The sequence below is a fragment of the Pseudomonas sp. P1_C12 genome, from assembly GCF_056406435.1.
Map to the genome: position 1 here is coordinate 228965 of NZ_JBFUAE010000007.1, position 57671 is coordinate 286635.

The following is a 57671-nucleotide window of genomic DNA, read 5'->3' on the forward strand; positions in this document are numbered from 1 at the left end:
CCTGGGCACCGACGGTTTCGGCCGTAGCGACAGCCGCAAGAAACTGCGTCATTTCTTCGAAGTCGACCGTCATTTCGTGGTGTTGGCAGCCCTGGAAGCACTGGCTGACCGTGGCGACATCGAACCTAAAGTGGTGGCCGAGGCCATCGCCAAGTTCGGTATCAACCCGGAAAAACGCAACCCACTGGACTGCTGAGGAGAGATTCTGTGAGCGAACTCATTCGCGTACCTGACATCGGCAGCGGTGAAGGTGAAGTAATTGAACTGTTTGTGAAGGTCGGCGACCGTATCGAAGCCGATCAGAGCATCCTGACACTTGAGTCGGACAAGGCGAGCATGGAAGTGCCTGCGCCGAAGGCCGGTATCATCAAGAGCCTGAAAGTGAAGCTGGGTGATCGCCTGAAAGAAGGCGACGAACTGCTGGAGCTGGAAGTCGAAGGTGCCGCTACTGCGGCTCCTGCGGCTGCCGCTGCGCCGGCGGCCAAGGCTGAAGCCAAACCGGCTGCTGCACCTGCCGCCGCCCCTGCTCCTGCTCCTGCTGCGCCGGCTGCTGCCAGCGTTCAGCAAGTGCACGTGCCGGACATCGGTTCGTCGGGCAAGGCCCAGATCATCGAGATCCAGGTCAAGGTCGGCGACACCGTCGCGGCTGATCAGTCACTGATCACCCTGGAATCCGACAAGGCAAGCATGGAAATCCCGTCGCCTGCCGCTGGCGTGGTCAAGGCCATCAGCGTCAAGCTCAACGACGAAGTCGGCACCGGCGACCTGATCCTGGATCTGGAAGTGGCGGGTGCTGCTGCACCGGCTGCTGCTCCGGCCCAGGCTGCCGCTCCGGCACCCGCCGCTGCACCTGCACCTGCGGCAGCCCCGACTGCTCCAGTGGCCGACAGCGTTCAGGACATCCACGTTCCGGACATCGGTTCGGCGGGCAAGGCCAAGATCATCGAAGTCCTGGTCAAGGCCGGCGACACCGTTGTGGCCGACCAGTCGCTGATCACTCTGGAATCCGACAAGGCGAGCATGGAAATCCCGTCGCCAGCCGCTGGCGTGGTGGAAAGCGTTTCCATCAAGCTCGATGACGAAGTCGGTACCGGCGACCTGATCCTCAAGCTGAAAGTCAAAGGCGCCGCTCCGGCACCTGCCGCTGCGGCTCCGAGCGCACCTGCTCCAGCTGCTGCACCTGCCGCCGCCGCACCTGTTGCAGCCCCGGCCGCTGCTCCAGCCAAGCCAGGCGCCAAGGTTCACGCCGGCCCTGCCGTGCGTCAACTGGCCCGAGAATTCGGCGTCGAGCTGAGCGCCGTTGGCGCCAGCGGTCCGCACGGTCGCATCCTGAAAGAAGACGTGCAGGTTTACGTCAAAGCCATGATGCAGAAGGCCAAGGAAGCACCGGCCGCTGCTGCCGGCGCAACCGGTGGCGCGGGCATCCCGCCGATTCCGGTCGTGGACTTCAGCCGCTTCGGTGAAATCGAAGAAGTGCCGATGACCCGCCTGATGCAGGTCGGAGCCGCCAACCTGCACCGCAGCTGGCTGAACGTGCCGCACGTGACGCAATTCGACTCGGCGGATATCACCGAACTCGAAGCGTTCCGTGTTGCCCAGAAAGCCGTTGCAGAGAAGGCCGGCGTCAAGCTGACCATCCTGCCGTTGCTGCTCAAGACCTGTGCGCACCTGCTCAAGGAACTGCCGGACTTCAACAGCTCGCTGGCGCCAAGCGGCAAAGCGATCATCCGCAAGAAATACGTGAACATCGGCTTCGCCGTCGACACCCCGGATGGCCTGCTGGTACCGGTCATCAAGAACGTCGACCAGAAGAGCCTGCTGCAACTGGCCGCCGAAGCTGCTTCCCTGGCTGAAAAAGCCCGGACCAAGAAGCTCTCGTCGGATGAGATGCAAGGCGCCTGCTTCACCATTTCCAGCCTCGGCCACATTGGCGGCACCGGCTTCACGCCGATCGTCAACGCGCCGGAAGTGGCGATCCTCGGTGTTTCCAAGGCAACCATCCAGCCAGTCTGGGACGGCAAAGCCTTCCAGCCGAAACTGATGCTGCCGCTGTCGCTGTCCTACGATCACCGTGTGATCAACGGCGCCGCTGCTGCACGCTTCACCAAGCGTCTGAGCGATCTGCTGGGCGACATTCGCACCATGCTCCTGTAACACCGACCGGCCCTCCCTCACCGGAGGGCCAGTGCGTTCCACGTTTCCGAGCGCCACGCTCGTACCTCAACCCCGCCAATTTGGCGGGGCTTTTTTTGCCTGAATTTTCTGCTTAAAACGTCTTCCTACATTTGTGGCTGATATCGCCCACAACTCGAATCCATTTCTGCCAGATATTTTTTCGGGCCAAATAACTAGCCTTGACTGAAAGACTACTTATTACATCCGAAACAACCATCTATCTAATTCGTTGGCAGCCGAATGGACTCAAACATGCTTAAACCAACTGTCGGCCCGATTATTGGCCACACCACCACTAATCACGCACGTATTTTTTTGCGCGGCGAATACAATAAAAACACCTTGGTATTTGCCGGCATTCGTTATAGACGACAAGGCGAAGATCACTGGTCAAAAGGCAGCTTTACAAAACTCGAACCCGAGCACGACATGTGCGAAGTCTTTGCACTAAACAACCTGTCCGCCGACTCCGACTATGAATATCAGGCCGGGTGGTTCAGCCCGACGAGCCCGGCGCACACCGTCGACACGGTGAAGGAACTGCCGCTGCAATGGCCACGACAGACTTATCAATTGCGTACCCGCTCCAGCGAAGCCAACCTGCCAAGGGCCTACATTGTCGGCTCTTGCCGATACCTGCGCATGACCGCAGGTATCGCCTTGGCCCCTCACTTGGGCGACAGAATCTTCGCTTCAATTTCACGCCTGGTGGAGCAAGCCAGCCCTCCCGTCAGCGCGCTGGTGATGACGGGAGACCAAATCTACGTCGATGATTTGAACATCATTGCTCCTGATCGGGAACTCAAGGAAATCCTGCAAAAATATCGCGTGGCGTTTTCGCAGATAAATATCGGCAGATTAATGTCCAGCCTGCCCACTTACATGATCCTTGACGACCATGAAATAGAGGACAACTGGCCCGCCAACAAGAGCAGGTCCGATGACTACTTATATGCAAACGCAATCAGGGCCTATGAGTTGTATCAGGCCAGCCATAGCCCAGCTCATGCACTAACCAGTGATGGACTGATAAATAAACGACTGGACAAATACTGGTATCAATTTACTGAAGGTGATATCGAATGGTTTGTTACCGACAGTCGAACCCGACGCAATCTGTCGACCACTGACCGACGCATTCTCGACGCAGCCCAGGAACAGGCCTTGTGCGACTGGCTGATCCACAGTCCGGCACGGGTCAAACTCGTGGTCACCAGTGTCATGTTCTACCCCGACCGCAAACGCCTGGGTGATGACGCTTGGCAGGCCTTCCCTGAACAACGACTACGGCTGCTGGAGAGCATTCGCACACACTGCATCAAGAACGTCGTGTTCATTTCCGGTGATGTTCACGGCTCACTGACCAGTCGGCTTACCCACAGCGAGGACCCGGATTTCGAAGTCCACACCATCGTCTCGTCACCGCTGTGCAACAGCAGAATGTTGCCCTATGCCACGGCCGCCACGTTCGCCCTCGATCAGCCCCTGGTCCGCACCGCTTCCGGCGACTATTTCCATGAGCTGACCAGCAACGTGATCAGCCAGGATAACTTTGCACACCTGGTCGTCGATGCCGGGCAGCTTCAAGTGAATTATCACGATCGGGAAGGCAAGTTATTGCAGTCCATTGGCATCCGGTTTCGCTGATCCGGAAACAGATCGTAGCCATTTGCAACACGTGCAAAACTGCGACTTTTCGGCGAACAGCATTACTTTTTGCCACCGACTGAAGAAATCCCGTCGCCTGCCGACATATTCTTATAGCACTTGGCCTTCATCTCTCTTGTCAGTCGGTGTCGCAATGATGCAACCTTGCCGCAGGCAACAGTCAAGAGGGCGAGAGCCCAGCGCGTTCAGCATATTCGAAGCGAGTTTCCCTCCATGAAAAGCCAACCCGATGCCGCCAGCCGTATGGTGGCCGAGGTAGTGACGCAGTTGCCTGTGCCCTCGCGGCTCGGCATGCTGCGTTTCGAACGGCTTAATGAACCCAGCTGGGCGCTGCTGTTTCTTGATCCCAATTGCGAACGCCAGTTCGGCCTGCCGGCCGTGGAGCTGTGTGCGCTGGTGGGCTCGCCCTACGCCAGCCTGATGGAGCCGCAAGCGCGCTATCAACTGCACGACGCGGTCCAGCAACAGCTGACTGAAAGCACGCATTACCTGATCCGCTACACCCTGCACACCGCCTCAGGCTCCCTGAATCTGCTGGAACTGGGCGAAGCCTACAAACAACACAACCGCCACCTGTTGCGCGGCTATCTGCTGGTCATCGACGGTCTGTTCGAGGATGACCCGCTGCAACCGGCCCTGGATCTGGAAACCCAGAACTCGCGCCTGCAAATCGCCCTGGAACTCAATCAGCGTGCCCAGCAGGAGCAACTGCTACATCTGGACCGGGTGCGTGCCCAGCAGGACCTGATCCTGCTGCTGACCCGGCAACGCTACAGCAGCAACAATTCCCTGCAAGAAGCTGCCGAACTGATCACCCGCAGCGCCTGCGACATTTACGAAATCGACTGCGCCAGCCTGTGGCACCTCGAAGGCTCGATGCTGGTGCCGATCTCGGCCTACCACCGCACGAACCAGGAATACCTGCTGCCGCAACCGATCGACGTCAGCGTATTCCCCGATTACCTCGACGCCTTGCACACCGGCCGCGCCATCGACGCCCATAACGCCATGCGCGACCCGCGTACCCGGGAGATGGCCGAGAGCCTGCGCCCGCGCGACGTTAACGCAATGCTCGACGCCAGTATCCGCGTCGATGGCCAAGTGGTCGGCGTGCTGTGCCTGGAGCAGACCGGTGCGACCCGTGCCTGGCAACAGGACGAAATCGCTTTTGCTGGCGAACTGGCGGACCAGTTTGCCCAGGTCATCAGTAACCACAATCGTCGAACCGCCACCAGCGCCCTGCACCTGTTTCAGCGTGCGGTCGAGCAAAGTGCCAACGCCTTTCTGCTGGTCAACTGCGACGGCGTGGTGGAATACGTCAACCCGAGCTTCACCGCGATCACCCAATATTCCACCGAAGAAGTGCACGGTCAGCGCCTGTCGGAACTGCCGGCCCTGGAGAACCTCAGTGAACTGCTGTTCGACGCACCTTCGGCGTTGGCCAAGAGCAACAGTTGGCAAGGCGAATTCAAGAGTCGCCGGAAAAACCTCGAACCCTACTGGGGCCAGTTGTCGATCTCCAAGGTTTACGGCGACAACCGCGAGTTGACCCACTACATCGGCATATACGAAGACATCACCCAGACCAAGCTTGCTCAGCAACGCATCGAGCGCCTGGCCTACACCGACAACCTGACAAACCTCGGCAACCGCCCGGCGTTCATCCGCAACCTCGATGAACGCTTTGCCCGGGACAGCGATGCGCCGATCAGCCTGTTGCTGGTGGACATCGACAACTTCAAGCGGATCAACGACAGCCTCGGCCACCAGACCGGCGACAAACTGCTGATCAGCCTCGCCCGGCGCCTGCGCAACAGCCTGGTTCCGAGCGGCAGCCTGGCGCGATTCGCCAGTAATGAATTCGCCGTGCTGCTGGACAACACTGACCTGTCGACGGGCCAGCAAGTGGCCAACCAATTGCTGGCGACCCTCGACAAACCGATGTTCGTCGACAACCAGTTGATCAGCGTCACCGGCTCCGTGGGCCTGGCCTGCGCGCCGCTGCACGGGCGCGACCCGCAAACCCTGATGCGCAATGCCGGGTTGGCGCTGCACAAGGCCAAGGCCAACGGCAAACACCAGGTGCAAGTGTTCACCGAAGCGCTCAACGCCGAGGCCAGCTACAAGCTGTTCGTCGAGAACAACCTGCGCCGAGCCCTGACCCAGAACGAGCTCGACGTGTTCTATCAGCCCAAGCTGTGCCTGCGCAGCGGTCGCCTGCTGGGCATGGAAGCACTGCTGCGCTGGGACCATCCGGAAAAGGGCATGATCCGCCCGGATCAGTTCATCAGCGTCGCCGAAGAAACCGGACTGATCATTCCGATCGGCAAATGGATCGCCCGCCAGGCATGCCGCATGAGCAAAGCGCTGACCGCCGCCGGCCTGGGCAACCTGCAAGTGGCGATCAACCTGTCGCCCAAGCAGTTTTCCGATCCGGACCTGGTGGCCTCCATTGCCAACATCCTCAAGGAAGAAGCCCTCCCCGCTCATTTGCTGGAGCTGGAGCTGACCGAAGGCCTGCTGCTGGAAGCCACCGAAGACACCCACTTGCAACTCGACCAACTCAAGCGCCTGGGCCTGACCCTGGCCATGGACGACTTCGGCACCGGTTACTCGTCGCTCAGTTACTTGAAAAAATTCCCCATCGACATCATCAAGATCGACCGAAGCTTCATCCACGAAATCCCGGACAACCAGGACGACATGGAAATCACCTCCGCGGTGATCGCCATGGCGCACAACCTGAAACTCAAGGTCGTGGCTGAAGGCATCGAAACCGCCGAACAGTTGTCGTTCCTGCGCCGTCACCGCTGCGACGTCGGCCAGGGCTACCTGTTCGATCGTCCGATCCCGGGCAATGAGCTGATCGAAAAGCTCAAGCGCTACCCGCGTGGTCCAATCGCCTGACAGACACAGAACCTGCTCGCGAAGGGGCCATCGAAATCGCTACAAAATCCATTCCTTACCACTTTCCTTGAGCTGCATCAAAAGACCGATTCGTTAGGCACCTTACCATTGGACATCGAACATTTTTAACGTCCTCTGGAGCCCTCATGAACAAGTCCATGCTCAGCGCTTCGCTGGTTGCCTTCGCGCTCGCAGCCCCGCTCGCCCAAGCCCACGAGGCCGGTGACATCATCCTTCGGGCGGGCGCCATCACCGTTAACCCGAAAGCCGACAGTTCCAGCGTGAAGGTCGATCAGGGTCCGTTGGCCGGTACCAATCTGGGCGGCAAGGCGACCATGGACAGCGACACGCAGCTGGGCCTGAACTTCGCCTACATGCTCACCAACAATTGGGGAATCGAACTGCTTGCCGCCACTCCGTTCGAGCATGACGTGAATCTCAAAGGTACCGCCCTGCCTGCTGCCAACGGCAAACTCGGTTCCCTGAAACACCTGCCGCCAACCCTGAGCGTGGTCTACTACCCGCTGGATTCGAAGTCGGCCTTCCAGCCCTATGTCGGCGGCGGCATCAACTACACCTGGATCTACGACGAAAGCCTCAGCAGCGAAGCCAAGTCCGCCGGTTTCAGTAACTTCAATGCGAAGAACTCCTGGGGTCTGGCCTGGCAGGTCGGTGCCGACTACATGCTGACCGACCATGTCATGCTCAACGCCCAGGTGCGCTACATCGACATCGATACCCGCGCCACAGTGGAAAACAACGCCATTGCCCCGGGCACCCGCGCCAAGGTCAACATCGACGTCGATCCGTTTGTGTACATGGTTGGCCTGGGTTACAAGTTCTAAGCGACATCGCTGGAAGAATGTTCACGTGGTGGTGAACCAGGCCGTTGTGGCGAGGGAGCTTGCTCCCTCGCCACAGGGATTGCATCCGCTTTAACGCAAATTCCGGCCGTGAAAAAGGCGCCTGTAAAAAGGCGCCTTTTTCATGTCCGCAGGGCAGCGATTTATCGCCCGAGCAACCGCGCCAGCCCCACACGCATCGGTGTCTGCTCTGTGGTAGTGAAGCGCTCCAACAGACGCTGGTTGTTCGCCCGGGAGTGACGAATGTCACCGGAGCGCGCCGGGCCGTAGCTCACCGGAGGCAACTTGCCGACCACGGCTTCCAGCGCTTCGAGCATTTGCTTGAGGGTCGTCGCCTGGTTCCAGCCGACGTTGACCGCACCGACTTCGACCTGAGGTTTCTCGATGGCCTGCACCAGCAAGTCGACCAGGTCTTCGACGTAGACAAAATCCCGGGTCTGCTCGCCATCGCCGAACACGGTGATCGGCAAGCCCTTTAGTGCGCGCTCGCTGAAAATACTGATCACCCCGGAGTACGGCGAGGACGGATCCTGACGCGGGCCGAAGATGTTGAAGAAGCGGAAAATCACCGGCTCCAGCCCATGCAGGCGGCGGTAGAAATCGAAGTAATGCTCGCTGGCCAGTTTGTCCACCGCATAAGGCGTCAACGGCGCCTTGGGCGTGTCTTCGTCGATCGACTCACCTTCGCCATTGTTGCCATACACTGCCGCGCTGGAGGCGAACAGCACGCGTTTGACCCCGGTCTGGCGCATGGCTTCGCAGACGTTCAACGTACCGATGAAGTTGCTTTGGTGCGTGCGCACCGGATCGTCCACCGAGGCCTGCACCGAAGCCACGGCGGCCAGGTGCGCCACGGCGCTGCATCCAGCCATCACCTGGGCAACCAAAGCCGCATCGGCCACGTCGCCGACGATCAGTTCGACCCTGGGATTATCCAGCGGCAGATTGCTGCGCTTGCCGGTGGACAGGTCATCGAGAATCCGCACTGCATGGCCCTTGGCAAGTAGGGCGTCAGTCAGGTGTGAACCAATGAAACCGGCACCACCGGTGATCAAAACGGGACCGTCAGCCATGGCGATAGAACCTGTCCAGTAGGCCGGGAAGCGCCGCACGCCAGGCGCGCGGCTTGATCCCGAAGGTGTGCAGAATTTTCTTGCAGGCCAATACCGCGTGTTGCGGTTCTTCGGCAGCATCCGGACGCGCGGCGTGAGCCTGAGCGGTCGGGGCCTCAATGGCCAGCGGATGCAGGCTGCGGGCTTCGGTCAGAATCGCCTGTCCCAGCGCCAGCGGCGTGGTCGCCTCATGCCCGGCGTAGTGGTAGGTGCCCCACAGCGGCGCGGCGCAATCGAGTTGCTTGAGCACAGAAATGATCACCCGGGCAGCATCGTCGACCGGCGTCGGATTGCCGCGTCGGTCGTCGGCCATCAGCAGTTCTTCGGGTTGTTCGGCACGGGCGAGGAAGCGGCCAAGGGTGCCATCCGGACTGTCGTCCAGCAGCCAGCCGAAACGCAACAGCACGTGTTGCGGGCAGGTGGCGCGAACGCTTTGTTCGATCCGCCACAACGCCTGACCGCGCAAGCCCAGTGGAACGGGTTCGTCTTTTTCGCTGTAGGCCGTGGCACGGGAGCCGTCGAACACTCGATAGCTCGAAGGTTGCAGTAGAACGATGTTGTGGTGCTGGCACAGTTCCGCCAGACGCTCGATCGCACGCTCCTGGCCGGCCAGACGCTGTTCGCTCACTGCCTCCGCCTGAAACCAGTCGAAGTAGTAGGCAAGGTTGATCAATGCATCGGGACGGGTGTCGTCGAGCAGTTGTGTCAGGCTCGCGGCATCCCAGCCGTCTTCGGGCGGGCGGGGGGCGAGGAAACCGATGTCTTCCTCCGCACCGAGGCGAATCAGCGCCTGCCCAAGGGCATTTCCGCCGCCCAGTAACATAAGGCGCATTCGCATAGAGTCAGCAGGCCCAGTCTGATTGAAACAATGGCGTTATCGACACCGCGCCCAGGCGATGTCGTTGGTAATTGCCGGAATCCTTGCATTTTGCGGGTTTAGTGCGCAACCGTCACCCGTAAAGTGTAGATGTCTGACTTTTGCGGTGCCTGGACTGGCCTCATCGCGAGCAAGCTCGCTCCCACATTGGATTTATGTGAACCGAAGATCCACTGTAGGAGCGAGCCTGCTCGCGATGAGGCCCTGGAAGGCGGTGAAGATCTTGAGTGGTACTTGCATCTTCGGCCACCCACCCGCATAACTTGCTGCATGAACCTGCCCATTCCTGCAGACAGTGCCCTGAGCGGCTTTCATCCCGCAGTCAGCGCCTGGTTCAGTCACACATTCGCAGCGGTCACCGCCGCCCAGGCCCGGGCGTGGCCGTCGATCCGCCAGCGCCGTTCGACCCTGGTCGCCGCGCCCACCGGCTCCGGCAAGACCCTCACCGCCTTTCTCGCCGTCATCGACGACCTGGTGCACCGTGGCCTGGAAAGCCCCGAAGGCTTGCCCGACGCCACCCTGGTGGTCTACGTCTCGCCGCTCAAGGCGCTGTCCAACGACATCCAGATCAACCTGCAAAACCCGCTGGCCGGCATTACCGAACAATTGCGCGTGATGGGCCTGCCCGAATTGCAGATCACCACCGCCGTGCGCACCGGCGACACACCGCAAAAAGACCGCTCGGCGATGCGCAAGACAGCGCCGCATATTCTGGTGACCACACCGGAGTCCCTGTACGTGCTGCTCGGTTCCGATTCCGGTCGGCAGATGCTTGGCACGACACAAACGGTGATCATCGACGAGATCCACGCCATGGCCGCCAGCAAACGCGGCAGTCATCTGACCCTGAGCCTCGAACGCCTGCAAGCACTCTGCGCTGAGCCGTTGCTGCGCATCGGTCTGTCAGCCACGCAAAAACCCGTCGAAGCCGTCTCGCGCTTCCTGGTGGGTCGCGACCGCCCGTGCGAGATCGTCGACATCGGCCACGCCCGCCCCCGCGATCTGGATATCGAAGTGCCGCCCGTGCCGCTATCGGCGGTGATGGCCAACGATGTCTGGGAATTGGTATACGACCGCCTCGCCGCCCTCGCCCGGGAACACCGGACGACGCTGATTTTCGTCAACACCCGGCGCCTGGCCGAACGCCTCAGCCGGCACCTGAGCGAGCGCCTGGGCAAGGATGCCGTGGCGGCCCACCACGGCAGCCTGGCCAAGGAATTTCGCCTGGACGCCGAACAGCGTCTCAAGCGCGGCGACCTGCAAGTGCTGATCGCCACGGCATCGCTGGAACTGGGGATCGACATCGGCGACGTCGACCTGGTGTGCCAGATCGCCTCGCCGCGTTCGATTGCCGGGTTTCTGCAGCGGGTCGGCCGTTCAGGGCACCAGGTCGGCGGCACGCCCAAGGGCCGTTTGTTTGCCACCACCCGCGACGACCTGATCGAATGCGCCGCGCTGCTCGACTGCGTGCGCCGGGGAGAACTGGATACCTTGCTGATCCCGCAAGCGCCGCTGGACGTGCTGGCGCAGCAGATCATCGCCGAGGTCAGTTGCCAGGAGTGGCCGGAGCAGGCGTTGCTGGAGATGCTGCGTCGCGCCTCGCCCTACGCCGCACTCGACGACAAACACTACCAGGCGCTGCTGCACATGCTCGCCGAGGGCTACAACAGGCGTCAGAGCGTCCGCAGTGCCTACCTGCACCGCGACGCCGTGAGCCGCACCCTGCGCGGTCGCCGTGGCGCAAAACTGACAGCGGTGACCAGTGGCGGGACCATTCCGGACAACGCCGACTACAGCGTGCTGCTGGAGCCTCAAGGGCTGAACATCGGCAGCGTCAACGAAGACTTCGCGGTGGAAAGCATCGCCGGGGATGTCTTCCAGTTGGGCAATACGTCCTATCGGATCCTGCGCGTGGAAACCGGCAAGGTGCGGGTCGAGGATGCCCAAGGCCAGCCGCCGACCATTCCGTTCTGGCTCGGTGAAGCACCGGGGCGCAGCGCCGAACTGTCCGCGGCGGTGGCGCGCTTGCAGGCACAACTCGACGACCTGCTGGGGGCTGCGCCAGGCAACTTGCAGCCAGCGCTCGACTGGCTGACCGAGACCTTGGGCTTGAACCTCGCCAGCGCTGATCAACTGGTGGACTACCTGGCCCGTGCGCGACAGGCGTTGGGGGCCCTGCCATCCCAAGACACGCTACTGATGGAACGTTTTTTCGACGAGTCCGGCGGCACGCAACTGGTCATTCACACGCCGTTCGGCAGCCGCATCAACCGCGCCTGGGGCCTGGCCCTGCGCAAGCGTTTCTGTCGCACCTTCAACTTCGAATTGCAGGCCGCCGCCAGCGAAGACGCCATCGTGCTGTCGCTGTCCACCAGCCACAGTTTTGAACTGGACGACGTCTGGCGTTACATGCACAGCAACAGTGCCGAACACATCCTGATCCAGGCCGTGCTCGACGCGCCGCTGTTCGGTGTGCGCTGGCGCTGGAACGCCGGGGTGGCCCTGGCGCTGCCGCGCTACAGCGGCGGGCGCAAAGTCCCGCCGCAGATCCAGCGAATGAAAAGCGAAGACCTGATCGCCAGCGTGTTTCCCGACCAGATCGCCTGCGTGGAAAACCTCGCCGGCGAACGGGAGATTCCCGACCATCCGCTGGTGGAGCAAACCCTCGACGATTGCCTGCACGAAGCCATGGACACTGAAGGTTGGCTGGCACTTTTGCGGCGCATGGAACGCGGCGACATTCGCCTGATCAGCCGCGATTTGCCGGCACCTTCGCCACTGGCGGCGGAGATTCTCAGCGCCCGGCCCTATACCTTTCTCGACGATGCGCCACTGGAAGAACGCCGCACCCAAGCCGTACTCAACCGCCGCTGGAGCGACCCACAATCCACCGACGATCTCGGCGCGCTGGACGCCGAAGCGATTGCCGCCGTGCGCGACGAAGCCTGGCCGACGCCCTCCGGTATCGATGAAATGCACGAGGCCTTGATGAGCCTGGCGTGCATCACCGATACCGAAGCCGACGCCAATCCACAGTGGCTCGATTGGCTCACGACCCTGGCCGACAGCGGACGCGCGAGCCGTTTGCAGATCAACGCCGGGCAATCGTTGTGGCTGGCACTGGAGCGCCTGACCTGCCTGCGGGCGATTTATCCACAGGCCGATTTGACGCCATCGCTGCAAGCGCTGCCGGACTTCGACGAGGTCTGGGAACCCGACGACGCCATCCTCGAACTGATCCGCGTGCGGCTCAGTGCCTTCGGACCTCTTGCGCTCGATCGCATTGCCGAACCGCTCGGCTTGCCCGCTACGCAAGTGAATCAAGCCCTGGCGCAACTGGAGCGCGAAGGCTACGTGCTGCGCGGTCGCTTCACCCCGGGCACCGCTGAGGAAGAATGGTGCGAGCGGCATTTGCTGGCGCGGATTCATCGCTACACGGTCAAGCGCCTGCGCCGGGAAATCGAACCAGTGGCGTTGCAGGATTTCATGCGATTCCTGTTCGACTGGCAGCATGTGTCGGCCGCGAGCCAGGGCCGGGGCGCGGCGGTTTTGCCAGCCGTCGTTGCGCAGTTCGAAGGCTACCCCGCCGCCGCTTCAGCCTGGGACAGCGACATCCTGCCGGCGCGGATCAAGGACTACTCGGCGACTTGGCTCGATGATCTGTGCCGCAGCGGCAGACTGGTGTGGACGCGCCTGACTGCGCACAACAAAAGCGCCAGCACCGCCCTGCGCAGCACGCCGATCGTGTTGCTGCCGCGCAACCGGGTCGGACTCTGGAGCGGCTTGACCGAACAGACGCCGGTCAGCGAACTGTCGCCGAAAACGCAAAAGGTCCACGCCGCCCTCAGCCAGCATGGCGCGCTGTTTTTCGATGAGCTGATCCATGAGGCCCACCTGCTGCGTTCGGAGCTGGAGATCGCCCTGCAGGAACTGGTGGGCGCGGGGTTGGTGAATGCCGACAGCTTCGCCGGATTGCGCGCACTGATCACCCCGGTCAGCAAGCGCCAGCCGCGCAACAGTCGGCGTGGGCGCGGGGCATTTATCGGTGGCATGGACGACGCCGGGCGCTGGGCCCTGTTGCGACGCGAACCTGCCGCGCCGGTGGTGGAAAACCAGCGGACGCCTGCCGAAACCCTTGAACACATCGCCATGACCTTGCTGCGCCGCTACGGTGTGGTGTTCTGGCGCTTGCTGGAACGTGAGGCGGACTGGTTGCCGAGCTGGCGCGAACTGCTGCGTACTTTCCATCGCCTGGAGGCTCGCGGCGAGATTCGCGGCGGGCGGTTTGTCAGTGGCCTGGCGGGCGAGCAGTTTGCGTTGCCCGAGGCGATTCCATTGCTGCGCGAAGTCCGGCGTCGGCCCCATGACGGCAGTCTGGTCGCGGTGTGCGGGGTTGATCCGTTGAACCTCGCCGGCACGCTGTTGCCCGGCGCGAAAGTCCCGGCACTGGCGAGCAATCGACTGGTGTATCGCGATGGTTTGCCGGTTGCTGCCGAGATTGCCGGCAAGCAGCAATCCTGGGTGGAACTGGATCAGCAGATGGGCGCTGAAATACATAAAAAGCTGATTCAACACAGTTATCTGTAGGAGCTGGCTTGCCAGCGAAGAGGCCTTCAGGTTCAACATTAATGTTGCCTGACCATGCGCCTTCGCTGGCAAGCCAGCTCCTACAAAGGTGTTGCTATTGAGACCGCGGCCGATCCGGCATCAGCACCGCCGAATGATCCGGCTCATGTCCTGCCTCGGGTGGTGGCTCGACTGGATGCCGCGGCACCAGCGCCTGCTGTGGATAAGTCTGCGCGAAATGCACCCACGAGCAGTTATCCACAAGCTTTTTCAAACGCTGGTTGAATGCCCGGCTCACCGCGTATTGGCCACCGGACACCGTGCGGAATTGCGCGGTCAGCACCACTCCATTGAGGTCCATCCTGTCGACACCAAACACATCCAGCGGCCCTTGCAGGTTGTAGCGCAGGAATGGGTCGTTGCTGATGGAATGCCCGGCCTCGCGGATCAGTTCAATGGCCTTGTCGACATCAGTGTCGTAGGTGAATTGCACCGAGAAAAACGCATAGGCGAATTGCCGCGATTGGTTGGTCACGGCCTTGATCTGCCCGAACGGCACCGAGTGCACGAAGCCTTTGCCGTCGCGCAAGCGCAAGGTGCGGATGGTCAGACCTTCGACCGTGCCGGCATGTCCGGAATCGAGCACCACCCAGTCGCCGATGGACAGGGTATCTTCGATGATGATGAACAGCCCGGTAATCACGTCCTGCACCAGTTGTTGGGAACCGAAACCGATCGCCAGGCCGATCACCCCGGCACCGGCCAGGAAAGGCGCGACGTTGATTCCCAGGTTGGCCATGGTGGTGATCGCGCAAATCACCACCAGGATGATTTTGATCGCGTTGCGCAGCAGCGGCAGGATGGTTTTCACCCGCGTACTCGGCTGGCGCTCCGAACGCTTGTTGGTCGGTGGCTTCAGGGCTTCCTGAATCGCCGTGTCGAGCACTACCCAGACCATCCAGGTCACCAGCAGGATCAGGCCGATGTGGCTCAGGGAATCACTGATCGCCCGGCCCACGGCATTGCTCACCGCGAATTCGAACAGCGACACGCCCCAGACCCGTCCGAGGATATCGATGAACACGATGGCCATGCCGATGCGCAGCAAGGCGTGGGACAGATTGAGAAAGCGTTCCTTGTAGGCGCTGCTGCGGCGCAGGTCCGCTTCGCTGCGGGCCTTGAACAAATGGTGCAGCGTGGTGCTGAGAAACACCGTGGCAATCAGCAACACCGTGGTGAACAAGGCGCTGCGCAGCACTCTCTGGTTGTCCGCCCCGGCGCCGATCAGGTTGATGATCGAAACCAGTACCATCAACAGAATCGGCCAATACCAGAGCCCGGAAAATATCCGCAGGGTTTCACGCAACGCCGGCTGCCTGAGGCGCTGAGCCAGCGGCAAAATACGGATCACATGGGCGACCGGGCGACGCATGCGGATCACCAGCAAGCCGAAGGAAACCGACGCTGCCAACCCGGTGAACACGGCGATGCTGCTGGTGAGATTGTTGCCCAGTTGATGGGCGATCTGCGGGCTGGTCAGGGCATCGCTCAATGCCACCAGAAAGCCGATACCGAATAACGGCCGGGGACTCTTCTCGCGAATGATCTGCACCGCCCGCCGCTTGTGGCCGGCATTGAACACCACCACCAGCGACAGCACCAATGACGCGGCAAATATCCCCGCGCTAGCGGCATAAGCCAGACACAGCGCCAGCACCCGACCCGCCGATATCGGCAAAAACTGGCTGGCATAAATCGTCAGGGGCAGGCTGACCACCGCCGGAAGGGTGTAGGGCAGCACGTAACCGAGCAACGCCTGGCCCCGTTCACGACTGAGCAGCAGACGATGCTCGCACAGGCGCCTGGCGGCCATCCGCCCAAGCAGCCAAAGACAGGCAAACACCACCGTCCACACGCAGGTCAGCAGCAGGAAATCGCCGGCGACGCTCCAGGGCGAACGCGCCGATGGCTGATTGACCAACTGATCCACTTCATCGGCCGCGAGATCGGCACGCAGGCGCCAGGCGTCGACCAGGTTCTCGTTGAGATCGAGTTTGGTCTGGACCTCGTCGATGCTTGTACTGATGGCCCCCAGTAATCCGCCTTGCACCAAGGGTTCGGGGTGCGCCAGCGGCGTCGCGGTGGCCGGCAGCCCCGGTATCGCGGCGGCTTCCAGTTGCTCGCTGCCCAGCAACAGCAACGCGCCCAGCAGTATCGCGGTCTTGAGCCTGATCAAAGCACCCACTCCTTTGGCTGTGTGTGTGTGTAAGGAACTGATCGAGAAATGCCGGGCAAGTTCGGACATTGCCCGCAGATAGCAGGACAGCGATATTTGATCTGCACGCAAATATCAAATGTCCGTCCCTGTATTTTTCCGCACAACCCGAACCCCGACACTGCGCTCCATCGAATCAACCTCCGGAGTTGCAGCCATGCCCATTGCCCTGCTCGCGCTGACCCTCAGCGCCTTTGCCATCGGGACGACCGAGTTCGTCATCGTTGGCCTGTTACCCACCATTGGCGCCGACCTCGGCATCAGCCTGCCGTCCGCCGGCCTGCTGGTCAGCCTGTATGCCCTGGGCGTTGCCGTCGGCGCCCCGGTGCTGACCGCCCTCACCGGCAAGGTTCCACGCAAATTGCTGCTGTTGTCGCTGATGGTGCTGTTCACCCTCGGCAACCTGCTGGCCTGGCAAGCACCGGGCTACGAGTCGTTGATCCTCGCCCGGATCGTCACCGGCCTGGCCCACGGGGTGTTTTTCTCGATCGGTTCGACCATCGCCACCAGTCTAGTGCCGAAGGAAAAAGCCGCCAGCGCGATCGCCATCATGTTCACCGGCCTGACCGTGGCGCTGGTCACCGGCGTGCCGCTGGGGACATTCATCGGCCAGCATTTCGGCTGGCGTGAAACCTTCCTCGCCGTTTCGGCACTGGGCGTGATCGCCTTCATCGGCAGCCTGCTCTACGTACCGAACACTATCGCCCACACCAAACCCGCGTCGTTGTTGCAGCAATTGCAGGTGCTCAAGCAACCGCGCCTGTTGCTGGTGTATGCCATGACAGCCGTCGGCTACGGCGGTTCGTTCATCGCCTTTACCTTCCTCGCGCCGATTCTTCAGGACCTCTCCGGCTTCAGCGCCAGCACCGTCAGCCTGGTGTTGCTGGTCTACGGCATCTCCGTGGCCGTCGGCAACATCTGGGGCGGCAAACTGGCGGACCAGCGCGGCCCGATCAGCGCCCTGAAAATCATCTTCGCCCTGCTCGCCGCCGTGCTGTTCGTGCTGACCTTCACGGCCGGCAATCCTTGGCTGGCGCTGGCTACCGTGCTGGTGTGGGGCGCCGTGGCATTTGGCAATGTGCCGGGGTTGCAGGTGTATGTGGTACGTCAGGCTGAGCATCACACCCCGCAGGCGGTGGACGTGGCATCCGGCCTGAACATCGCGGCATTCAACCTCGGCATTGCCGGTGGCGCGTGGGGCGGTGGCCTGATCGTCGCCCACATGGGGTTGATTCACACCGCGTGGATCGGCGGTCTGGTGGTGTTGCTGGCGCTGGCATTGACCGCGTGGAGTGGACGTCTTGATCGCCTCGGCCCGGTCTATGCCGAACCGGCAGAAGGGACGACCCGGATAGTTGCTGGTCACTGAGGGACCCGGTGGGAGCAACTGTCTTCACCATGCCACTCGTCACCGCCATTCGGTACCGTCCGTAGCCCCATCGAAACTTTCGCCGCCGCCCCAGAGTCATCCAAGGACAGGAGCCGTCAGGCGGGAGGCGACATGACAGCGAATCACACCGATATTCCCGCACACTCAAACGCAACCGACATGCGGGTACAGGGTTCGTCCGTCACTTGTCGTTTCACGGTACTGACGGTCAACACCCATAAAGGTTTCACCGCGCTCAACCGGCGCTTCATCCTGCCGGAACTGCGTGAAGCGGTGCGCAGTGTGTCTGCCGATGTGGTGTTTTTGCAGGAAGTCCACGGCACCCACGAACAGCATCCCCGGCGCTACACCAACTGGCCGGCGATGCCGCAATACGAATTCCTTGCCGACAGCCTGTGGCCGCAGTTCGCCTATGGCCGCAATGCGGTGTATCCGGCGGGCGATCACGGCAATGCGCTGTTGTCGAAGTTCCAGATCATCCGCCACGACAACCTCGACGTATCCATCAGCGGCCACGAGAACCGCGGGCTCTTGCATTGCGTGTTGCGTTTGCCCGGCGACGGCCAGGAGGTGCATGCCATTTGCGTTCATCTGGGGCTGCGCGAAACCCATCGCACCGCGCAACTGAAGCTGCTCACCCAGCGCCTGGACGCCCTGCCCGGCGACGCCCCGGTGATTGTCGCCGGGGACTTCAACGACTGGCGCCAGCGCGCCGATGCGTTTCTCAAGCCCAGCGGTCTGCATGAAGTCTTCGCCGCGCTGCATGGCAAACCGGCGCGCAGTTTCCCCGCGCGCTTGCCGGCATTGCGCCTGGACCGCATCTACGTGCGCAACCTCAAGGCCAGCCATCCGCAAGTGCTGACCACCCGGCCCTGGTCGCATCTTTCCGACCACGCCCCGCTGTCGGTGGAAATCGAGCTATGAGCAGCCAATCGATGGAAAAAAACACGCTGGCAGACATTCCCGCCCCATCGATCCGCGAGCCGACAGCAGTCGATGTCGAATACGGCTGGCAAGGCAGCAATCGCGTCGAGTTGCTGGAAAACGGCGAGGCGTACTTTCCCCGGGTATTTGAAGCCTTGCGCCGGGCGCAAAGTGAAATACTGCTGGAAACCTTCATCCTGTTCGAGGACAAGGTTGGCAATGAGCTGCAACAGATCCTGATCGAAGCCGCTCAGCGCGGCGTACGCACCACCGTCAGCCTCGACGGCTTTGGCTGCGGCGAGCTGAGTACCGGGTTCCTCACCGCACTGACCGCGGCCGGGGTGCAACTGCAAATATTCGACCCGGCACCGAAACGCCTGGGCATCCGCACCAACTGGTTCCGGCGCCTGCACCGCAAGATTGTGGTGGTGGATGGCACCGTCGCGTTCGTCGGCGGGATCAACTTTTCCGCCGATCATCTGGTCGACTTCGGCCCCGAGGCCAAACAGGATTATTCGGTAGAAATTGAGGGTCCGGCAGTGGCCGATATCCATCACTTCGCCCTGCTGCAATGCGGTCGCCCGGTGCACGCCAAATACTGGTGGCAACGCCGTCGGCTGCGGCGTTCGGAACTCGCCTTCAGCGATCACGACGGCCAGGTGCGGCTGGTGTACCGCGACAACGGTGAACACCCGACCGACATCGAGGAGGTTTACCGCCTGGTGTTGCGCCAGGCGCAGCGCCGAGTGGTGATCGCCAACGCCTACTTCTTTCCCGGTTTCCGCTTGCTGCGCGAGATCCGCAACGCGGCCCGCCGAGGCGTGGATGTGCGGCTGATCCTGCAGGGCCAGCCAGACATGCGGGTGGCCAGGCTCGCCGCGCGCATGACCTATGACTACCTGCTCAAGTCCGGGGTGAAGATCTACGAATATTGCGACCGCCCGCTGCACGGCAAGGTCGCCTTGGTGGACGAGGACTGGAGCACCGTTGGCTCCAGCAACCTCGACCCGTTGAGCCTGTCGATGAATCTGGAAGCCAACGTGCTGATCCGCGACCAGGCCTTCAATCGTCATCTGTTCGATCGCCTGGAAGACCTCAGCGATAACCATTGCAAGGCCATGTCTCCCGACATCGCGCCACGCGGGCGTGTCTGGCACATGACCATCGGTTTTCTGGTGTTTCACTTCCTGCGGCATTTCCCGGCATGGGCCGGTTGGTTGCCGGCGCATAAACCTCGCCTGAAACCCTTCCACCCGCCAACCGGAAGCGCTGACCATGAACCGCGCTGAGACCCACCCGGCCTCTCAGGGCAAAAGCTCCGGCAAGTCCCATTGGCGTCGCTGGAAACGACCGCTGACGATGCTGTTTTTCCTGATGCTGATCGTGCTGTTCACGACGCTCGCCCAGCGCATCGAGTGGAACGAAGTGTTCGATAACCTGGCCGATTTCAAGGTGCGCACGTTGATCATTGCTTCGGGGCTGACCCTGGTGAGTTTTCTGGTGTACGCCTGCTTCGACCTGATTGGTCGCACCTACATCCGCCAGAACCTGACCTGGAAGCAGATCCTGCCCGTGGGGATCATCAGCTACGCCTTCAACCTGAATCTGAGCGCATGGGTCGGCGGCATCGCCATGCGTTACCGGTTGTATTCGCGGCTCGGGGTGAGCAAGAGCAACATCGCGAAAATCCTTGGCCTGAGCCTGGCGACCAACTGGTTCGGCTACATGATAATTGCCGGCGCCGTGTTCAGCAGCGGGCTGGTGCACATGCCACCGGGCTGGAAACTCAGCAGTAGTGCGCTGCAAGGCGTGGGGGGTTTGTTATTGCTGCTGAGCGCCGGGTACCTGGCGGCGTGCCGGTTTGCCAAACGTCGGGAGTGGGCGACTCGCGGCGTGGAAATTGATCTGCCGTCGCTGCGCATGGCGGTGCTGCAACTGACCCTCGGGGCTCTGAACTGGTCGCTGATGGCGGCGGTGATTTTCACCTTGCTGCCGAGCAAACTGGACTATCCATTGGTACTTGGCGTGTTGTTGATCAGCGCCATCGCCGGAGTCATTACCCACATCCCGGCCGGGCTCGGCGTGCTCGAGGCGGTGTTCGTGGCGCTGCTGCAACACGAGGTTTCACGGGGCAGCCTGGTGGCGGGACTGCTGGCCTATCGGGCGATTTATTTCATTTTGCCGCTGTTGATTACCGTGGTGATGTATTTGCTGGTGGAGGCCAAGGCCAAGGCGTTGCGGATCGAGAAAAAACCCAAGTGACGGGGTGGTTGTGAGGACGCTATCGCGAGCAGGCTCGCTCCCACATTGGATCTCAGGAGTTCCACAAAAACTGTATTCACCACTGAACTACTGTGGGAGCGAGCCTGCTCGCGATTGGTAGCAAGATCACCGCAAATTTCAAGATGATTGAATAATGCTCAACCGCTCCCCCACCACCATCTCGGTAATCCAGCCGACGAGGATCGAGGTGTAGGCCTGCTGCGAAACCGGGTCGTTCAGCGCATGGTCGGCACCGTCGATGATGCGGTGAGTCAGCGAGTGCGTCTGCTGACAGGCTGCCCGATAGCTCATGATCGTCGCGTGGGGCACGTATTCGTCGGTCTCGGACTGCACCAGAAGCACGTCCCCGGTGAATTGCGAGCAAGCATGCAAGGCACGGTTGCTGTCGGCACGCACCAGGGTGCCTCGGTAATCACGCAGATCCAGTTTGTCCAGATCGCGTTTCGGCGTGTGCCATTGCTCGTCGCGATACAACGCCGGCACCCGTAGCGCCAGCCAGCGCACTGGCCTGAGCGAGGTCAGAATCGAGGCCAGATACCCCCCGTAACTGGTGCCGACCACCGCAATCGCCGACGTATCGAGAGCCGGGTGCGCGAGCAATCGGTCATAGGCTGCCAGCAGGTCGCGCAGGTTGTCTTCGCGGGTCACCCGGGACAATGGAATGCCGGTGCCGCTGGTGTGCCCGCGCAGGTCGAAGGTCAGGCAGACACAGCCCAACCCGGCGATGCCTTTGGCGCGCTCCAGGTCCCGCTCCTGACTGCCGCCCCAACCGTGCACGAAGAGCACGCCGGGGACCTTCGATTTGGGGCTCAGGAAGGTCCCACTCATCTGTTCGTCGTCGATGTCGATCTGAATGGATTCGCTTCTAGCCGTCATAGGATTTGACCGTCACGTACTTGAGGAGAAAGTCACTGGTCTGCGCCCGCCCGCGGTACACCTCGATGGCGTCCGCCGGCAGCGGCTGATCGCTGTAGGTTTCCACCGAAGACACACGAATCGCACACATCCCCGGATCGTTGACGAAACGCTGCAAGGCCGCCACCTCGGCACTGCTGGCACCGCCCATGCGCCAGGACTGTTCGAGCACACCACTGCGCTGTTTGCCGTCGCTATCGATGCCCTGAGCGATGTCGTAGTTGCGCCGTGACGCGTAGAAACGCGGATAGGCTTCATCCGCAGCGCTGTCGAACACCTGCGCTTGCTTGATAGCCACCCGCACATCATCGGCCAGGTCCAGCTTCAGTAAATCGACGTAGCTGCCCTGCACCACCAACAGGTTCGAGCCGCCATACACCTCTTCGCCCCTTGCGTCCTTGGTCAAGTATTGTTCACCGCAGTAACTCAGCACCTTGTCGCCGATGAAACTCTGACCGACGCTGTGGGTGATCACTTGATCCAGGTCCTGCTCCAACACCACGCCTTCCGTGAACAGCGTTTTGGCTTCGGGCCGGGCGAGGATTTCGTCGAACCGGTCGAGGCTGTCGATCACTTCCTGACCCCGCCCGGCGCAGGCGTGAATCGGCTTGAGGCGGATCGGGCCGGTATAGAGCAGATGCTTCGCCGCTGGCCGTGCATCCTCCAGCGAGAACACGCTGAGACCGTCGAGCACGACACTGCGCACCCGCTCGGAAAACAATGGTGTCCAGCCTTGCGGTGCATGGGCGTGGTGGTTGAGCAATCCATGACTGATGGCTTTGGTGCACATGAAGTCGTGGTCGACATAACCGCCCCAAAAATCCTCCGGCCCCTTGACCCCTAGTTGCCGGGCAGCCGCAGCGCCCACCAGGGTCTGGGTCGGCAACAGGTAGAGGTCCCGTCCGTCATGCAACTGCGGGTCGTAGCTGCCGCCGTACTTGAGCCCCAGTATCTGCGCCAGCCAGCGGGCCAGTGCACGGTTGGTTTCAACTTCGTGCACTGGCGCGTCGGCGAGCACCGAATGGGCGACCACCAGTTTCCTGCGGTTTGTTGGGGTCATGCATCCCCCTTTCAATCGACGCTTGATGAATGTAGCTGAAGGGGTGCAGAGATCAGGCCAAGGCCCGGTGCGGGAAAAGGGGGTTTTAAATCAGCCCGTTGCGCAAAAAGTGATGGCATGGGGCCTGTTTTATTCTGCACGACGCCCTTTGATATTCCGGCATTTTGCACGACTCTCTGTGGGAGCGAGCCTGCTCCGGGCGGCGTTCCGACGATCAGGCCAACACCATCAACATTGATGTAGCCTGACACACCGCGTTCGCGGGCAAGCCCGCTCCTACAGGTTATTGGCAGTACAGCGACTACCACACAGCAGCACCCGGCGTCACACCAAACCTCGACCGATAATCACTCGGCACCAGCCCGGTGATTTTCTTGAACGTCGCACGAAACGCCCCGGGGTCCTGATAACCGACGGTCCAGGCGATGTGGTCGATGGTGCCGTTGGTGAACTCAAGCATTTCCCGGGCCTTGCCGACTCGCAGATGCTGGCAGTATTCGGTGGGTTTGAGCCCGGTGGCCGCGCGGAAGCGTCGCAGGAAGGTGCGCTCTTCCAGGCCTGCCTTTTCGGCCATCGCCGCCAGCGACACATCGGTTGCCCCGGTACTTTGCAGCCAGTGTTGCACCTTGAGGATCGCCGCATCGCCATGGCTGAGAATCGGCGCAAAATTACTGCCGCACTCGCTGGCGCTGTCGCAGTGCTCCACCACCAGAAAACGTGCGGTATTGGTGGCAATGCTCGGTCCCAGCAACCGGTTGACCAGCCGCAAACCCAGTTCGGACCAGGCCATCAGCCCAGCGGTGGTAATCAGATCGCCGTCATCGACAATCGGTGTGTCGGCCTTGAGCCTGATCGCCGGGTAACGTTCGGCGAAGGCTTTGGCCGAGGTCCAGTGGGTGGTGGCGCTACGACCGTCGAGCAGACCGCTTTCAGCCAACAGGATAGAGCCCACGCAAACACCGCCCAGTGTCGCGCCGCTGGCATGTTGCTCACGCAACCAGCGGATCAATCCCTGTGGCGCCTGGCCTTCGGAAAAACCGCCGATCGATGGCGGAATCAACACGGCCACCAGGGTGCGCTCCGGGCCGGGATGGCTGTCGAAGACCCGAACTGGCGGCTGATCACCCTCGACCTGCCAATGGCTGACCCGCAGCAGCGGCAACTGCGCAGACTGATGCTCGGTGGCGATCCGGTTGGCCACCCCGAACAGGTCGGTCAAGCCATGCACCGCCGCCATCTGCGCGCCGGGATAGATCAACACACCGAGCTCGGCGATTGCCCTTTCTGCATCCATTGTCAGTTTTCCCCCTCTTATTGTCGGTGCGGCCAATCCCCGGACCGCCTGCCAGCGCCAATACTTCATTCCACACCCAACACACACTTCGAGGAAACAGTCATGGCCAAGCAAGCGCTCATCGTAGTCGATATCCAGAACGACTACTTCCCCCAAGGAAAGTGGCCACTGGTCGGCGCCGACGCCGCCGCCGACAACGCCGCACGCCTGATCAAGACCTTCCGCGACGCCGGTGATTCTGTGGTGCACATCCGCCACGAATTCACCTCCGAAGAGGCACCGTTTTTCACCCCGAACTCCGAAGGCGCCAAGCTGCACCCGAAAGTGCTCAACCGTGCCGACGAACCGCTGGTGCTCAAGCACTTCGTCAATTCGTTCCGCGAAACCGGGCTGAAATCGATCCTCGATGAGCAAGACATCAAGGAGCTGGTGGTCGTGGGCAGCATGAGCCACATGTGTGTGGACGCCATCACCCGTGCGGCGGCGGACTTTGGCTATAAGGTGACAGTGATCCACGACGCCTGCGCCACCCGCGACCTGGAATTCAATGGCGTGGCGGTTCCGGCGGCGCAGGTTCATGCGGCGTTCATGGCGGCCCTGGCGTTTGCGTATGCCAGTGTGGTGTCGACCAACGAGTTCCTCGCGGCCTGAGTCTTCAAATAAATTTCACCGCCCATAAAAAACCCCGCACTTCAGACCGAAGTGCGGGTTTTGTTTTGTCAGCTTGCCGCTTGTAACTGTTTTAGAACGGGATATCGTCATCAAAGCTGTCGAAATCCGGGGCCGGCTGAGGAGCAGCCTGCTGTGGAGCCGGGCGCGACTGTTGCGGCGCCGACTGCTGTGGACGCGGAGCCTGCTGGCGCGGAGCGGGTTGCTGGTAGTTGTTACCGCCGCCCTGGCCTTGCTGGTCGCCCTGTGGACGGCCGCCCAGCAGTTGCATGGTGCCTTGCATGTCGACCACGATTTCGGTGGTGTAACGCTTGATACCGTCTTTTTCCCACTCGCGGGTCTGCAGCTTGCCTTCGATGTACACCTGCGAACCTTTACGCAGGTATTCGCCTGCGATTTCCGCAACTTTGCCGAACATCGACACACGGTGCCATTCGGTCTTTTCGACTTTCTGACCGGTTTGCTTGTCGGTCCACTGTTCGCTGGTCGCCAGACTCAGGTTGGTCACGGCGTTACCGTTAGGCAAGTAGCGAACTTCGGGATCCTGGCCGCAAGTGCCGACCAATATGACTTTGTTAACCCCACGGGCCATAACGTTCTCCTAGGCTACGCACGCTGCCCCGGCCGGGTTGTTCACCAGGCACTCAAGGGTGGTGCGATCCAATAGTTCGGTGTCCAGTTTGATGTAAATCGCCGCCTCTTCTGCGACGATGACTGCATCTGTTACCCCTACGACCGCCTTCAGGCGCTCGACCAGACCCGCTTCGCGGATCGCCTCGGGCGACAACGGCAAGCGCAGGCTCGTGACGTAGGGAGGTTCGCGCATGGTAACAGCAAAGGCCAGCCAGAGGGCAGCCAGACCGGCGCATCCGAGGAACACAACCGACAGACCGCCATGCTGGAACAGCCAGCCGCCAAGAATGCCGCCCAATGCCGACCCGAGGAACTGGCTGGTGGAATAAACCCCCATCGCAGTGCCCTTGCCGCCGGCCGGTGAAACCTTGCTGATCAGCGATGGCAACGAAGCTTCCAGCAGATTGAACGCGGTGAAGAACACCACCGTACCGATCACCAGAGCCCGCAAGCTGTCGCCGAACTGCCAGAAGAATAGCTCAGTGAGCATCAGCGTCACGACGGAGCCGAGTAAAACTCGTTTCATTTTGCGTTTCTTCTCGCCGTAGATAATGAACGGGATCATGGCGAAGAAAGAAATCAGCAGCGCGGTCAGGTACACCCACCAGTGCTGCTCTTTGGGCAGCCCGGCCTTCTCGACCAGCGCCAGTGGCAAGGCGACGAAGCTGGACATCAACATCGCGTGCAACACAAAAATGCCCAGGTCCAGGCGCAGCAGGTCCGGATGCTTGAGGGTCGGTATCAGCGCCTGGCGCGCGACACCGGACTCGCGATGCTGCAACGGGCCGGTGGAGCGCGGCACCATGAACATCACGATCACGATGCCGAACAGTGCCATACCGCCGGTGGCAAGGAACAATCCGGACAGTCCGAAGGCGCGGGTCAGCAGCGGGCCGACCACCATGGCCACCGCAAACGACAGGCCGATGGTCATGCCGATCATGGCCATGGCCTTGGTCCGGTGCTGCTCGCGGGTCAGGTCGGACAGCAAGGCCATGACCGCCGCGGAAATCGCCCCGGCGCCCTGCAGGATCCGGCCGGCAATCACGCCCCAGATCGAGTCGGCATTGGCTGCCAGCAGACTGCCGAGGGCAAACACAATCAGGCCCAGGTAAATCACCGGGCGGCGACCGATGCGGTCGGAAATGAAACCGAAAGGAATCTGGAACACTGCCTGGGTCAGGCCATAAGCGCCAATCGCCAGACCGATCAGGGCCGGCGTGGCTCCGGCCAGATCCATCCCATAGGTCGCCAGTACCGGCAACACCATGAACATGCCAAGCATACGGAAGGCGAACACCAGGGCCAGACCGCTTGCTGCGCGGGTCTCGCTGCCACTCATGCGCTCGCTGTGGGGATCGTGCATGGAAAAACCTCATGTGAACCGGCGGCGATTCTACCAGTCCCATCGATTGGCAGGGTATATCGCGACGCTTTGACGCGCATTGCTGACACACTCTTCATGTAAGACGGTAACCCTCTCGTTTGATAGTGTGCATCCATCCAGTATTTGGCCGTATACTCCTACGTTTTCGACGCCCGCCAAGCGAGGCCACCTTGGACAAGATCCTGATTCGTGGGGCTCGAACCCACAACCTGAAGAACATCGACCTGACCCTGCCACGGGACAAGCTGATCGTCATCACCGGCCTGTCCGGCTCCGGCAAGTCATCCCTGGCTTTCGACACCCTGTACGCCGAGGGTCAGCGCCGCTACGTCGAATCGCTGTCGGCCTACGCCCGGCAGTTCCTGTCGATGATGGAAAAACCCGACGTCGACACCATCGAAGGCCTGTCGCCGGCGATCTCCATCGAGCAGAAGTCCACCTCGCACAACCCGCGTTCGACGGTCGGCACCATCACCGAAATCTACGACTACCTGCGCCTGCTATATGCTCGCGTGGGTATTCCCCGTTGCCCGGATCACGACATCCCGCTGGAAGCGCAGACCGTCAGCCAGATGGTCGATCTGGTCCTCGCCGAACCGGAGGGCAGCAAGCTGATGCTGCTGGCGCCGGTCATCCGCGAGCGCAAAGGCGAGCACCTGTCGGTTTTCGAAGAGCTGCGCGCACAGGGCTTCGTCCGCGCCCGAATCAACGGCAAGCTCTATGAGCTGGACGAAGCCCCCAAGCTCGACAAGCAGAAAAAACATACCATCGATGTCGTGGTCGACCGCTTCAAGGTTCGCGCCGACCTGCAACAACGCCTGGCCGAATCCTTCGAGACCGCGCTGAAACTGGCGGACGGCATCGCCCTGGTGGCACCGATGGACGACGAGCCGGGTGAAGAGATGATCTTCTCCGCACGCTTCGCCTGCCCGATTTGTGGCCACGCCATCAGCGAGCTTGAGCCAAAACTGTTCTCCTTCAACAACCCGGCCGGCGCATGTCCGACCTGCGATGGCTTGGGGGTGAAGCAGTTCTTCGACATCAAGCGCCTGGTCAACGGCGAACTGACCCTGGCCGAAGGGGCGATTCGCGGTTGGGATCGACGCAACGTCTATTACTTCCAGATGCTCGGCTCGCTGGCCTCGCACTACAAGTTCAGCCTGGAAGTACCGTTCAACGAACTGCCGGCCGATCAGCAGAAATTCATCCTGCACGGCAGCGGTTCGCAAAACGTCGACTTCAAATACCTGAACGACCGTGGCGATATCGTCAAACGCTCGCATCCGTTCGAAGGCATCGTGCCGAACCTGGAGCGACGCTACCGCGAAACCGAATCCGCGTCGGTGCGTGAAGAGCTGGCCAAGTTCCTCAGCACCCAGTCCTGCCCGGACTGCCGCGGCACCCGCCTGCGGCGTGAGGCGCGGCACGTGTGGGTCGGCGAGAAAACCCTGCCGGCGGTAACCAACCTGCCGATCGGCGATGCGTCCGATTATTTTGGCGGGCTCAAGCTCACCGGCCGGCGTGGCGAAATTGCCGACAAGATCCTCAAGGAAATCCGCGAACGCCTGCAGTTCCTGGTCAACGTCGGCCTCGACTATCTGTCGCTGGATCGCAGCGCGGACACCTTGTCCGGTGGCGAGGCCCAGCGTATTCGTCTGGCCAGCCAGATTGGCGCCGGCCTGGTGGGCGTTCTGTACATCCTTGACGAACCCTCCATCGGCCTCCATCAGCGCGACAACGACCGGTTGCTGGGCACCCTCAAGCACCTGCGCGATATCGGTAACACGGTGATCGTGGTCGAGCACGACGAAGACGCGATTCGTCTGGCCGACTACGTGGTGGACATCGGCCCGGGCGCTGGCGTCCACGGCGGGCACATCGTCGCCGAAGGCACACCGGCCGAGGTCATGGCGCATCCGGACTCACTGACGGGCAAATACCTGTCGGGCCGGGTGAAGATCGAAGTCCCGGCCAAACGCACACCGCGCAACAAGAAGCTGACGCTGGCGCTCAAGGGCGCGCGCGGCAACAACCTGCGCAATGTCGACCTGGAGATTCCGATCGGCCTGCTGACCTGTGTCACCGGCGTGTCCGGCTCCGGCAAGTCGACGCTGATCAACAACACCCTGTTCCCGCTGAGCGCCACGGCGCTGAATGGCGCCACTACCCTCGAAGCGGCCGTCCACGACAGCATCAAGGGCCTGGAGCACCTGGACAAGGTCGTCGACATCGACCAGAGCCCTATCGGTCGCACACCGCGCTCCAACCCGGCGACCTACACCGGGCTGTTTACACCGATCCGCGAGTTGTTCGCCGGCGTACCGGAGTCCCGCTCCCGGGGCTATGGGCCGGGGCGCTTCTCCTTCAACGTCAAGGGCGGCCGCTGCGAGGCATGTCAAGGCGACGGACTGATCAAGGTCGAGATGCACTTCCTGCCGGACATCTATGTGCCGTGCGACGTGTGCAAGAGCAAGCGCTACAACCGCGAGACCCTGGAGATCAAGTACAAGGGCAAGAGCATCCACGAAACCCTCGAGATGACCATCGAGGAAGCACGGGAGTTCTTCGATGCCGTACCGGCCCTGGCGCGCAAGCTGCAAACGTTGATGGACGTCGGTCTGTCGTACATCAAGCTGGGGCAATCGGCGACCACGCTGTCCGGCGGTGAAGCCCAACGGGTGAAGCTGTCCCGCGAGCTGTCCAAGCGTGATACCGGCAAGACCCTGTACATCCTCGATGAACCGACCACCGGGCTGCACTTCGCGGATATCCAGCAACTGCTGGACGTGCTGCATCGCCTGCGCGACCACGGCAACACCGTGGTGGTGATCGAACACAACCTGGACGTGATCAAGACCGCTGACTGGCTGGTGGACCTGGGTCCGGAGGGTGGTTCCAAGGGCGGGCAGATCATTGCCGTCGGCACGCCCGAGGAAGTGTCAGAGATGAAGCAATCCCATACCGGTTACTACCTCAAGCCGCTGTTGGAGCGTGACAGGGCTTAACCGGGACCCATGAAAAAGCCCCTGTCACTTCATCAGTGACAGGGGCTTTTTTGTATCTGTAGGAGCGAGCTTGCTCCGGGCGGCGTTCCGACGAAGGTCGTAAACGATAACGCAGCGCCTTCAGATTTTTCGCGAGCAAGCTCGCTCCTACAAAAGACGCTGGGGCTTCCCCTATGCAATCAGGTGTGGGATTGCAGGTAGTTCTCAAGCCCGATCAACTTGATCAGACCCAACTGCTTCTCGAGCCAGTAGGTGTGATCTTCTTCGGTGTCATGCAATTGAACCCGCAGCATTTCGCGGCTGACATAGTCCTTGTGCTGCTCGCAGAGCTTGATGCCCTTGCACAGCGCAGCACGGACCTTGTATTCCAGGCGCAAATCCGCTTCGAGCATCTCGGTCACCGTGGTGCCGACATCGAGATCGTCCGGACGCATGCGCGGCGTGCCTTCGAGCATCAGAATCCGGCGCATCAGGGCATCAGCGTGCCCTGCTTCCTCTTCCATCTCGTGGTTGATTCGTTCGTAGAGCTTGGTGAAACCCCAGTCCTCATACATCCGCGAGTGGACGAAATATTGATCACGCGCGGCCAGTTCGCCGGTCAGCAACGTGTTGAGGTAATCGATCACATCTGGGTGGCCTTGCATCGCCCTACATCTCCCTGCTTGAAAGTTGTAGTTTGAACCAACATGCCCTTATCGTCACTCGCAAGACGCAATAAAAGCGAAGATATTCTGAGAAAAGCGGCTGAAATAACGCAAAAAACCGCCCAAACAAGGGCGGTTCTGCTTCTCATTTAGACTTCGTTAAGCTGTACGTTGAGCAGCTTTGCGATTGCTTCTCCATACGCCGGGTCAGCCTTGTAGAAATGCTGCAACTGACGGTCAACCACATCACTCGACACCCCCGCCATCGCACCGGCGATGTTGCTGACCAGCAGTGATTTCTGCTCTTCAGACATCAAGCGAAACAACGCGCCGGCGTGACTGTAGTAATCAGTATCTTCACGGTGGTCGTAACGATCGGCAGCACCACCGAGGGCCAATGCCGGCTCTGCGTAACGAGGCGCCTGCTTCGGCGACTCGACATAGCTGTTCGGCTCGTAGTTCGGTGTCGCACTACCATTGCTGCCAAAAGCCATCGAGCCATCGCGCTGGTAAGTATTGACCGGACTCCGCGGAGCGTTGACTGGCAATTGCTGGTGATTGGTGCCGACACGGTAGCGATGAGCGTCCGCGTAGGCGAAGACCCGACCTTGCAGCATACGATCCGGCGACAGACCAACACCAGGGACCATATTGCTGGGACCGAACGCGGCTTGCTCAACTTCCGCGAAGTAGTTCTGCGGATTGCGATTGAGCTCAAGTTCTCCAACTTCAATCAGTGGAAACTCTTTCTGCGACCAGGTTTTGGTGACATCAAACGGGTTCTCGTAGTGCGCCGCCGCCTGAGCCTCGCTCATGATCTGAATGCACACGCGCCATTTCGGGAAATCACCCTGCTCGATGGCATTGAACAGGTCGCGCTGGGCGTAATCCGGATCAGTACCCGCAAGGCGCGCAGCCTCGGCAGGAGCAAGGTTCTTGATCCCCTGTTTGGTCTTGTAGTGCCACTTCACCCAATGACGCTCACCTTGAGCGTTGATGAGGCTATAAGTGTGGCTGCCAAAGCCGTGCATGTGGCGGTATCCGTCAGGAATACCCCGGTCGGAGAACAGGATGGTGACCTGGTGCAGCGCCTCGGGCGAATGCGACCAGAAGTCCCACATCATCTGGACACTCTTCAGGTTGCTTTGCGGCAAACGCTTCTGGGTGTGGATAAAGTCCGGAAACTTCAGTGGATCGCGAATGAAGAACACAGGGGTGTTGTTGCCAACGATGTCCCAGTTGCCTTCCTCGGTGTAAAACTTCAAGGCAAAGCCGCGCGGATCACGCTCGGTATCGGCCGAACCACGCTCGCCACCCACGGTGGAAAACCGCAGGAAAGTCGGGGTTTGCTTGCCGACTGCCTCAAACAGCTTCGCACTGGTGTATTGAGTGATATCGCGCGTCACGGTGAACGTACCGTAGGCACCCGAGCCTTTGGCGTGTACACGGCGCTCAGGGATGTTTTCACGGTTGAAGTGGGCAAGCTTCTCGATCAGGTGAAAGTCGTCGAGCAGCAGCGGGCCACGAGGGCCGGCGGAACGGGAATTCTGGTTATCGGCAACAGGAGCGCCACTGGCGGTGGTAAGCGTTGTGTTTTGGCTCATGCGATCTTCCTTCCTCTGTCGGTCTTGAACTGCCGGCTAATCGGCTGAGAAGGAGTATTGATCATCAATATGACACCTACAAATTCATTAACTTGCAGACATCGATAGAAAAATACTAATGATCATCCCCGTCACATGATGACGACACAGACGAAGGAAACGCTTGTACAAAAGGCGCGTTTCTTACAGGCACAAAAAACCGGGCACTAGGCCCGGTTCTTTGTTTCAGACTGACGTCTTACTCGGCAGATACAGCTTCGCCAGCAGTAGCACGATCAACCAACTCGACGTACGCCATAGGCGCGTTGTCGCCAGCGCGGAAACCGCACTTGAGGATGCGCAGGTAGCCACCCTCACGGGTAGCGTAACGCTTGCCCAGGTCGTTGAAGAGCTTACCAACGATAGCTTTCGAACGAGTACGGTCGAAAGCCAGACGGCGGTTAGCAACGCTATCTATCTTGGCCAAAGTGATCAGCGGCTCGGCAACGCGGCGCAGTTCTTTAGCTTTTGGCAGAGTAGTTTTGATCAGCTCGTGCTCGAACAGCGACACCGCCATGTTTTGGAACATGGCCTTGCGGTGCGAGCTGGTGCGGCTCAGGTGACGACCACTTTTACGATGACGCATGGTTCATTCCTTACCAAACACTACGTTCGGTGATTACGACGATCAGGCAGTCGCCTTGTCGTCCTTCTTAAGACTTGCAGGCGGCCAGTTGTCGAGGCGCATGCCGAGGGACAGACCGCGGGAGGCCAGAACGTCCTTGATTTCAGTCAAGGATTTCTTGCCCAGGTTCGGAGTCTTCAACAGCTCTACTTCGGTACGCTGAATCAGGTCACCGATGTAGTAGATGTTTTCCGCCTTAAGGCAGTTAGCCGAACGTACAGTCAGTTCCAGATCGTCAACCGGGCGAAGCAGGATCGGATCGATCTCGTCTTCCTGCTCGACAACCACTGGCTCACTGTCACCCTTGAGGTCGACGAACGCAGCCAACTGCTGTTGCAGGATGGTTGCAGCGCGGCGAATTGCCTCTTCAGGATCCAGAGTACCGTTGGTTTCCAGATCAATAACCAGCTTGTCCAGGTTAGTACGCTGCTCGACACGGGCGTTTTCCACCACGTATGCGATACGGCGAACCGGGCTGAACGAAGAGTCAAGCTGCAAGCGACCGATGCTGCGGCTTTCGTCTTCATCGCTCTGACGCGAATCTGCCGGTTCATAACCACGACCACGAGCTACTACGAGCTTCATGTTCAGGGCGCCGTTAGACGCCAGGTTAGCGATTACGTGATCGGGATTAACGATCTCGACATCATGATCCAGCTGAATATCGGCAGCGGTAACCACCCCCGAACCCTTCTTCGACAAGGTCAGCGTAACTTCGTCACGACCGTGCAGCTTGATAGCCAGACCTTTAAGGTTCAACAGGATTTCAATGACGTCTTCCTGTACACCTTCGATGGCGCTGTACTCGTGGAGCACACCGTCAATCTCGGCCTCGACTACTGCACAGCCGGGCATTGAGGACAACAGGATGCGGCGCAGCGCGTTGCCCAGGGTATGGCCAAAGCCACGCTCGAGAGGCTCGAGAGTGATCTTGGCGCGGGTTGGACTGACAACCTGCACATCAATGTGGCGGGGTGTCAGGAACTCATTTACCGAAATCTGCATGGATGCACCTATTTTCTAGCCCTTACTTGGAGTAGAGCTCGACAATCAGGCTTTCGTTGATGTCGGCGGACAGATCACTGCGAGCTGGAACGTTCTTGAAAACGCCCGACTTCTTCTCAGTGTCTACTTCTACCCATTCTACGCGGCCACGTTGGGCACACAGATCGAGAGCTTGGACAATGCGAAGTTGATTTTTTGCTTTCTCGCGAACAGCGACCACGTCACCAGCACGAACCTGGTAGGACGGAACGTTAACGGTCTGACCGTTTACGCTGATCGACTTGTGCGATACCAGCTGACGGGATTCGGCACGAGTCGAACCAAAGCCCATACGGTATACAACGTTGTCCAGACGGCATTCGAGCAGTTGCAGCAGGTTTTCACCGGTTGCACCTTTCTTGCCAGCAGCTTCTTTGTAGTAGCCGCTGAATTGACGCTCGAGAACGCCGTAGATACGACGGACCTTCTGCTTTTCACGCAGTTGGGTGCCGTAATCGGACTGGCGACCGCGGCGTTGGCCGTGGATACCAGGTGCTGCTTCAATGTTGCACTTCGATTCGATCGCGCGCACGCCGCTCTTCAGGAAGAGATCGGTGCCTTCGCGACGAGCGAGTTTGCATTTTGGACCAATGTAACGAGCCATTCTTTACAATCTCCTGGATTACACGCGGCGCTTCTTCGGCGGACGGCACCCGTTGTGCGGGATTGGCGTCACGTCGGTGATGCTGGCGATCTTGTAGCCACAGCCGTTCAAAGCGCGGACTGCGGATTCACGACCTGGACCTGGACCTTTGACGTTGACGTCGAGGTTTTTCAGGCCGTATTCCAGCGCAGCTTGACCAGCACGTTCAGCAGCTACTTGAGCAGCAAACGGGGTGGACTTGCGGGAACCGCGGAAACCCGAACCACCGGAGGTAGCCCAGGAAAGAGCGTTACCTTGACGGTCGGTGATGGTCACGATGGTGTTGTTAAAAGATGCATGGATGTGGGCGATGCCATCAACCACTGTCTTTTTAACTTTTTTACGAGGACGAGCAGCAGGTTTTGCCATGATTAAATTCCTGTCGATTCGCTGGGGCGATTACTTGCGGATCGGCTTACGCGGACCTTTACGGGTACGCGCGTTGGTCTTGGTACGCTGACCGCGTACTGGAAGACCGCGACGATGACGCAGACCGCGATAGCAACCGAGGTCCATCAAGCGCTTGATTTTCATGTTGATTTCGCGACGCAGGTCACCTTCAGTGGTGAACTTCGCCACTTCGCCACGCAGCTGTTCAATTTGCTCGTCGCTCAGATCTTTGATCTTTGCTGCTGGGTTTACCCCAGTCTCTGCACAAATTTTCTGTGCAGTAGTGCGACCAACACCATAGATGTAGGTCAGCGAGATAACAGTATGCTTGTTATCTGGAATGTTAACGCCTGCAATACGGGCCATTCAGTGGGACTCCAATTGACAGCTACCTACGCCCCGGAAGCCAAGAAATAGGGCGCGAGATAATATCGCTGTAATAACAAATAATCAACCCGGCAGCGCACTAGCTGCCGGGCTTGAAGCACAATCACACTCAGCCTTGGCGCTGTTTGTGACGCGGTTCCGCGCTGCAAATTACTCGAACAACACCTTCGCGGCGAATAATCTTGCAGTTACGGCACAGCTTTTTCACCGATGCACGAACTTTCATCACCAACTCCTCGAACCTTATAGGTCAGCGCAGCATGCCGCTGCCGTAACCCTTCAGGTTGGCTTTCTTCATCAGGGATTCGTACTGGTGCGAAACGAGGTGCGATTGTACTTGGGACATGAAGTCCATCACAACCACGACGACGATCAGCAACGAGGTCCCGCCAAGGTAGAACGGTACGTTGGCTGCAACCACCAGGAACTGGGGCAACAGGCAGACGGCCGTCATGTAAAGAGCACCGAACATGGTCAAGCGAGTCAGAACGCCATCAATGTAGCGCGCAGACTGCTCACCTGGACGGATGCCCGGAATAAAGGCACCGGACTTCTTCAGGTTTTCCGCTACGTCTTTCGGATTGAACATCAACGCCGTATAGAAGAAGCAGAAGAAAATAATCCCTGCACTAAACAGCAGAATATTCAACGGCTGACCAGGAGCGATCGACTGCGAGATGTCCTGCAACCAGCCCATACCTTCAGACTGACCGAACCAGGCACCCAACGAAGCCGGGAACAGCAAAATGCTGCTCGCGAAAATAGCCGGAATAACACCGGCCATGTTCACCTTCAGCGGCAAGTGGCTGGTCTGCGCAGCGAAGACCTTGCGGCCCTGCTGACGCTTGGCGTAGTGAACAGCAATACGACGCTGACCACGCTCAATGAACACCACGAAACCGATAATCGCTACTGCCAGCAAACCGATGGCAACCAGGGCGAAGATGTTGATATCACCCTGACGTGCAGACTCGAAAGACTGCCCGATCGCTCTCGGAAGACCGGCGACGATACCCGAAAAAATCAACATCGAGATACCGTTGCCAACACCACGCTCAGTAATCTGCTCACCCAGCCACATCATGAACATCGCACCAGCCACAAACGTGGATACCGCGACGAAATGGAAGCCAAAGTCACCAGTGAACGCAACGCCCTGCCCCGCCAGACCAATGGACATGCCAATGGCCTGGACGAGAGCGAGGACGACAGTGCCGTAGCGGGTGTACTGGCTGATCTTGCGACGGCCAGCTTCACCTTCCTTCTTCAACTGCTCCAGCTGCGGGCTGACGGCGGTCATCAGTTGCATGATGATCGATGCCGAGATGTACGGCATGATCCCCAGTGCAAAGATGCTCATCCGTTCCAGCGCGCCGCCGGAAAACATGTTGAACAAGCTAAGAATGGTCCCCTCATTCTGTCGAAACAGGTCCGCGAGTCGGTCCGGGTTGATACCTGGAACCGGGATGTGTGCGCCTATTCGGTAGACGATAATCGCCAGGAACAGAAAACGCAGACGAGCCCAGAGTTCAGACATACCGCCTTTGCCGAGCGCAGAGAGAGCACCTTGCTTAGCCATTTATTCCTCGAACTTGCCGCCAGCTGCTTCGATAGCCGCACGCGCACCTTTGGTGGCGCCGATTCCCTTGCCGATAGTGACAGCGCGAGTCACTTCACCGGACAGCATGATTTTCACACGCTGTACGTTGACGTTGATCACGTTGGCATCTTTCAGGGACTGCACGGTGACGATGTCGCCTTCCACTTTAGCCAGCTCGGACAGACGCACTTCTGCGCGGTCCATGGCTTTCAGGGAAACGAAACCGAACTTCGGCAGGCGACGATGCAGCGGCTGTTGACCGCCTTCAAAGCCTGGAGCAATGGTGCCACCGGAGCGGGAGGTCTGACCTTTGTGACCACGGCCACCAGTCTTACCCAAACCGCTACCGATACCACGGCCCGGACGATGCTTTTCGCGACGGGAACCCGGCGCTGGACTCAGATCATTGAGTTTCATCGATTAACCCTCGACACGCAGCATGTAGTAAGCCTTGTTGATCATCCCGCGATTCTCGGGAGTATCCAGGACTTCTACAGTGTGACCGATGCGACGCAGACCCAGACCCTTAACGCACAGCTTGTGGTTAGGGATGCGGCCGGTCATGCTTTTGATCAGCGTTACTTTTACGGTAGCCATGATCAGAAGATCTCCTTGACGCTTTTGCCACGCTTGGCGGCAATGGATTCAGGAGACTGCATTGCTTTCAAACCCTTGAAAGTGGCGTGAACCACGTTTACCGGGTTAGTCGAGCCGTAGCACTTGGCCAGAACGTTCTGAACGCCCGCAACTTCGAGGACAGCACGCATAGCGCCGCCAGCGATGATACCGGTACCTTCAGAAGCAGGCTGCATGTACACCTTCGAAGCGCCGTGAGCGGACTTCATTGCGTACTGCAGAGTGGTGCCGTTCAGATCAACCTGGATCATGTTGCGGCGAGCAGCTTCCATTGCCTTCTGGATCGCAGCAGGCACTTCACGCGACTTGCCACGGCCGAAGCCAACACGGCCCTTACCATCACCAACCACGGTCAACGCGGTGAAAGTGAAGATACGGCCGCCTTTAACGGTTTTGGCTACGCGGTTAACTTGAACCAGCTTCTCGATGTAGCCTTCGTCGCGCTTTTGGTCGTTATTTGACATAACTTAGAACTCCAGCCCAGCTTCACGAGCAGCATCAGCCAGCGCTTTAACGCGGCCGTGATACTTGAAGCCAGAGCGGTCGAAAGCCACTTGCGAGACGCCAGCGGCCTTAGCACGCGTAGCGACCAGCTGGCCAACCTTAGTGGCCGCGTCGATGTTGCCGGTGGCACCATCACGCAGTTCTTTATCCAAAGTCGAGGCGCTTGCCAGGACTTTGTTGCCGTCGGCCGAAATGACCTGGGCGTAGATGTGCTGCGAAGAGCGGAACACGCAGAGACGCACGACTTCGAGTTCGTGCATTTTCAGGCGTGCTTTGCGAGCGCGACGCAGTCGAGTAACTTTTTTGTCGGTCATTTGCTATGCCCTACTTCTTCTTGGCTTCTTTACGACGGACGACTTCGTCCGCGTAGCGCACACCTTTGCCTTTGTACGGCTCTGGTGGACGGAAGTCGCGGATCTCGGCGGCCACTTGACCTACCAGCTGCTTGTCGATGCCCTTGATCAGGATATCGGTCTGGCTAGGAGTCTCAGCGGTGATGCCTTCCGGCAGTTCGTAATCCACTGGGTGCGAGAAGCCAAGAGCCAGGTTCAGCACTGTGCCTTTTGCTTGCGCTTTGTAACCAACACCGACCAGCTGGAGCTTGCGCTCGAAGCCTTGGCTTACGCCTTGGACCATGTTGTTTACCAACGCACGAGTGGTACCAGCCATTGCGCGAGTCTGTTGATCGCCATTGCGAGCAGCGAAACGCAGCTCACCGGCTTCTTCAACGATCTCAACGGACGAATGGATGTTCAGTTCGAGAGTGCCCTTGGCACCCTTCACCGAAAGCTGTTGGCCTGCGAATTTTACTTCGACACCGGCTGGCAGCTTAACGGGGTTCTTAGCGACGCGAGACATGCTTATCCCCCCTTAGAACACAGTGCAAAGAACTTCGCCGCCGACACCGGCAGCGCGCGCAGCACGATCAGTCATCACACCCTTGTTGGTGGAGACGATAGACACACCGAGACCGCCACGAACTTTTGGCAGATCATCGACGGACTTGTACTGACGCAGGCCTGGACGGCTAACGCGCTTCACTTCTTCGATAACCGGACGGCCTTCGAAGTACTTCAGCTCGATGGACAGCAGTGGTTTGATTTCGCTGCTGATCTGATAACCCGCAATGTAACCTTCGTCCTTCAGGACTTTGGCAACAGCTACCTTCAACGTGGAAGATGGCATGCTTACGACGGACTTTTCAGCCATCTGGGCATTACGGATACGAGTTAGCATGTCCGCTAACGGGTCCTGCATACTCATGGGCTAGACGCTCCTAATACAAAAAAATTAGCCTTGCGGCTATTACGTGTCGCCGAGAATCTCCGAGCATGAAAAACACGGGCTCAGGCGAGCCGGGTATTCTAGACACACCCCAGAAATGAATCAAGCCCCAAAAGGGGCTTGATCCAGATTCAAGGCCACCGGTGGTCAGGATCTTGCGATCCTGGACACCGAGACTTTGACAGTACTTACCAGCTGGCTTTAACCAGACCCGGTACGTCACCACGCATGGCAGCTTCACGCAGCTTGTTACGGCCGAGGCCGAACTTGCGGTAAACGCCGTGTGGACGACCGGTCAGGCGGCAGCGGTTACGCATGCGCGAAGCGCTTGCGTCACGTGGCTGCTTCTGCAGGGCTACTGTAGCTTCCCAACGCGCTTCTGGACTTGCGTTCAGATCAACGATGATAGCTTTCAGTGCTGCACGCTTCTTGGCGTACTTGGCAACCGTGAGCTGACGCTTCAGCTCGCGGTTTTTCATGCTCATCTTGGCCATGGTCCTACTCCAATCAGTTGCGGAACGGGAATTTGAACGCACGCAGCAGAGCGCGGCCTTCATCATCGTTCTTGGCAGTGGTGGTCAGGGTGATGTCCAGACCGCGGAGAGCATCGATCTTGTCGTAGTCGATTTCCGGGAAGATGATCTGCTCTTTCACGCCCATGCTGTAGTTGCCACGACCATCGAAGGACTTGGCATTCAGGCCGCGGAAGTCGCGAACCCGAGGCAGGGAGATCGACAGCAGACGATCCAGGAACTCGTACATACGCTCACGGCGCAGGGTCACTTTGACGCCGATCGGCCAACCTTCACGGACTTTAAAGCCAGCGATGGATTTGCGAGCGTAGGTCACAACGACTTTCTGGCCGGTGATCTTTTCCAGGTCAGCAACAGCGTGCTCGATGACTTTTTTGTCGCCGATCGCTTCGCCCAGACCCATGTTCAAGGTGATTTTGGTAACGCGCGGAACTTCCATCACGTTCGAAAGCTTAAGTTCTTCCTTAAGTTTCGGAGCAATTTCCTTCCGGTAAATCTCTTTTAGTCGTGCCATGGTCTCATCTACCTAGCAGTGTTCAAGCATCAACCGCTTTTTGGGTCGACTTGAAGACACGAATTTTCTTGCCGTCTTCTACTTTGAAACCAACGCGGTCAGCCTTGTTGGTTTCGCCGTTGAAAATGGCGACGTTAGAAGCATCCAGTGGAGCTTCTTTTTCGACGATACCGCCCTGCACGCCCGACATCGGGTTAGGCTTGGTATGACGCTTGACCAGGTTCAGACCACCAATAACCAAACGGTTGTTAGCGAGAACCTTAAGCACCTTACCGCGCTTACCTTTGTCTTTGCCGGCGATCACGATGATCTCGTCGTCACGACGAATCTTTTGCATGTCGGATCTCCTTACAGCACTTCTGGGGCGAGCGAGACGATCTTCATGAACTTCTCAGTACGAAGTTCACGGGTCACTGGCCCAAAGATACGGGTGCCGATCGGCTCTTGCTTGTTGTTCAACAGAACAGCAGCGTTGCCATCAAAGCGGATAATGGAGCCATCAGCACGACGTACGCCGTGACGAGTGCGGACTACAACAGCAGTCATCACTTGGCCTTTTTTCACTTTACCGCGAGGAATTGCTTCCTTGACGGTAACTTTGATGATGTCACCGATACCAGCGTAACGACGATGGGAGCCACCCAGCACCTTGATGCACATAACGCGGCGAGCGCCGCTGTTATCGGCCACATCGAGCATGGATTGAGTCTGAATCATATAATTTCTCCGACCCCTAGTCCTTAGACTTCCACAGCGCGTTCGAGAACATCAACCAGCGCCCAAGACTTGGTCTTGGCCAAAGGACGAGTTTCACGAATAGTGACTTTGTCGCCGATGTGGCACTGATTGGTTTCGTCGTGCGCGTGCAGCTTAGTCGAACGCTTAACGTATTTACCGTAGATCGGGTGCTTAACGCGACGCTCGATCAGAACGGTGATGGTTTTGTCCATCTTGTCGCTGACAACACGGCCAGTCAGCGTACGGACAGTTTTTTCGGCTTCAGCCATGATTACTTACCTGCCTGCTGGTTGAGCACAGTCTTCACGCGAGCGATGTCACGCTTAACTTGCGAGAGCAGATGAGACTGCCCCAACTGGCCAGTTGCTTTCTGCATACGCAGATTGAACTGGTCGCGCAGCAAGCCGAGCAGTTGCTCGTTCAGCTGCTGTGCGGATTTTTCACGAAGTTCATTCGCTTTCATCACATCACCGTCCGTTTAACAAAGGAGGTGGCGAGCGGCAGCTTTGCAGCAGCCAGGGCGAAAGCCTCACGCGCCAGCTCTTCAGAAACACCCTCGATTTCATACAGGACTTTGCCTGGCTGAATCTGGGCAACCCAGTATTCGACGTTACCCTTACCTTTACCCATCCGAACTTCGAGTGGCTTCTTGGAAATAGGCTTGTCCGGGAATACACGGATCCAGATCTTGCCGCCACGTTTAACGTGACGGGTCAGTGCACGACGCGCTGACTCGATCTGACGAGCGGTGAGACGACCACGAGCTACAGACTTCAGCGCGAACTCGCCGAAGCTGACTTTGCTACCGCGCTGAGCCAGACCACGGTTGTGGCCTGTCATCTGCTTGCGGAACTTCGTACGCTTTGGTTGCAACATTTGGCGTACCCCTTACTTAGCAGCTTTTTTACGAGGCGCTGGTGCTTGTGGTTTCAGTTCTTCTTGGCGACCACCAATTACTTCGCCTTTGAAGATCCAAACCTTTACACCGATCACACCGTAAGTGGTGTGAGCTTCGTAGTTGGCATAGTCGATGTCGGCACGCAGGGTGTGCAGTGGCACACGACCTTCGCGATACCATTCAGTACGTGCGATTTCAGCACCGCCGAGACGACCGCTCACTTGGATTTTGATGCCTTTGGCACCAATGCGCATGGCGTTCTGTACGGCGCGCTTCATAGCGCGACGGAACATTACGCGACGCTCCAGCTGCTGAGCTACGCTCTGCGCAACCAGCATACCGTCGAGCTCCGGCTTGCGGATCTCTTCGATATTGATGTGCACAGGCACACCCATTTGCTTGGTCAGGTCCTGACGCAGTTTCTCAACATCTTCACCTTTCTTCCCGATAACGATACCTGGACGAGCGGTGTGGATGGTGATACGTGCAGTTTGGGCCGGACGATGGATATCGATACGGCTTACGGACGCGCTTTTTAGTTTGTCTTGGAGATACTCACGCACCTTCAGATCTGCGAGCAAATAGTCCGCATAAGTCCGACCGTCTGCGTACCAGACGGAGGTGTGCTCCTTGACGATTCCCAGGCGAATGCCAATGGGATGTACTTTCTGACCCATCTCTTCGACTCCGTTACTTGTCAGCAACCTTGACAGTGATATGGCAAGACCGCTTGACGATGCGATCAGCACGGCCTTTGGCACGTGGCATGATGCGCTTCAGCGAACGCCCTTCGTTGACGAAAACGGTGCTGACCTTCAGGTCATCAACGTCTGCGCCTTCGTTATGCTCGGCGTTGGCTACGGCCGACTCCAGCACTTTCTTCATGATCTCGGCGGCTTTCTTACTGCTGAAAGCCAACAGGTTGAGCGCTTCGCCCACCTTCTTCCCGCGGATCTGGTCGGCGACCAAGCGGGCTTTCTGGGCGGAGATTCGAGCGCCCGACAACTTAGCGGCTACTTCCATTTCCTAACCCCTTAACGCTTGGCTTTCTTGTCTGCCACGTGCCCGCGATAAGTGCGGGTACCGGCGAACTCGCCCAGTTTGTGGCCGACCATGTCTTCGTTCACGAGAACTGGGACGTGCTGACGACCGTTGTGTACTGCGATGGTCAGACCGACCATTTGTGGCAGGATCATCGAACGACGCGACCAGGTTTTCACCGGTTTGCGATCGTTCTTTTCCGCCGCCACTTCGATCTTCTTCAGTAGGTGAAGATCGATAAAAGGACCTTTTTTCAGAGAACGTGGCACTGTCGTATCCCTCTATTTACTTGCGACGACGGACGATCATTTTGTCGGTACGCTTATTACCACGAGTCTTCGCGCCCTTAGTCGGGAAGCCCCATGGCGATACCGGATGACGACCACCAGAGGTACGACCTTCACCACCACCATGTGGGTGGTCAACCGGGTTCATGGCAACACCACGAACGGTTGGGCGAACGCCACGCCAGCGTTTGGCACCAGCTTTACCCAGCGAACGCAGGCTGTGCTCGGAGTTCGAGACTTCGCCCAGGGTCGCACGGCATTCAGCCAGGACTTTACGCATTTCACCGGAACGCAGACGCAGGGTAACGTACACGCCTTCACGAGCGATCAGCTGAGCCGAAGCACCAGCGGAACGAGCGATCTGAGCGCCTTTACCTGGCTTCAATTCGATGCCGTGTACGGTGCTACCAACTGGAATGTTGCGCAGTTGCAGAGCGTTGCCCGGCTTGATCGGTGCCAGGGCACCTGCGATCAGCTGGTCGCCAGCGCTCACGCCTTTAGGGGCGATGATGTAGCGACGCTCGCCATCTGCGTACAGCAGCAGAGCGATGTGAGCAGTACGGTTTGGATCGTATTCGATACGCTCGACAGTGGCAGCGATGCCATCTTTGTCGTTGCGACGGAAGTCGACCAGACGATAATGCTGCTTATGACCACCACCGATGTGACGAGTGGTAATACGGCCATTGTTGTTACGACCACCAGACTTCGATTTCTTCTCGAGCAGCGGTGCGTGAGGAGCGCCTTTATGCAGCTCCTGGTTGACCACCTTGACCACAAAACGGCGGCCAGGGGAAGTCGGTTTGCATTTAACGATTGCCATGATGCACCCCTTCCTTACTCAGCACTGCTGCTGAAATCGAGATCTTGGCCTGGCTGAAGGGAGATAACTGCCTTCTTCCAGTCATTACGCTTGCCCAGACCGCGAGCAGTGCGCTTGCTCTTACCCAGAACATTCAGGGTAGTAACACGCTCTACTTTCACGCTGAACAGGCTTTCGACGGCCTTCTTGATTTCCAGCTTGGTTGCGTCGGTAGCAACCTTGAAAACGAACTGGCCTTTCTTGTCTGCCAGAACCGTAGCCTTCTCGGAAACGTGCGGGCCAAGCAGAACTTTAAATACGCGTTCCTGGTTCATCCCAGCAGCTCCTCGAATTTCTTCACGGCCGACACGGTGATCAACACCTTGTCGTATGCGATCAGACTAACTGGATCGGAACCTTGCACGTCACGTACATCTACGTGTGGCAGGTTACGAGCAGCCAGGTACAGGTTCTGATCAACAGCGTCGGACACGATCAGAACGTCGGTCAGGCTCATGTTGTTCAGTTTGCCCAGCAGGTCTTTGGTTTTCGGCGTTTCAACGGCGAAATCCTGAACCACGACCAGACGATCAGTACGCACCAGCTCAGCAAGGATGGAACGCATTGCTGCGCGATACATCTTCTTGTTCAGCTTCTGGGAGTGATCCTGAGGACGAGCTGCGAAAGTGGTACCGCCGCCACGCCAGATTGGGCTACGGATAGTACCGGCACGAGCACGGCCAGTACCTTTCTGACGCCATGGGCGCTTACCGCCACCACGAACGTCGGAACGGGTCTTTTGCTGCTTGGAACCCTGACGGCCGCCAGCCATGTAGGCTACGACTGCTTGGTGAACCAGCGTCTCGTTGAATTCGCCGCCAAATGTCAGTTCGGAAACTTCGATCGCTTGAGCGTCATTTACATTTAATTGCATGTCAGCTTCCCCTTAACCGCGAGCCTTGGCTGCTGGACGTACAACCAAGTTGCCGCCAGTAGCGCCAGGAACAGCGCCCTTGACCAACAACAGATTGCGTTCAGCGTCCACGCGCACTACTTCGAGGGACTGCACGGTCACGCGCTCAGCGCCCATATGACCGGACATTTTTTTGCCCTTGAATACACGACCAGGAGTCTGGCACTGGCCGATAGAGCCTGGAACGCGGTGGGATACGGAGTTACCGTGGGTGTTATCTTGCCCGCGGAAATTCCAACGCTTGATCGTACCCTGGAAGCCTTTACCCTTGGACTGACCGGTTACATCAACCAGTTGACCAGCGGCGAAGATTTCAGCGTTGATCAGATCGCCGGCCTGGTACTCGCCTTCTTCAAGGCGGAATTCCATTACGGTACGACCAGCGGCAACGTTCGCTTTAGCGAAGTGGCCAGCCTGAGCTGCTGTTACACGCGAAGCACGACGCTCGCCGACAGTGACTTGCACTGCACGATAGCCATCGGTCTCTTCAGTTTTGAACTGGGTGACGCGATTCGGCTCGATCTCAATGACCGTGACCGGAATGGAGACACCTTCTTCGGTGAAAATACGGGTCATACCGCATTTACGACCGACTACACCAATAGTCATGTTGTAAACCTCATGAGTGTACGGGGCTTTCACCCGCTATGGCCGCCCATTTCAGAGCGTTACACGACTAAGACCGAGTCTTAGCCGAGGCTGATCTGTACTTCCACACCGGCCGCCAGATCAAGCTTCATAAGTGCATCAACGGTTTTATCCGTTGGCTGGACGATGTCCAGTACGCGCTTATGAGTACGGATCTCGTACTGGTCACGCGCGTCTTTGTTGACGTGCGGGGAGACCAGAACGGTGAACCGCTCTTTACGGGTAGGCAGTGGAATTGGACCACGCACTTGTGCACCAGTACGTTTCGCGGTTTCCACGATTTCCTGGGTGGATTGGTCGATCAGGCGATGGTCAAAAGCCTTCAACCTGATACGGATTTGCTGATTTTGCATTGGATTTCAGACTCCGGCTGCTATTCCCAGCGAGCGCAATACGCCCGTTAAAAGGAGGCGCAATTCTATAGACGCCCCAGATAGGTGTCAACCCAATAAAAAAGCCCCCGCTGAGCGGGGGCTTTTCAAAGCATCGAAGCTATCTCAAAAGAGATGCTTACTCGATGATTTTGGCTACGACGCCAGCGCCGACGGTACGACCGCCTTCACGGATAGCGAAACGCAGGCCGTCTTCCATCGCGATGGTCTTGATCAGGGTAACTTCCATCTGGATGTTATCACCTGGCATTACCATTTCAACGCCTTCTGGCAGCTGGCAGTTACCAGTCACGTCAGTAGTACGGAAGTAGAACTGTGGACGGTAGCCTTTGAAGAACGGAGTGTGACGACCGCCTTCTTCCTTGCTCAGAACGTAAACTTCTGCGGTGAACTTGGTGTGCGGCTTAACCGAACCCGGCTTAACCAGAACCTGGCCACGCTCAACGTCGTCACGCTTGGTACCACGCAGCAGAACGCCGCAGTTCTCGCCAGCACGACCTTCGTCGAGCAGTTTGCGGAACATTTCAACACCGGTGCAGGTGGTGGTGGTGGTGTCACGCAGACCAACGATTTCCAGAGCATCTTGAACGCGAACGATACCGCGCTCGATACGACCCGTCACAACAGTACCACGACCCGAGATCGAGAATACGTCTTCGATTGGCATCAGGAATGGCTTGTCGATAGCACGCTCTGGCTCTGGGATGTAGCTGTCCAGAGTTTCAACCAGTTTACGAACGGCAGTGGTGCCCATTTCGTTGTCGTCTTTGCCTTCCAGCGCCATACGAGCCGAACCGATGATGATTGGAGTGTCATCGCCCGGGAAGTCGTAGGTGGACAGCAGGTCGCGAACTTCCATCTCGACCAGTTCCAGCAGCTCAGCGTCGTCTACCAGGTCAGCCTTGTTCAGGAAAACCACGATGTACGGAACGCCTACCTGACGGGACAGCAGGATGTGTTCACGGGTTTGTGGCATCGGACCATCAGCGGCCGAGCAAACCAGGATCGCGCCGTCCATCTGGGCAGCACCGGTGATCATGTTCTTCACATAGTCAGCGTGACCTGGGCAGTCAACGTGAGCGTAGTGACGGATCTTCGAGTTGTACTCGACGTGCGCGGTGTTGATGGTGATACCACGAGCTTTTTCTTCTGGAGCGCTGTCGATTTTATCGAAATCAACGATTGCAGAACCGAAAACTTCGGAGCAAACGCGAGTCAGAGCTGCGGTCAGAGTGGTTTTACCGTGGTCAACGTGACCGATGGTGCCAACGTTGACGTGCGGTAGGGAACGATCAAATTTTTCTTTAGCCACGACAATTAACTCCTTGCCTAAAGGACTGAATCAGCCTTGTTTTTTGGTTACAGTTTCGACGATGTGCGACGGAGCTGTATTGTATTTTTTGAATTCCATAGAGTAGCTTGCGCGCCCCTGGGACATCGAACGAACGTCGGTCGCATAACCGAACATCTCGCCCAACGGAACTTCAGCACGGATCACCTTGCCGGAGACCGTGTCTTCCATACCCAGAATCATACCGCGACGACGGTTAAGGTCGCCCATCACGTCACCCATATAGTCTTCAGGCGTAACAACCTCTACCGCCATGATCGGCTCGAGCAACTCACCACCGCCCTTCTGGGCCAGTTGCTTGGTCGCCATGGAAGCAGCCACCTTAAACGCCATCTCGTTCGAGTCGACGTCGTGGTAAGAACCATCAAACACGGTAGCCTTCAGGCCGATCAGCGGATAGCCGGCAACTACGCCGTTCTTCATCTGCTCTTCGATACCCTTCTGGATAGCCGGGATGTATTCCTTAGGAACCACACCACCCACTACTTCGTTCACGAATTGCAGACCTTCCTGACCTTCGTCAGCAGGAGCAAAACGGATCCAGCAATGGCCGAACTGGCCACGACCGCCGGACTGACGAACGAACTTGCCTTCGATTTCGCAATTCTTCGTGATGCGCTCACGATACGAAACCTGAGGCTTGCCGATGTTGGCTTCGACGTTGAACTCACGGCGCATCCGGTCAACCAGGATGTCCAGGTGCAACTCGCCCATGCCAGAGATGATCGTTTGACCAGTCTCTTCATCAGTCTTGACGCGGAAAGACGGGTCTTCCTGAGCAAGTTTGCCCAGAGCGATACCCATTTTTTCCTGGTCATCCTTGGTCTTAGGCTCAACGGCAACCGAAATAACCGGCTCCGGGAAGTCCATGCGAACCAGGATGATTGGCTTGTCAGCGTTGCACAAGGTTTCACCAGTGGTGACGTCCTTCATGCCGATCAGGGCCGCGATGTCACCAGCGCGTACTTCCTTGATCTCTTCGCGGGCGTTTGCGTGCATCTGCACCATACGGCCCACGCGCTCTTTCTTGCCTTTGACCGAGTTGATCACGCCGTCGCCGGAGGCCAACACGCCCGAGTAAACACGGACGAAAGTCAAGGTACCCACGAATGGGTCGGTAGCGATCTTGAACGCCAGAGCCGAGAACGGCTCGTTGTCGTCTGCATGACGCTCCATCTGCTTTTCCTCGTCATCCGGGTCAGTACCCTTGATGGCAGGAATGTCGGTTGGAGCCGGCAGGTAGTCGATAACGGCGTCGAGAACCAGGGGAACACCCTTGTTCTTGAAGGAAGAACCGCAAACAGCCAGAACGATCTCACCAGCGATAGTACGCTGACGCAGAGCACCCTTGATTTCCTCGATGGTGAGTTCTTCACCTTCAAGGTACTTGTTCATCAGCTCTTCGCTGGCTTCGGCCGCAGCCTCAACCATGTTGTTGCGCCACTCTTCAGCCAGTTCCTGCAATTCAGCAGGGATAGCTTCACGACGAGGAGTCATACCCTTGTCGGCATCGTTCCAGTAAACCGCTTCCATGGTCATCAGATCGATCTGACCCTGGAAGTTGTCTTCGGAACCGATAGCCAGCTGGATAGGCACCGGAGTGTGACCCAGACGCTGCTTGATCTGAGCGATCACACGCAGGAAGTTCGCACCGGCACGGTCCATCTTGTTCACGTAAACGATACGTGGAACACCGTACTTGTTGGCTTGACGCCATACGGTTTCGGACTGCGGCTCAACGCCGGAAGTACCGCAGAACACAACGACCGCGCCGTCGAGTACGCGCAGGGAACGTTCAACTTCAATAGTGAAGTCTACGTGGCCCGGGGTATCGATGACGTTGAAACGGTACTGGTCCTTGTGCTGCTTCGCAGAACCCTGCCAGAAGGCGGTAATGGCAGCAGAAGTAATGGTAATACCACGCTCCTGCTCCTGCACCATCCAGTCTGTGGTCGCGGCGCCGTCATGCACCTCGCCCATTTTGTGACTTTTGCCAGTGTAAAAAAGGACGCGCTCAGTGGTGGTGGTTTTACCAGCATCCACGTGTGCAACGATACCAATGTTACGGTAGCGATTAATCGGTGTTGTACGAGCCATAAAGCCCTCGCAAAATGAGTGACGCTAAAATTAGAAGCGGTAGTGCGAGAAAGCCTTGTTGGCTTCAGCCATACGGTGAACGTCTTCACGCTTCTTAACTGCAGCACCTTTACCTTCGGCAGCGTCCAACAGTTCGCCAGCCAAACGCAGAGCCATAGACTTCTCGCCGCGCTTGCGGGCGTAGTCTACCAACCAGCGCATTGCCAGAGCGTTACGACGGGAAGGACGAACCTCGACCGGAACCTGGTAAGTAGCACCACCAACGCGGCGCGACTTCACTTCGACCAGCGGAGCGATGGCGTCGAGTGCTTTTTCGAAGAGTTCCAGGGGATCGGTGCCGGCCTTACGAGCCTTCACGGTATCCAGGGCACCATAAACGATACGCTCGGCAACGGCTTTCTTGCCGCTTTCCATTACGTGGTTCATGAATTTGGCGAGGATTTGGCTTCCGTATTTCGGATCGTCCAGAATCTCACGCTTGGCTGCTACGCGACGTCTTGGCATTGATAAGCCCTCAAACGGTCTTCAGGTTAGCCCGGGACAGCTCCTATGGATGCGTGCCCGACCTTACTCTTATCGACTCAATAAAATTAAAAACTGCAAAACGGCCGATTACTTCGGACGCTTGGTACCGTACTTCGAACGACCCTGGTTACGACCTTTAACACCGGAAGTATCCAACGAACCGCGAACGGTGTGGTAACGAACACCTGGCAAGTCTTTTACACGACCGCCGCGGATCAGTACCACGCTGTGCTCTTGCAGGTTGTGGCCTTCACCGCCGATGTACGAGGAAACCTCGAAACCGTTGGTCAGACGCACACGGCATACTTTACGCAGTGCCGAGTTAGGTTTTTTCGGCGTGGTGGTGTACACACGGGTGCACACGCCACGGCGTTGCGGGCAGTTCTGCAGCGCAGGCACGTCGGATTTCTCGACGATACGCTTACGCGGCTGACGTACCAGCTGGTTGATAGTTGCCATCTACTAGCTCCACTGTTGTCTTGCGACGCTATTGTCTTGCAAGAAAAGCAAAATGGCAGGAACGAGTTCCCGCCAAATTTAGGGGTACAAGAGTCTAAAGAGGATCTTGTCCCCAGTCAAGGCAAGGCCCCGCCCTCCCCGCTCATCCAATCTCGACAAATTGTCTCGATTCGATGAACGGAGCGACCAGGGCCTCACACTCATTTACCGCAGAACTCAGTTACCGCTCGAGTTCAGCGCTTCGGTCAGTGCAGCTTCCACTTCACTGGCGCTTACGCGCAACGGCTTGTCTGCTTCACGGCGGCGCTTACGCTCGCTGTGATAAGCCAGGCCGGTACCGGCCGGGATCAGACGACCCACGACCACGTTTTCTTTCAGGCCGCGCAGGTAATCGCGCTTGCCGGTTACCGCCGCTTCAGTCAGTACGCGAGTGGTTTCCTGGAAGGAAGCCGCCGAGATGAACGATTCGGTGGACAACGACGCCTTGGTGATACCCAGCAGAACGCGAGTGAACTTGGAGACAAACTTGTCTTCGCCGCTCAGACGCTCGTTCTCTACCAGTACATGAGTCAATTCCATCTGGTCGCCCTTGATGAAACTGGAATCGCCGGATTCAGCGATCTCAACTTTACGCAGCATCTGACGCAGGATGGTCTCGATGTGCTTGTCGTTGATCTTCACGCCTTGCAGACGGTAAACGTCCTGGATCTCGTTAACGATGTACTTGGCCAGCGCACTCACACCCAGCAGACGCAGGATGTCGTGTGGATCGCTCGGACCGTCGGAGATAACTTCGCCGCGGTTTACCTGTTCGCCTTCGAACACGTTCAGGTGACGCCACTTCGGAATCAGCTCTTCGTACGGATCGGTACCGTCGTTCGGGGTGATGACCAGACGGCGCTTGCCTTTGGTCTCTTTACCGAACGCGATGGTGCCGCTGACTTCAGCCAGAATCGACGCTTCTTTCGGACGACGGGCTTCGAACAAGTCGGCAACACGCGGCAGACCACCGGTAATGTCGCGAGTTTTCGAAGTCTCTTGCGGGATACGAGCGATAACATCACCGATCGCGATCTTCGCACCATCCGCCACACCGACCAGGGCGTTGGCTGGCAGGAAGTACTGAGCGATAACGTCAGTGCCTGGCAGCAACAGATCCTTGCCGTTGTCGTCGACCATCTTCACGGCAGGACGGATGTCCTTACCGGCAGCTGGACGATCTTTGGCGTCAAGTACTTCAATGTTGGTCATACCGGTCAATTCGTCAGTCTGACGCTTGATCGTGATGCCTTCTTCCATGCCCACGTAGGTCACGGTACCTTTCATTTCGGTAACGATTGGGTGAGTGTGCGGATCCCACTTGGCCACGATAGCGCCAGCTTCGACCTTGTCACCTTCTTTAACCGAAATCACGGCACCGTACGGCAGCTTGTAACGCTCGCGCTCACGACCGAAGTCGTCAGCGATCGCCAACTCACCGGAACGGGACACAGCAACCAGGCAACCATCCACTCGCTCAACGTGCTTCAGGTTATGCAGACGGACGGTACCGCCATTCTTCACCTGAACGCTGTCGGCTGCGGAGGTCCGGCTTGCCGCACCACCGATGTGGAACGTACGCATGGTCAGCTGGGTACCCGGCTCACCGATGGACTGGGCAGCGATAACGCCGACCGCTTCACCGATGTTCACCTGGTGACCACGAGCCAGATCGCGGCCGTAGCACTTGGCGCAAATACCGAAGCGGGTTTCGCAGCTGATCGGCGAACGCACGATCACTTCGTCGATGCTGTTCAGCTCGATGAACTCGACCCACTTCTCGTCTACCAGGGTGCCGGCAGGAACGATGACGTCCTCGGTACCTGGCTTGAATACGTCACGGGCGATAACTCGACCCAATACGCGCTCACCCAACGGCTCTACAACGTCACCGCCTTCAATGTGCGGAGTCATCAGCAGACCGTGTTCGGTGCCGCAATCGATCTCGGTTACAACCAGATCTTGTGCAACGTCTACCAGACGACGAGTCAGGTAACCGGAGTTAGCGGTTTTCAACGCAGTATCCGCAAGACCCTTACGAGCACCGTGAGTGGAGATGAAGTACTGAAGTACGCTCAAACCTTCACGGAAGTTCGCAGTAATCGGCGTTTCAATGATGGAACCGTCCGGCTTGGCCATCAGGCCACGCATACCGGCCAGTTGACGAATCTGTGCTGCGGAACCCCGCGCACCCGAGTCAGCCATCATGTACATCGAGTTGAAAGACTCTTGGTCGACTTCGTTGCCGTGACGGTCGATGACTTTCTCTTTCGAGAGGTTGGCCATCATCGCCTTGGAGACTTCGTCGTTCGCTTTCGACCAAAGGTCGATCACTTTGTTGTACTTCTCGCCCTGGGTTACCAGGCCGGAGGCGTACTGGCTTTCGATCTCTTTCACTTCATCAGTAGCAGCATTGATGATTCGGGCTTTTTCATCCGGGATAACGAAGTCGTTAACACCGATGGAAACGCCGGAAATGGTCGAATAAGCAAAACCGGTGTACATCAACTGGTCAGCGAAGATCACAGTCTCTTTCAAACCAACCACGCGATAGCACTGGTTGATCAGCTTGGAGATCGCCTTTTTCTTCATCGGCAGGTTGACGACGTCGTACGACAGACCTTTTGGCACAACCTGGAACAACAGAGCACGGCCGACAGTGGTGTCGACGATACGGGTGTTGCTCACGCTGCCGCCATCACGGTCGTTGACGGTTTCGTTGATCCGCACCTTGACCTTGGCGTGCAGTGCGGCTTCGCCGGCACGGAACACACGGTCAACTTCCTGCAGATCCGCGAACACACGACCTTCGCCCTTGGCGTTGATCGCTTCACGCGTCATGTAGTACAGACCCAATACAACGTCCTGCGACGGAACGATGATTGGCTCACCGTTGGCTGGCGACAGAATGTTGTTGGTCGACATCATCAACGCACGCGCTTCGAGCTGGGCTTCCAGCGTCAGCGGTACGTGCACGGCCATTTGGTCGCCGTCGAAGTCGGCGTTGTACGCAGCACAGACCAGAGGGTGCAGCTGGATAGCCTTACCTTCGATCAGTACCGGTTCAAACGCCTGGATACCCAGACGGTGAAGGGTCGGTGCACGGTTCAGGAGAACCGGGTGTTCACGGATCACTTCAGCGAGAACGTCCCAAACCTCAGGCAACTCGCGCTCGACCATCTTCTTGGCAGCCTTGATGGTGGTAGCCAGACCACGCATTTCCAGCTTGCCGAAAATGAACGGCTTGAACAGCTCGAGAGCCATTTTCTTCGGCAGGCCGCACTGGTGCAGACGCAGGGTCGGACCTACGGTAATTACCGAACGACCGGAGTAGTCAACACGCTTACCGAGCAAGTTCTGACGGAAACGACCTTGTTTACCCTTGATCATGTCAGCCAGGGATTTCAGAGGACGCTTGTTGGAACCGGTGATAGCGCGGCCACGACGACCGTTGTCGAGCAGTGCGTCGACAGCTTCCTGCAACATACGCTTTTCGTTGCGCACGATGATGTCCGGAGCGGACAGATCAAGCAGGCGCTTCAAGCGGTTGTTACGGTTGATCACTCGACGATACAGATCGTTGAGGTCGGAAGTCGCGAAGCGACCGCCATCCAGCGGGACCAGTGGACGCAGATCTGGCGGCAGAACCGGCAGAACGGTCAGCACCATCCACTCTGGCAGGTTGCCGGAACCCTGGAAGGCTTCCATCAACTTCAGACGCTTGGACAGCTTCTTGATCTTGGTTTCGGAGTTGGTTTGCGGAATCTCTTCACGCAGACGACCAATCTCGTGTTCCAGGTCGATAGCGTGCAGCAGTTCGCGGACAGCTTCGGCACCCATGCGGGCATCGAAATCGTCGCCGAACTCTTCCAGCGCTTCGAAGTACTGCTCGTCGTTCAGCAGCTGACCTTTTTCAAGGGTGGTCATGCCTGGATCGATAACGACGTAGCTCTCGAAGTAGAGAACGCGTTCGATATCACGCAGGGTCATGTCCATCAGCAAGCCGATACGCGACGGCAGCGATTTCAGGAACCAGATGTGGGCAACTGGCGAGGCCAGTTCGATGTGCGCCATGCGCTCACGACGAACTTTTGCCAGCGCGACTTCAACGCCGCACTTCTCGCAGATCACACCACGGTGCTTCAAGCGCTTGTACTTACCGCACAGGCACTCGTAATCCTTTACCGGGCCAAAGATCTTGGCGCAGAACAGGCCGTCACGCTCAGGCTTGAACGTACGGTAGTTGATGGTTTCCGGCTTTTTAACTTCACCGAACGACCACGAACGGATCATCTCAGGCGATGCCAATCCGATACGGATGGCGTCGAACTCTTCGACTTGACCCTGGTTTTTCAGCAAATTCAGTAGGTCTTTCAAGGCCTTTCCTCCTGGCGGAGCAGAGAGCGGGCAATCCTGCCCCGCTCTCGATTCGCGTCACGTGTTATTCGGTTTCCAGATCGATATCGATGCCGAGGGAACGAATTTCCTTGATCAACACGTTGAAGGACTCGGGCATGCCCGGCTCCATACGGTGATCGCCATCCACGATGTTTTTGTACATCTTGGTACGGCCGTTCACATCGTCCGACTTCACTGTGAGCATTTCTTGCAGAGTGTAAGCGGCACCGTATGCTTCCAGTGCCCAGACCTCCATCTCCCCGAAACGCTGACCACCGAACTGCGCCTTACCACCCAGCGGCTGCTGGGTAACCAGGCTGTACGAACCGGTAGAACGAGCGTGCATCTTGTCGTCTACCAAGTGGTTCAGCTTCAGCATGTACATGTAGCCAACGGTAACCGGGCGCTCGAACTTGTTGCCGGTACGGCCGTCGGTCAGCTGCATCTGGCCGCTTTCTGGCAGGTCTGCCAGTTTCAGCATGGCCTTGATTTCGCTTTCCTTGGCACCGTCGAACACTGGAGTGGCCATTGGAACGCCGCCACGCAGGTTTTGAGCCAGATCCAGGATTTCCTGGTCCGAGAAGTCATCGAGGCTTTCCTGACGACCGCCGATCTCGTTATAGATCTCGTGCAGGAACTTGCGCAGCTCGGCAACTTTGCGCTGCTCTTCAATCATGCGGTTGATCTTCTCGCCCAGACCTTTGGCCGCGAGGCCCAGGTGGGTTTCAAGGATCTGACCGACGTTCATACGCGAAGGTACGCCCAACGGGTTGAGGACGACGTCTACCGGGGTGCCATTGGCATCGTGCGGCATGTCTTCAACCGGCATGATCACGGAGACCACACCCTTGTTACCGTGACGACCGGCCATCTTGTCGCCCGGCTGGATGCGACGACGGATTGCCAGGTAGACCTTGACGATTTTCAGCACGCCTGGAGCCAGGTCATCGCCCTGCTGCAGTTTGCGCTTCTTGTCTTCGAACTTGTCGTCCAGCAGACGGCGACGATCAACGATGTAGGCCTGAGCCTTCTCGAGCTGCTCGTTCAGAGCATCTTCAGCCATGCGCAGTTTGAACCACTGGCCGTGCTCGAGACCGTCGAGAACTTCGTCGGTGATGTCCTGGCCTTTCTTCAGACCGGCGCCGCCTTCGGCTTTATGGCCGACCAGAGCGGAACGCAGACGTTCGAAAGTAGCACCTTCAACGATGCGGAACTCTTCGTTCAGGTCCTTGCGGATCTCGTCCAGCTGGGACTTCTCGATCGACAGGGCACGAGCATCACGCTCAACGCCGTCGCGGGTGAAGACCTGTACGTCGATGACAGTACCTTTGGTACCGGTAGGTACACGCAGGGAGGTGTCTTTAACGTCGCTGGCTTTTTCACCGAAGATCGCACGCAGCAGTTTTTCTTCCGGAGTCAGTTGGGTCTCGCCTTTCGGAGTGACCTTACCGACCAGGATGTCGCCTGCGCCAACTTCGGCACCTACGTAAACGATACCGGCTTCGTCCAGCTTGTTCAGTGCCGCTTCACCCACGTTCGGGATGTCGGCAGTGATTTCCTCTGGGCCAAGCTTGGTGTCACGGGCCACACAGGTCAGTTCCTGGATGTGGATCGTGGTGAAGCGGTCTTCCTGAACAACACGCTCGGAAAGGCAGATGGAGTCTTCGAAGTTGAAGCCGTTCCATGCCATGAACGCGATGCGCATGTTCTGACCCAGTGCCAGTTCACCCATGTCGGTGGACGGGCCGTCGGCCATGATGTCGCTACGCTGCACCCGATCACCCTTACGCACCAGCGGACGCTGGTTGATGCAGGTGTTCTGGTTGGAGCGGGTGTATTTGGTCAGGTTGTAGATGTCGACACCAGCTTCGCCGGTTTCAACTTCGTCATCGGCAACACGAACCACGATACGGCTGGCGTCGACGGAGTCGATCACGCCGCCACGACGAGCCACGACGCAAACGCCGGAGTCACGGGCTACGTTACGCTCCATGCCGGTACCTACCAGCGGCTTGTCAGCGCGCAGGGTTGGTACAGCTTGACGCTGCATGTTCGAACCCATCAACGCACGGTTGGCGTCGTCGTGCTCGAGGAACGGAATCAGCGACGCAGCAACCGAAACTACCTGCTTCGGCGATACGTCCATCAAGGTGACGTCTTCCGGCGCCTTGACGGTGAATTCGTTCAAGTGACGAACAGCTACCAGTTCGTCGATCAGGACTTTCTTGTCGTTCATCGTGGCCGAGGCCTGAGCGATCACGTGATCAGCTTCTTCGATAGCGGACAGGAACACGATCTCGTCGGTGACCAGAGCGTCTTTCACCACACGGTACGGGCTCTCGAGGAAGCCGTACTGGTTGGTGCGCGCATAAGCGGCCAGGGAGTTGATCAGACCGATGTTCGGACCTTCCGGCGTTTCGATCGGGCAAACACGACCGTAGTGCGTCGGGTGTACGTCACGAACTTCGAAGCCGGCACGCTCACGAGTCAGACCGCCAGGGCCGAGTGCAGAAACACGACGCTTGTGGGTGATCTCGGACAGCGGGTTGTTCTGGTCCATGAACTGGGACAGC

At 58.5% G+C, this 57671-nt stretch carries 56 protein-coding genes (2 of these 56 running past the window's edge); 12 read left to right on the forward strand and 44 right to left on the reverse strand.

Annotation, left to right across the window (positions count from 1 at the left end; all coding sequences use genetic code 11):
• From aceE to AC1D19_RS15115, 5 genes are all read left to right on the forward strand, one after another.
• Nucleotides 1–196 carry the 3' portion of a pyruvate dehydrogenase (acetyl-transferring), homodimeric type gene (gene aceE / locus AC1D19_RS15095; RefSeq protein ID WP_477753630.1) on the forward strand. Its footprint begins 2450 nt before the window's first position, so only the last 196 of its 2646 coding nucleotides appear in the window; the start codon falls outside the window, past its left edge; its stop codon occupies nt 194–196.
• 11 nt (nt 197–207) lie between these two features.
• A complete protein-coding gene (gene aceF / locus AC1D19_RS15100; protein WP_477763698.1) occupies nt 208–2154 on the forward strand; it encodes a dihydrolipoyllysine-residue acetyltransferase in 1947 nt (648 codons plus the stop codon).
• Nucleotides 2155–2427: 273 nt separating this feature from the next.
• Nucleotides 2428–3822, forward strand: coding sequence for an alkaline phosphatase D family protein (locus AC1D19_RS15105; RefSeq protein ID WP_477753632.1), 1395 nt, complete (start codon nt 2428–2430; stop codon nt 3820–3822).
• Between the two features lie 234 nt (nt 3823–4056).
• Nucleotides 4057–6750, forward strand: coding sequence for a sensor domain-containing phosphodiesterase (locus AC1D19_RS15110; protein ID WP_477753633.1), 2694 nt, complete (start codon nt 4057–4059; stop codon nt 6748–6750).
• A 146-nt stretch (nt 6751–6896) separates the two neighbouring features.
• Nucleotides 6897–7595, forward strand: coding sequence for an OmpW/AlkL family protein (locus AC1D19_RS15115; RefSeq protein WP_477753634.1), 699 nt, complete (start codon nt 6897–6899; stop codon nt 7593–7595).
• Between the two features lie 161 nt (nt 7596–7756).
• On the opposite strand, the gene AC1D19_RS15120 is transcribed toward AC1D19_RS15115, so the two are convergent.
• Both AC1D19_RS15120 and AC1D19_RS15125 read right to left on the reverse strand, forming a co-directional pair.
• Complete coding sequence (locus tag AC1D19_RS15120; RefSeq protein ID WP_477763699.1) at nt 7757–8686, reverse strand: NAD-dependent epimerase/dehydratase family protein; 930 nt, start codon at nt 8684–8686, stop codon at nt 7757–7759.
• Entirely contained in the window at nt 8679–9563 is an 885-nt protein-coding gene (locus AC1D19_RS15125) for a sugar nucleotide-binding protein (protein WP_223461694.1), read from the reverse strand. Before AC1D19_RS15125 ends, AC1D19_RS15120 begins: the two co-directional genes overlap by 8 nt.
• A 309-nt stretch (nt 9564–9872) precedes the next feature.
• On the opposite strand from AC1D19_RS15125, the gene AC1D19_RS15130 reads away from it, so the two are divergent.
• Nucleotides 9873–14189 (forward strand): DEAD/DEAH box helicase, encoded by a 4317-nt coding sequence (locus AC1D19_RS15130; protein WP_477763700.1) that lies wholly within the window; start codon nt 9873–9875, stop codon nt 14187–14189.
• Between the two features lie 94 nt (nt 14190–14283).
• Here AC1D19_RS15130 and AC1D19_RS15135 read toward each other — a convergent pair whose 3' ends face one another.
• The gene (locus tag AC1D19_RS15135; protein ID WP_477763701.1) at nt 14284–16404 is read right to left on the reverse strand and encodes a mechanosensitive ion channel family protein; all 2121 of its coding nucleotides are present in this window, start codon (nt 16402–16404) and stop codon (nt 14284–14286) included.
• 196 nt (nt 16405–16600) lie between these two features.
• Between AC1D19_RS15135 and AC1D19_RS15140 the strand changes: the two genes are divergently transcribed.
• The 4 genes from AC1D19_RS15140 (at nt 16601) to AC1D19_RS15155 (ending at nt 21019) form a co-directional block, all read left to right on the forward strand.
• On the forward strand, nt 16601–17812 hold the full coding sequence (locus AC1D19_RS15140; protein ID WP_477763702.1) for an MFS transporter: 1212 nt from the start codon (nt 16601–16603) through the stop codon (nt 17810–17812).
• 180 nt (nt 17813–17992) lie between these two features.
• A complete protein-coding gene (locus tag AC1D19_RS15145) occupies nt 17993–18757 on the forward strand; it encodes an endonuclease/exonuclease/phosphatase family protein (RefSeq protein WP_477753643.1) in 765 nt (254 codons plus the stop codon).
• A complete protein-coding gene (gene clsB, locus AC1D19_RS15150) occupies nt 18754–20046 on the forward strand; it encodes a cardiolipin synthase ClsB (RefSeq protein WP_477753640.1) in 1293 nt (430 codons plus the stop codon). The genes AC1D19_RS15145 and clsB overlap by 4 nt, the downstream gene beginning before the upstream one ends.
• Entirely contained in the window at nt 20033–21019 is a 987-nt protein-coding gene (locus AC1D19_RS15155; protein WP_477753641.1) for a lysylphosphatidylglycerol synthase domain-containing protein, read from the forward strand. The genes clsB and AC1D19_RS15155 overlap by 14 nt, the downstream gene beginning before the upstream one ends.
• A gap of 138 nt (nt 21020–21157) precedes the next feature.
• On the opposite strand, the gene AC1D19_RS15160 is transcribed toward AC1D19_RS15155, so the two are convergent.
• From AC1D19_RS15160 to AC1D19_RS15170, 3 genes are all read right to left on the reverse strand, one after another.
• Complete coding sequence (locus AC1D19_RS15160) at nt 21158–21916, reverse strand: alpha/beta hydrolase family protein (protein WP_477763703.1); 759 nt, start codon at nt 21914–21916, stop codon at nt 21158–21160.
• Nucleotides 21906–23015: a DUF3182 family protein gene (locus AC1D19_RS15165; protein WP_477763704.1), complete on the reverse strand. Its 1110-nt coding sequence runs from the start codon at nt 23013–23015 to the stop codon at nt 21906–21908. The genes AC1D19_RS15160 and AC1D19_RS15165 overlap by 11 nt, the downstream gene beginning before the upstream one ends.
• A 301-nt stretch (nt 23016–23316) precedes the next feature.
• The gene (locus tag AC1D19_RS15170) at nt 23317–24309 is read right to left on the reverse strand and encodes a GlxA family transcriptional regulator (protein ID WP_477763705.1); all 993 of its coding nucleotides are present in this window, start codon (nt 24307–24309) and stop codon (nt 23317–23319) included.
• A gap of 102 nt (nt 24310–24411) precedes the next feature.
• Between AC1D19_RS15170 and AC1D19_RS15175 the strand changes: the two genes are divergently transcribed.
• Nucleotides 24412–24960: a cysteine hydrolase family protein gene (locus AC1D19_RS15175; RefSeq protein WP_477756196.1), complete on the forward strand. Its 549-nt coding sequence runs from the start codon at nt 24412–24414 to the stop codon at nt 24958–24960.
• Between the two features lie 91 nt (nt 24961–25051).
• Here the strand turns inward: AC1D19_RS15175 and AC1D19_RS15180 are convergent, their stop codons facing one another.
• Together AC1D19_RS15180 and AC1D19_RS15185 are read right to left on the reverse strand one after the other, a co-directional pair.
• Complete coding sequence (locus tag AC1D19_RS15180) at nt 25052–25570, reverse strand: single-stranded DNA-binding protein (protein WP_347909392.1); 519 nt, start codon at nt 25568–25570, stop codon at nt 25052–25054.
• 9 nt (nt 25571–25579) lie between these two features.
• On the reverse strand, nt 25580–26977 hold the full coding sequence (locus AC1D19_RS15185) for an MFS transporter (RefSeq protein WP_477760297.1): 1398 nt from the start codon (nt 26975–26977) through the stop codon (nt 25580–25582).
• Nucleotides 26978–27168: 191 nt separating this feature from the next.
• Between AC1D19_RS15185 and uvrA the strand changes: the two genes are divergently transcribed.
• Nucleotides 27169–30003 (forward strand): excinuclease ABC subunit UvrA, encoded by a 2835-nt coding sequence (gene uvrA, locus AC1D19_RS15190; protein WP_477760298.1) that lies wholly within the window; start codon nt 27169–27171, stop codon nt 30001–30003.
• 179 nt (nt 30004–30182) lie between these two features.
• On the opposite strand, the gene bfr is transcribed toward uvrA, so the two are convergent.
• From bfr to rpoB, 36 genes are all read right to left on the reverse strand, one after another.
• Nucleotides 30183–30647 carry a bacterioferritin gene (gene bfr, locus AC1D19_RS15195; protein ID WP_008053867.1) on the reverse strand — a complete coding sequence of 155 codons (465 nt, stop codon included), beginning with the start codon at nt 30645–30647 and terminating at the stop codon, nt 30183–30185.
• Between the two features lie 149 nt (nt 30648–30796).
• Nucleotides 30797–32251 carry a catalase gene (locus tag AC1D19_RS15200; RefSeq protein WP_477763706.1) on the reverse strand — a complete coding sequence of 485 codons (1455 nt, stop codon included), beginning with the start codon at nt 32249–32251 and terminating at the stop codon, nt 30797–30799.
• Between the two features lie 238 nt (nt 32252–32489).
• Nucleotides 32490–32876, reverse strand: coding sequence for a 50S ribosomal protein L17 (rplQ, locus tag AC1D19_RS15205; RefSeq protein ID WP_046041617.1), 387 nt, complete (start codon nt 32874–32876; stop codon nt 32490–32492).
• Nucleotides 32877–32918: 42 nt separating this feature from the next.
• Entirely contained in the window at nt 32919–33920 is a 1002-nt protein-coding gene (locus AC1D19_RS15210) for a DNA-directed RNA polymerase subunit alpha (protein ID WP_007970428.1), read from the reverse strand.
• Nucleotides 33921–33942: 22 nt separating this feature from the next.
• Nucleotides 33943–34563, reverse strand: coding sequence for a 30S ribosomal protein S4 (rpsD, locus tag AC1D19_RS15215; protein ID WP_003176404.1), 621 nt, complete (start codon nt 34561–34563; stop codon nt 33943–33945).
• Nucleotides 34564–34581: 18 nt separating this feature from the next.
• Nucleotides 34582–34971, reverse strand: coding sequence for a 30S ribosomal protein S11 (rpsK, locus tag AC1D19_RS15220; protein ID WP_002555466.1), 390 nt, complete (start codon nt 34969–34971; stop codon nt 34582–34584).
• A 30-nt stretch (nt 34972–35001) separates the two neighbouring features.
• On the reverse strand, nt 35002–35358 hold the full coding sequence (rpsM, locus tag AC1D19_RS15225; protein WP_009045849.1) for a 30S ribosomal protein S13: 357 nt from the start codon (nt 35356–35358) through the stop codon (nt 35002–35004).
• 130 nt (nt 35359–35488) lie between these two features.
• Entirely contained in the window at nt 35489–35605 is a 117-nt protein-coding gene (gene rpmJ / locus AC1D19_RS15230) for a 50S ribosomal protein L36 (protein ID WP_002555468.1), read from the reverse strand.
• 24 nt (nt 35606–35629) lie between these two features.
• Complete coding sequence (gene secY, locus AC1D19_RS15235) at nt 35630–36958, reverse strand: preprotein translocase subunit SecY (protein WP_003228718.1); 1329 nt, start codon at nt 36956–36958, stop codon at nt 35630–35632.
• Nucleotides 36959–37396: a 50S ribosomal protein L15 gene (gene rplO / locus AC1D19_RS15240; protein WP_003228720.1), complete on the reverse strand. Its 438-nt coding sequence runs from the start codon at nt 37394–37396 to the stop codon at nt 36959–36961. It abuts the gene before it with no gap.
• A gap of 3 nt (nt 37397–37399) precedes the next feature.
• Nucleotides 37400–37576 (reverse strand): 50S ribosomal protein L30, encoded by a 177-nt coding sequence (gene rpmD, locus AC1D19_RS15245; RefSeq protein WP_003186033.1) that lies wholly within the window; start codon nt 37574–37576, stop codon nt 37400–37402.
• Between the two features lie 2 nt (nt 37577–37578).
• On the reverse strand, nt 37579–38079 hold the full coding sequence (gene rpsE / locus AC1D19_RS15250; protein ID WP_003186035.1) for a 30S ribosomal protein S5: 501 nt from the start codon (nt 38077–38079) through the stop codon (nt 37579–37581).
• Nucleotides 38080–38082: 3 nt separating this feature from the next.
• On the reverse strand, nt 38083–38433 hold the full coding sequence (rplR, locus tag AC1D19_RS15255) for a 50S ribosomal protein L18 (RefSeq protein WP_003186037.1): 351 nt from the start codon (nt 38431–38433) through the stop codon (nt 38083–38085).
• Between the two features lie 10 nt (nt 38434–38443).
• Nucleotides 38444–38977, reverse strand: a complete 534-nt coding sequence (gene rplF / locus AC1D19_RS15260) for a 50S ribosomal protein L6 (protein WP_003176412.1) — start codon at nt 38975–38977, stop codon at nt 38444–38446.
• A 12-nt stretch (nt 38978–38989) separates the two neighbouring features.
• Nucleotides 38990–39382, reverse strand: coding sequence for a 30S ribosomal protein S8 (gene rpsH, locus AC1D19_RS15265; RefSeq protein ID WP_003186040.1), 393 nt, complete (start codon nt 39380–39382; stop codon nt 38990–38992).
• A 209-nt stretch (nt 39383–39591) separates the two neighbouring features.
• The gene (gene rpsN / locus AC1D19_RS15270) at nt 39592–39897 is read right to left on the reverse strand and encodes a 30S ribosomal protein S14 (RefSeq protein ID WP_003176414.1); all 306 of its coding nucleotides are present in this window, start codon (nt 39895–39897) and stop codon (nt 39592–39594) included.
• A gap of 13 nt (nt 39898–39910) precedes the next feature.
• Nucleotides 39911–40450: a 50S ribosomal protein L5 gene (gene rplE, locus AC1D19_RS15275; RefSeq protein WP_003210069.1), complete on the reverse strand. Its 540-nt coding sequence runs from the start codon at nt 40448–40450 to the stop codon at nt 39911–39913.
• Between the two features lie 22 nt (nt 40451–40472).
• Nucleotides 40473–40787 carry a 50S ribosomal protein L24 gene (gene rplX / locus AC1D19_RS15280; protein ID WP_003176416.1) on the reverse strand — a complete coding sequence of 105 codons (315 nt, stop codon included), beginning with the start codon at nt 40785–40787 and terminating at the stop codon, nt 40473–40475.
• 11 nt (nt 40788–40798) lie between these two features.
• On the reverse strand, nt 40799–41167 hold the full coding sequence (rplN, locus tag AC1D19_RS15285; RefSeq protein ID WP_002555479.1) for a 50S ribosomal protein L14: 369 nt from the start codon (nt 41165–41167) through the stop codon (nt 40799–40801).
• 23 nt (nt 41168–41190) lie between these two features.
• Nucleotides 41191–41457 carry a 30S ribosomal protein S17 gene (gene rpsQ / locus AC1D19_RS15290; protein ID WP_003176419.1) on the reverse strand — a complete coding sequence of 89 codons (267 nt, stop codon included), beginning with the start codon at nt 41455–41457 and terminating at the stop codon, nt 41191–41193.
• A gap of 2 nt (nt 41458–41459) precedes the next feature.
• The gene (gene rpmC, locus AC1D19_RS15295; protein ID WP_002555481.1) at nt 41460–41651 is read right to left on the reverse strand and encodes a 50S ribosomal protein L29; all 192 of its coding nucleotides are present in this window, start codon (nt 41649–41651) and stop codon (nt 41460–41462) included.
• Complete coding sequence (gene rplP / locus AC1D19_RS15300; protein ID WP_003176421.1) at nt 41651–42064, reverse strand: 50S ribosomal protein L16; 414 nt, start codon at nt 42062–42064, stop codon at nt 41651–41653. Before rplP ends, rpmC begins: the two co-directional genes overlap by 1 nt.
• A 12-nt stretch (nt 42065–42076) precedes the next feature.
• Nucleotides 42077–42763: a 30S ribosomal protein S3 gene (rpsC, locus tag AC1D19_RS15305; RefSeq protein WP_008065719.1), complete on the reverse strand. Its 687-nt coding sequence runs from the start codon at nt 42761–42763 to the stop codon at nt 42077–42079.
• Nucleotides 42764–42776: 13 nt separating this feature from the next.
• Nucleotides 42777–43109 carry a 50S ribosomal protein L22 gene (rplV, locus tag AC1D19_RS15310; RefSeq protein WP_003103908.1) on the reverse strand — a complete coding sequence of 111 codons (333 nt, stop codon included), beginning with the start codon at nt 43107–43109 and terminating at the stop codon, nt 42777–42779.
• Between the two features lie 11 nt (nt 43110–43120).
• Nucleotides 43121–43396 (reverse strand): 30S ribosomal protein S19, encoded by a 276-nt coding sequence (gene rpsS, locus AC1D19_RS15315; protein ID WP_002555486.1) that lies wholly within the window; start codon nt 43394–43396, stop codon nt 43121–43123.
• 16 nt (nt 43397–43412) lie between these two features.
• A complete protein-coding gene (rplB, locus tag AC1D19_RS15320) occupies nt 43413–44237 on the reverse strand; it encodes a 50S ribosomal protein L2 (RefSeq protein WP_003186055.1) in 825 nt (274 codons plus the stop codon).
• Nucleotides 44238–44251: 14 nt separating this feature from the next.
• Nucleotides 44252–44551, reverse strand: a complete 300-nt coding sequence (gene rplW, locus AC1D19_RS15325; RefSeq protein ID WP_002555488.1) for a 50S ribosomal protein L23 — start codon at nt 44549–44551, stop codon at nt 44252–44254.
• Nucleotides 44548–45150 carry a 50S ribosomal protein L4 gene (rplD, locus tag AC1D19_RS15330; protein WP_003228735.1) on the reverse strand — a complete coding sequence of 201 codons (603 nt, stop codon included), beginning with the start codon at nt 45148–45150 and terminating at the stop codon, nt 44548–44550. The genes rplW and rplD overlap by 4 nt, the downstream gene beginning before the upstream one ends.
• A 12-nt stretch (nt 45151–45162) precedes the next feature.
• On the reverse strand, nt 45163–45798 hold the full coding sequence (gene rplC, locus AC1D19_RS15335; protein ID WP_003186059.1) for a 50S ribosomal protein L3: 636 nt from the start codon (nt 45796–45798) through the stop codon (nt 45163–45165).
• A gap of 80 nt (nt 45799–45878) precedes the next feature.
• Entirely contained in the window at nt 45879–46190 is a 312-nt protein-coding gene (gene rpsJ, locus AC1D19_RS15340) for a 30S ribosomal protein S10 (protein ID WP_003186070.1), read from the reverse strand.
• A 157-nt stretch (nt 46191–46347) separates the two neighbouring features.
• Nucleotides 46348–47541 (reverse strand): elongation factor Tu, encoded by a 1194-nt coding sequence (gene tuf, locus AC1D19_RS15345; protein WP_008053875.1) that lies wholly within the window; start codon nt 47539–47541, stop codon nt 46348–46350.
• 30 nt (nt 47542–47571) lie between these two features.
• On the reverse strand, nt 47572–49677 hold the full coding sequence (gene fusA / locus AC1D19_RS15350; RefSeq protein WP_007994652.1) for an elongation factor G: 2106 nt from the start codon (nt 49675–49677) through the stop codon (nt 47572–47574).
• 30 nt (nt 49678–49707) lie between these two features.
• The gene (rpsG, locus tag AC1D19_RS15355) at nt 49708–50181 is read right to left on the reverse strand and encodes a 30S ribosomal protein S7 (RefSeq protein WP_007994653.1); all 474 of its coding nucleotides are present in this window, start codon (nt 50179–50181) and stop codon (nt 49708–49710) included.
• Nucleotides 50182–50289: 108 nt separating this feature from the next.
• Entirely contained in the window at nt 50290–50661 is a 372-nt protein-coding gene (gene rpsL, locus AC1D19_RS15360) for a 30S ribosomal protein S12 (protein ID WP_003186084.1), read from the reverse strand.
• A 216-nt stretch (nt 50662–50877) separates the two neighbouring features.
• Entirely contained in the window at nt 50878–55077 is a 4200-nt protein-coding gene (rpoC, locus tag AC1D19_RS15365; protein ID WP_347909400.1) for a DNA-directed RNA polymerase subunit beta', read from the reverse strand.
• 64 nt (nt 55078–55141) lie between these two features.
• Nucleotides 55142–57671: the 3' portion of a DNA-directed RNA polymerase subunit beta gene (gene rpoB, locus AC1D19_RS15370; RefSeq protein ID WP_108218341.1), read on the reverse strand. The gene runs 1544 nt beyond the window's last position; the window shows 2530 of its 4074 coding nt (coding positions 1545–4074); its start codon lies beyond the right edge, outside the window; the stop codon is at nt 55142–55144.

What these genes read in the sequence shown, in the direction of transcription:
- AC1D19_RS15105 (WP_477753632.1), top strand. Translation starts at nt 2,428, where the DNA reads ATGCTTAAACCAACTGTCGGCCCGATTATTGGCCACACCACCACTAAT.
- AC1D19_RS15110 (WP_477753633.1), top strand. Translation starts at nt 4,057, where the DNA reads ATGAAAAGCCAACCCGATGCCGCCAGCCGTATGGTGGCCGAGGTAGTG.
- AC1D19_RS15115 (WP_477753634.1), top strand. Translation starts at nt 6,897, where the DNA reads ATGAACAAGTCCATGCTCAGCGCTTCGCTGGTTGCCTTCGCGCTCGCA.
- AC1D19_RS15120 (WP_477763699.1), bottom strand. Translation starts at nt 8,686, where the DNA reads ATGGCTGACGGTCCCGTTTTGATCACCGGTGGTGCCGGTTTCATTGGT.
- AC1D19_RS15125 (WP_223461694.1), bottom strand. Translation starts at nt 9,563, where the DNA reads ATGCGAATGCGCCTTATGTTACTGGGCGGCGGAAATGCCCTTGGGCAG.
- AC1D19_RS15130 (WP_477763700.1), top strand. Translation starts at nt 9,873, where the DNA reads ATGAACCTGCCCATTCCTGCAGACAGTGCCCTGAGCGGCTTTCATCCC.
- AC1D19_RS15140 (WP_477763702.1), top strand. Translation starts at nt 16,601, where the DNA reads ATGCCCATTGCCCTGCTCGCGCTGACCCTCAGCGCCTTTGCCATCGGG.
- AC1D19_RS15145 (WP_477753643.1), top strand. Translation starts at nt 17,993, where the DNA reads ATGCGGGTACAGGGTTCGTCCGTCACTTGTCGTTTCACGGTACTGACG.
- clsB (WP_477753640.1), top strand. Translation starts at nt 18,754, where the DNA reads ATGAGCAGCCAATCGATGGAAAAAAACACGCTGGCAGACATTCCCGCC.
- AC1D19_RS15155 (WP_477753641.1), top strand. Translation starts at nt 20,033, where the DNA reads ATGAACCGCGCTGAGACCCACCCGGCCTCTCAGGGCAAAAGCTCCGGC.
- AC1D19_RS15160 (WP_477763703.1), bottom strand. Translation starts at nt 21,916, where the DNA reads ATGACGGCTAGAAGCGAATCCATTCAGATCGACATCGACGACGAACAG.
- AC1D19_RS15165 (WP_477763704.1), bottom strand. Translation starts at nt 23,015, where the DNA reads ATGACCCCAACAAACCGCAGGAAACTGGTGGTCGCCCATTCGGTGCTC.
- AC1D19_RS15170 (WP_477763705.1), bottom strand. Translation starts at nt 24,309, where the DNA reads ATGGATGCAGAAAGGGCAATCGCCGAGCTCGGTGTGTTGATCTATCCC.
- AC1D19_RS15175 (WP_477756196.1), top strand. Translation starts at nt 24,412, where the DNA reads ATGGCCAAGCAAGCGCTCATCGTAGTCGATATCCAGAACGACTACTTC.
- AC1D19_RS15180 (WP_347909392.1), bottom strand. Translation starts at nt 25,570, where the DNA reads ATGGCCCGTGGGGTTAACAAAGTCATATTGGTCGGCACTTGCGGCCAG.
- AC1D19_RS15185 (WP_477760297.1), bottom strand. Translation starts at nt 26,977, where the DNA reads ATGCACGATCCCCACAGCGAGCGCATGAGTGGCAGCGAGACCCGCGCA.
- bfr (WP_008053867.1), bottom strand. Translation starts at nt 30,647, where the DNA reads ATGCAAGGCCACCCAGATGTGATCGATTACCTCAACACGTTGCTGACC.
- AC1D19_RS15200 (WP_477763706.1), bottom strand. Translation starts at nt 32,251, where the DNA reads ATGAGCCAAAACACAACGCTTACCACCGCCAGTGGCGCTCCTGTTGCC.
- rplQ (WP_046041617.1), bottom strand. Translation starts at nt 32,876, where the DNA reads ATGCGTCATCGTAAAAGTGGTCGTCACCTGAGCCGCACCAGCTCGCAC.
- AC1D19_RS15210 (WP_007970428.1), bottom strand. Translation starts at nt 33,920, where the DNA reads ATGCAGATTTCGGTAAATGAGTTCCTGACACCCCGCCACATTGATGTG.
- rpsD (WP_003176404.1), bottom strand. Translation starts at nt 34,563, where the DNA reads ATGGCTCGTTACATTGGTCCAAAATGCAAACTCGCTCGTCGCGAAGGC.
- rpsK (WP_002555466.1), bottom strand. Translation starts at nt 34,971, where the DNA reads ATGGCAAAACCTGCTGCTCGTCCTCGTAAAAAAGTTAAAAAGACAGTG.
- rpsM (WP_009045849.1), bottom strand. Translation starts at nt 35,358, where the DNA reads ATGGCCCGTATTGCAGGCGTTAACATTCCAGATAACAAGCATACTGTT.
- rpmJ (WP_002555468.1), bottom strand. Translation starts at nt 35,605, where the DNA reads ATGAAAGTTCGTGCATCGGTGAAAAAGCTGTGCCGTAACTGCAAGATT.
- secY (WP_003228718.1), bottom strand. Translation starts at nt 36,958, where the DNA reads ATGGCTAAGCAAGGTGCTCTCTCTGCGCTCGGCAAAGGCGGTATGTCT.
- rplO (WP_003228720.1), bottom strand. Translation starts at nt 37,396, where the DNA reads ATGAAACTCAATGATCTGAGTCCAGCGCCGGGTTCCCGTCGCGAAAAG.
- rpmD (WP_003186033.1), bottom strand. Translation starts at nt 37,576, where the DNA reads ATGGCTACCGTAAAAGTAACGCTGATCAAAAGCATGACCGGCCGCATC.
- rpsE (WP_003186035.1), bottom strand. Translation starts at nt 38,079, where the DNA reads ATGTCAAATAACGACCAAAAGCGCGACGAAGGCTACATCGAGAAGCTG.
- rplR (WP_003186037.1), bottom strand. Translation starts at nt 38,433, where the DNA reads ATGACCGACAAAAAAGTTACTCGACTGCGTCGCGCTCGCAAAGCACGC.
- rplF (WP_003176412.1), bottom strand. Translation starts at nt 38,977, where the DNA reads ATGTCTCGCGTCGCTAAGAACCCCGTTAAGCTGCCAGCCGGTGTCGAA.
- rpsH (WP_003186040.1), bottom strand. Translation starts at nt 39,382, where the DNA reads ATGAGTATGCAGGACCCGTTAGCGGACATGCTAACTCGTATCCGTAAT.
- rpsN (WP_003176414.1), bottom strand. Translation starts at nt 39,897, where the DNA reads ATGGCCAAGATGAGCATGAAAAACCGCGAGCTGAAGCGTCAGCTCACG.
- rplE (WP_003210069.1), bottom strand. Translation starts at nt 40,450, where the DNA reads ATGGCACGACTAAAAGAGATTTACCGGAAGGAAATTGCTCCGAAACTT.
- rplX (WP_003176416.1), bottom strand. Translation starts at nt 40,787, where the DNA reads ATGCAAAAGATTCGTCGTGACGACGAGATCATCGTGATCGCCGGCAAA.
- rplN (WP_002555479.1), bottom strand. Translation starts at nt 41,167, where the DNA reads ATGATTCAGACTCAATCCATGCTCGATGTGGCCGATAACAGCGGCGCT.
- rpsQ (WP_003176419.1), bottom strand. Translation starts at nt 41,457, where the DNA reads ATGGCTGAAGCCGAAAAAACTGTCCGTACGCTGACTGGCCGTGTTGTC.
- rpmC (WP_002555481.1), bottom strand. Translation starts at nt 41,651, where the DNA reads ATGAAAGCGAATGAACTTCGTGAAAAATCCGCACAGCAGCTGAACGAG.
- rplP (WP_003176421.1), bottom strand. Translation starts at nt 42,064, where the DNA reads ATGTTGCAACCAAAGCGTACGAAGTTCCGCAAGCAGATGACAGGCCAC.
- rpsC (WP_008065719.1), bottom strand. Translation starts at nt 42,763, where the DNA reads ATGGGTCAGAAAGTACATCCCATTGGCATTCGCCTGGGAATCGTCAAG.
- rplV (WP_003103908.1), bottom strand. Translation starts at nt 43,109, where the DNA reads ATGGAAGTAGCCGCTAAGTTGTCGGGCGCTCGAATCTCCGCCCAGAAA.
- rplB (WP_003186055.1), bottom strand. Translation starts at nt 44,237, where the DNA reads ATGGCAATCGTTAAATGCAAACCGACTTCCCCTGGCCGCCGTTTTGTG.
- rplW (WP_002555488.1), bottom strand. Translation starts at nt 44,551, where the DNA reads ATGAACCAGGAACGCGTATTTAAAGTTCTGCTTGGCCCGCACGTTTCC.
- rplD (WP_003228735.1), bottom strand. Translation starts at nt 45,150, where the DNA reads ATGCAATTAAATGTAAATGACGCTCAAGCGATCGAAGTTTCCGAACTG.
- rplC (WP_003186059.1), bottom strand. Translation starts at nt 45,798, where the DNA reads ATGACTATTGGTGTAGTCGGTCGTAAATGCGGTATGACCCGTATTTTC.
- rpsJ (WP_003186070.1), bottom strand. Translation starts at nt 46,190, where the DNA reads ATGCAAAATCAGCAAATCCGTATCAGGTTGAAGGCTTTTGACCATCGC.
- fusA (WP_007994652.1), bottom strand. Translation starts at nt 49,677, where the DNA reads ATGGCTCGTACAACACCGATTAATCGCTACCGTAACATTGGTATCGTT.
- rpsG (WP_007994653.1), bottom strand. Translation starts at nt 50,181, where the DNA reads ATGCCAAGACGTCGCGTAGCAGCCAAGCGTGAGATTCTGGACGATCCG.
- rpsL (WP_003186084.1), bottom strand. Translation starts at nt 50,661, where the DNA reads ATGGCAACTATCAACCAGCTGGTACGTCAGCCGCGTAAGCGTATCGTC.